Here is a 57,229-nt window from a genome sequence, read left to right on the forward strand (position 1 = left end):
CGTCGACGGCCTGGCCGAAGCGGCGGGCCCCGGGGCCGTGCCGGCTCTGGCCTGCGGGGCGGGCGCTCTCGTCCTCCTCGTCCAGGCGACCCGCACGCTCACCCGTGCCTCGGCCCACGCCCCGTCCTGCGAGGCCCCATGAGCCGTGATCGATCCGGGCCCGGGGGCACCGGCACCGAGCCCGCCGGCCCGACGGCCCGTTCGACCGGGCGGCCGAAGGCCGTCCGGAACCGGACCACGGCACTCCCACCGCCGTGAGTCCTCCCCGGAGTCCGGACGGCGTCCCGGATCCGGGCCCTCTTTCTCCCGCGGGGCCGACACCGCGGGCCCTCTCCACGACCTATGGCAACACCTCGAAGGAGACAGTCAGATGATCACCTCCCGAACCGGAGAATCCGCCCCGGGAGCCGCCCGATGAGGGTCCTGCTGATCGGAGCCAACGGCTACCTCGGCCGATTCGTCGCCGACAGACTGCTCGCCGACCCGGCCGTGCAGCTCACCGCGCTCGGCCGGGGCGACGACGCCGACGTACGGTTCGACCTCGCCTCGGGCAGCCCCGGCGCGCTCACCCGTTTCCTGGACGCGGTGCACCCCGGAGTCGTCATCAACTGCGCGGGTGCCATCCGCGGGGGCGCCCGCGAACTGACCCGGCACAACACCGTCGCCGTCGCCACCGTCTGCGAGGCCCTGCGCCGAAGCGGCTGCGGGGCCCGGCTCGTCCAGATCGGCTGTGGTGCCGAGTACGGGCCCAGCCAGCCCGGCTCCTCCACCGCGGAGGACGCCGTGCCGCGCCCGGGCGGCCCGTACGGAGTGAGCAAACTCGCCGCGACCGAACTCGTCCTCGGCTCCGGCCTGGACGCCGTCGTGCTCCGCGTCTTCTCCCCCGCGGGACCCGGCACGCCCGCCGGATCCCCGCTCGGCCGGCTCGCCGAAGCCCTGCGCCGTGCCATGCAGGCCGGCGACGGCGAACTCAAGCTCGGCGGCCTCGGCGTCCAGCGCGACTTCATCGACGTCCGTGATGTCGCCCGCGCCGTCCACGCCGCCTCCCTGTCCGCCGCGCAGGGCGTGATCAACATCGGCTCGGGCCGTGCCGTGCGCCTCCGTGACGTCGCCGGGATCCTCGCCAGGGTGGCCGGCTACAGCGGCAACCTGCACGAGCTCGACGGCCCGCCCGGCCCGCCCGTGCGACCGGGCATCGGCCACCCCCGCCACGAGCCCGATCACGCCGCCCCGGTCGCCCACCCCTACCCGGACGGCTGCGGCAGCTGGCAGCAGGCCGATGTGCGCACCGCACGCGACCGGCTCGGCTGGCGGCCCCGGATCAACCTCGAGGAGTCCCTCGCCGACATCTGGATGGAGGCGGCGTGTCGTATCTGACCAGGACCGCGGCCGGCAGCGCGAGCACCGATCTGGAACTGGGCTTCGGTGTCCCCGGCTATGCGCACCCCCTCGTCGCTCCGATGGAATGGGACGAACTCACCCGCCCCGGCACCCCCCTGCACTGGGTCGTCCTGAACGTGGACAGCGGTCCCGGCGAGCGACCCGACCCGCGCTGTCTGGAGGCCACGGGGCGGCTGCGCAACGCGGGGGTCCGGGTGCTGGGACTCGTCGACGCCGCCCGTGGGCTGCGTCCCTTCGGCGAGATGGTCGCCGACGCGCGCCGCCACCTCGACTGGTACAAGGCCGACGGATTCGTCCTCGACCGCTGCCCCACCGAACGCGCCGCGCTGTCCGACGTCCGCCGGACGGCCGACGAACTGCGCGCGCTCGGGGACGGCGCCCACCTCGTGCTCGGTCATGGCACCCACCCGCACCCGGGATACGCCGAGATCGCCGACCAGCTCGTGACCTTCTCGGGCCCGTGGACGGAATACCGCTGGTCGCAGGTCGCCGAGTGGACCGCCGACTACCCTCCCGAGCGCTTCTGCCACTTCGTGCACGGTGTGCCGCGCGGCCACCTGGAGGAGGCCCTGCGCATCGCCCGCTGGCAGGGCGCCGCGACGATCTACTTCACCGACCGCTCCGATCGCGGAGGGACGGTCGACCCCTGGGAGGCGATGCCCGGCTACTGGGACGAAATCGTCTCGCGGATCGGAACGGGTGTCTCGGAATGAAGAAGGGCGTGGCAGTGTTACGGGAAGAACAACCGTAGTGATAGACCGACCAACGGAGTCCCCGTGTCGCTGCCACCCCTGGTCGAGCCAGCCTCTGAGCTCACCGTAGACGAGGTCCGCAGGTACTCCCGCCACCTGATCATCCCCGATGTGGGCATGGACGGGCAGAAGCGGCTGAAGAACGCCAAGGTGCTCTGTGTGGGCGCCGGCGGCCTCGGATCGCCGGCCCTGATGTATCTGGCCGCGGCGGGCGTCGGCACGCTCGGCATCGTGGAGTTCGACGAGGTCGACGAGTCGAACCTGCAACGTCAGATCATCCACAGCCAGGCGGACATCGGCCGTTCCAAGGCCGAGTCCGCGCGTGATTCCGTGCTGGGCATCAACCCGTACGTGAACGTGGTCCTTCACGAGGAGCGGCTCGAGGCCGAGAACGTGATGGACATCTTCGGCCAGTACGACCTGATCGTCGACGGCACGGACAACTTCGCGACCCGCTACCTGGTCAACGACGCCTGCGTGCTGCTCAACAAGCCGTACGTGTGGGGTTCGATCTACCGCTTCGACGGCCAGGCCTCCGTCTTCTGGTCCGAGCACGGTCCCTGCTACCGCTGCCTCTACCCGGAGCCCCCGCCGCCGGGCATGGTCCCCTCCTGCGCCGAGGGCGGTGTCCTCGGCGTGCTGTGCGCGTCCATCGGCTCCATCCAGGTCAACGAGGCGATCAAGCTCCTCGCGGGCATCGGTGAGCCGCTCGTCGGCCGTCTGATGATCTACGACGCCCTGGAGATGCAGTACCGCCAGGTCAAGGTCCGCAAGGACCCGAACTGCGCGGTCTGCGGCGAGAACCCCACCGTCACCGAGCTCATCGACTACGAGGCCTTCTGCGGCGTCGTGTCCGAGGAGGCGCAGGAGGCGGCCGCCGGTTCGACGATCACTCCCAAGCAGCTCAAGGAGTGGATCGACGACGGCGAGAACATCGAGATCATCGATGTCCGTGAGGTCAACGAGTACGAGATCGTCTCGATCCCCGGCGCCAAGCTGATCCCGAAGAACGAGTTCCTCATGGGCACCGCCCTGGAGACCCTGCCGCAGGACAAGAAGATCGTCCTGCACTGCAAGACGGGTGTCCGCAGTGCGGAGGTCCTCGCCGTCCTGAAGTCCGCCGGTTTCTCCGACGCGGTGCACGTCGGCGGCGGTGTGATCGGCTGGGTCAACCAGATCGAGCCCGAGAAGCCGGTGTACTGACCGGCGGACCGTCCCGCTCTTTCGGCGGCGGGGGTTCCGCGGACCGGGTGTCCGCGGAACCCCCGCCGTCGTCATGAACAGACCTTGCCGTCCTTCGGTACCGCCCCGTTCAGCAGATAGCTGTTCACGGTCGAGTCGACACAGCCGCTGCCGCTCCCGTAGGCGCCGTGACCCTCGCCCTTCCAGGTGAGCACCACGCCCACGCCCTTGCCGAGTCCGTCCGCCATCCTGCGCGCGCCCTCGTAGGGGGTCGCCGGGTCCCCGGTGTTGCCGACGACCAGCACGGGGGCGGCTCCCGGCGCGCTGACCTCGGGATGGTCGAACTGACCGGTCACCGGCCAGTCGTGGCACCAGCCCGCCGTGTCCCAGCCCATGAAGTCCCCGAAGACGGGCGAGATCCTCTCGAACTCGGGCAGGCGCTTCCTGGTCTCCTCGGGAGTCGGCCGCTGCTTGTCGTCCAGGCACGATATGACCCGCTGGGAATGGGTCGTCGTGCCGTAGTGCCCCGAGGCGTCACGGTCGTTGTAGGAGTCGGCGAGCGTCAGCAGGGCCGAACCGTCCCCGTTCTCGGCGTCCTTCAGGGCCGCGGTCAGACGCGGCCAGCCCTCTTTGCTGTAGAGCGGCAGCACGATGCCGGTGAGAGCGAGCGTCTCGCCGAGCTCACGTCCGCCGGTGGCGGGCAACGGCTTCGCGTCGATCCGCTTCAGCAGGTCCGCGATCTTCCGGGAGCCCTGCTTCGGGTCCTGCCCGGTGGACTTGAGGTAGTCGTCCAGGGCGCGCTGGAAGCCCAGCGTCTGGTTCTTGGCGTGGCCCACGGTGTCGGCGCTCGGGTCGACGACCGCGTCCAGCACCAGGCGTCCCACGTTCTTCGGGAACAAGTGGGCGTACACGCCGCCCAGTTCGGTGCCGTAGGAGATGCCGAAGTAGTGCATCCGTCGGTCGCCGAGGACCTGGCGCATCAGGTCCATGTCGCGGGCCGTGTCCGTCGTCGAGACGTGGGACAGCAGCTTTCCGGCGGCCTTCGCGCAGCCCTTTCCGAAGTCCGAGGCGTCCTTGAAGTACGCCGCTTCCTCGGCCGCGTCGTCCGGTGTGGCGTCCACCGACTCGGCGGCCTGGACGGCCTTGTCCCCGCGGCACCGCACACCTTCGCTGGCGGCCACCCCGCGCGGGTCCCAGCTCACCAGGTCGTAACGCCGGTGGAGCGGGCCGACGGCGCTCTCGTACCACGGCATCGTGGAGACGCCCGAGCCGCCGGGGCCGCCGAAGTTGAAGAGGAGCGAGCCGATGCGCTTGTCCTGGCCGGCGGTCGCCCTGGAGCGGATGAGCGCCAGGTCGATCGTCTCGCCGCCCGGCTTCGCGTAGTCCAGCGGCGCCTTGAGCGTCGCGCACTGCCAGCCGCTCCCGGGTGCGGGGGAGTCGGAAGTGCCTTTGCAGCGGCCCCAGTCGAGCTTCTGCGAGGTGAGCGATGCGGGCAGCCCCGGCGACCCACCGGAGGGCTGTGCGGTGGCCGGCGCCTTGTCGCCGTTCTTCCCCTCGTCTCTGCCGTCGGCCGGGGAACCTCCGCCGCAGCCGGCCAGCAGCAGCGTGGCGGCGGCCGCGGCCGTCCACCGTGCGAAACGTGTCATGGGTGTCCCCCCTCGCCCGTGGTCCGCCCGATTCCGCGGATCACACGCAAGCCATAGTAGGCGTCGGTCGCCGACCGCTGCCGAGGCCTGTGGATAACGCTCTGACCTGCAATTCCTAGGAACAGACAGTGCCGGCCGACGGTACGGTGCCCTCCAGCAGATAGCCGTTCACCGCGCCCTGCACGCACTTGTTCCCGCTGTCGTACGCCCCGTGCCCCTGGCCCTTGTACGTCAGCTCGACCCCGACTCCCTTGCCGAGCGCGTTCACCATCGCCCGGGCGCCCGCGTACGGGGTGGCGGGATCGCCGGTGTTGCCGACCACGAGGATCGGTGCCGCGCCGGGGGCGCTGACGTCCGGGTGCTCGGCGGCTCCCGGCACGGCCCAGTCGGTGCAGCCGACCAGGCCCCAGGCCAGGTAGTCGCCGAACAGCGGCGAGGCGGCCCGGAACTCGGGGAGCTTCGACTTCACGTGGTCCGCGGTGTAACGCGGCTTGTCGTCGGCGCAGTTGATGGAGATGTTCGCCGGGGTGATGTTGCTGTACTGGCCGTTCTCGCTGCGTCCGTTCATCGAGTCCGACAGCAGCATCAGCACCTTGCCGTCGCCGTCGTAGGCCTGCTCGAGTCCCTCCGTCAGGTACTCCCAGAAATCCTTGGAGTACAGCGACTGCGCGATGCCGCTGGTCGCGGCGGTCTGGGTGAGTCGGCGCGGGAAGACGCCGGGGATCGGCTTGCTGTCGAGGTCCTTCAGCAGACCGGCGATGCGGTCCTTGACGTCCTGGGGACTGTCGCCGATGGGACAGCCCTCGGCCTTCGAGACGCAGTCCTGGGCGAAGTTGTCCAGCGCGAGCTGGAAGCCCCTGGCCTGGCCGAGCGAGCTCTGCTCCGCGTCCTGCGTCGGGTCGACGACCCCGTCGAAGACGGCCCGTCCCACGTTCTTCGGGAACAAGTGGGCGTAGACGCCGCCCAGTTCGGTGCCGTACGAGATGCCGAAGTAGTGCAGCTTGTCGTCGCCGAGCACCTGCCTCATCAGATCCATGTCGCGAGCGGCGTCCGTGGTGCGCACATGGGGAAGGACCCTGCCGGAGTTCTTCTCGCACGCCGCGTTGAACGTCCTGGTGTTCCGCAGGAGTTCCTGCTGTTCGGCGGCGTCGTCCGGAGTGGCGTCCTGCTGGAAGAACCTGTCGAGCTGCCGGTCGTCCTCGCACTTCACACCCGCGCTGCGGCCGACGCCGCGCGGGTCGAAGCTCACCAGGTCGTAGCGGGTGCGCAGGGCGGCGTAGTCCTGTCCGAAGGCGGGCAGGGAGGCGACGCCCGAGCCGCCGGGGCCGCCGAAGTTGAAGACGAGCGAGCCGATGCGCCTGCCGGGGGCGCCGCTCGCCCTCGCCCGGATCAGCGCGAGCCCGATCGTGTCGCCCTTGGGGTCGGACCAGTCGAGGGGCACCTTCAACGTGGCGCACTGCCACTCCGTGCCACCCGGAAGGGGCGAGGGGGCACTGCCGCCGCCCTGGGCCTCGGACGGTGCCGGGCACGCCTTCCAGTCCAGTTTCTGCGCCGTCAGGTCCTCGTCCTCGGAGTCGCCGCCGCAGCCGGACACCCACGAGGTCAGCAGGACGGCGGTGACGGCCAGGGCGGCGGCGCGCGACCGGGACGGGTTCGGCATGTTCCCCATCCTGCGGGCGTCCGAGGAGGGGCGCTCGGGGCACGAGCCGTGTGGGTGAGGACGCGCCGGGGACCCGCACCCGTGGGGCGAGGGCGGGACGGGACGGCCCGTACGCCGGTGGACAGGGCGCGCTCTAGGCGGTCCCGCGGGGACCCCCTAGAGCGCGCCCTTGCGTGTCAGCTGGTTGAAGAACAGCCATCCTGGCAGCACCGGGATCCACAGGGTCAGCAGCCGGTACAGCAGCACCGCGGGCGCCGCGACCTCCTTGGGCAGACCGACGGCGATCAGGCCGACGGTGAGGGTCGCCTCGACCGCGCCCACACCGCCCGGGGTCGGGGCCGCCGAGCCCAGCGCGTTGCCGGCGAGGAAGACGACGGCGACACTGGCGAGGCTGAGCGTGCTCGTCTCCCCGTGGCCGAACGCGCGGATCGACGCGTCCAGGCACATCACGAAGCAGGCCGTCAGCAGCAGCATGCCGCCGATGCCGGTGACGAGCTTCTGCGGCCGTTGCAGGACGTCCAGCATGCGCGGTACGACACCCGCGAACAGCGACCTCACGCGCGTGGAGACGAACTTGCGCAGCAGCGGTACCGACGTCACGACGAGGATGAACACCGCGACCGTCAGCAGACCCGCGATGACCGTACGGGACGGGGACAGGGACGGCGTCTTCTCCGTGCCGGTCAGATAGCCGAAGGACAGCAGCATCAGGATGTGGCAGCCGAGCCCGAACAGCTGCGACGCGCCGACGCTCGCCACCGCGAGTCCCGGCCGCACCCCGGCCCGCTGGAGGAAGCGTGTGTTGAGGGCGACGCCGCCGACCGCGGCGGGCGCCACGATCTTCACGAACGAGCCGGCGACCTGGGCCGCCGTGGTCCGCAGGAACGGCACCCGCTCGGGCACGAAGCCGAGGAGGCTCATCGCCGCCGCGAAGTAGCTCAGGGCGGAGAACAGCGCGGCCGCCGCGACCCAGCCCCATTCGGCGTTGTCGAAGAGGGTGCCGAACTCGATGTGGGTGAGCTGCGTGAGCAGGAAGTACGCGCCGATCGCCCCGGCGATGAAACTGATCAGGGTGCGGGGTCTGACCCGCTCCAGGCGGGCCGGCTCCACCGGCGCCTGCGGCCTGATCAGCAGTACCTGGTGGCGGATCTGGGTGAGCAGATCCTCCTCGCGCGCCTCGTCCAGGGCCTCGTCGATCGCCCGCTTCTCGGCGCGCTGCTCGGCGCGTACGGCCTTCTTCCCGGCCTTCTCCGACACGGGCTGCGCCGTCTGCGCGCCGTCCTCGGCCGCTTCGGCGGCGCGGGCGAGCTTGGCCTGCCGCGAGGCCTCCAGCACCGCCTCGCGTTCGCGCTGCGCACGTTCCCGGGCGAGTCTGCGCAGCGTCGCGCGCGTGGAGCGCGTCAGCGCGATCGGCTGGAGCATGGGCAGGCAGTCCGCGACGGCGTCCGGACCGAGCACGCCCACCGCCGACGCCACCGCGCGCTCGGCGCCCACGCGCAGTCCGAGAGTGGTCACCAGCTGGGCGATGTCCATGCGCAGCAGCAGATCGCCCGCCGCGATCTCGCCGCCGCGCAGATCCGTGAGGATCACCGTGCCGGAACGATCCACCAGAATCGCGTCGCCCGCGAGCCTGCGGTGCGCGATGCGCCGGGACTGCAGCGCCTGCACCTGGTGCCAGGTGTCGCGGAGCAGTTCCTCGGTGATCAGTTCGTCGGGCAGCGAGTCGAGGGTGTGCGCGCCGGTGTGCTCGTAGACGAGCATCACGGCGTCCGGGCCCAGCTCGGAGGTCGCGATCAGCTTGGGCGCGTTGGCCCCGGCCGCGATGGCCGCGTACGCGAGGAGGGCTTCCTGCTCCAGGGCCTGGCGCAGCGACTGGAGGCTGCGGCGCGTGGTGATCCCGCGCAGCGTCAGACGGCGCCAGGCGCGGTAGAAGAAGCCCTGCGCCTGCTGCTCGCGGTCGACGACCGTGACGTCCAGCGGCGGGCCGTCCTCCAGGGTGACGAAGTAGCGTCGGCCGCGGTCGCCGCTCTCCGCCGTCTCCGGCGTCTCCTCGCGGGCCGCGCTGACCGGGTGGAAGCCGACGTGCCGGAGGCCCGCCATCAGTGTCCGTCCGGTCGGCCGCACGTTCGGCGAACCGACCGCGTACAGCGTCCCGTAGGCGACGGTCCAGCCGATCAGCACCGTCAGGATGATCGAGAACGGGGTCGTGTAGCCGGTCACCAGCATGGAGAAGGCGTCGAGGAGCAGCACGACCCAAAGCACCCCGCGCCAGCGCGGTCTGCGGGACATGCCGACGGCCGTCATGTACGCGATGACCGGGGCGAGATAGCCGTGCACCGGGTCGGTGAGGGCGTGGACGTCACCCGGCGAGGGCTGGGTGAGCGCCTCCTGGATGGAACCGGGGGCGCCCTTCGCGACCCAGAGGTCCGTGGCGAGCGTCACCCCGTGCGCGAGGACCGCGGCGAGGACGCCGTCGGCGATGCGCAGCCCGTCCCGTTTGACCAGCCGCTCGATGGCGAAGGCGACCGGCACGAGGAGGATCGCGATGCTGGACGCCAGCCCCGCGATCTTGATCAGCAGATCGGGTGCCTGCCCGGTGCCCTTGTTGATGTCCTGTTCGAGGCCCGAGGTGGTGCCGTGCGCGAACGCGGCGATGCCGAGCAGCACCACGATCGCGAGAACGCCCACCAGGAGCCGCATCAGGTCGGAGGGGCGGTGCACGCGCGCGGGGAGCAGCGGTTCGTCGCCCTCGACCTCGTCGGCGTGGACCTCCTCCACGCAGCCCGTGCCGCGCTCGGCCCGCCGCTGCTCGTCCCCATGGGGCCGGGACGGGATCTCGGGGGCCTCAGGGAAGGATCCCGCCGCCTCGCCGGAGCCGGTCCCGCTCGTCGCGGAGGAGGACTCGTCCGCCTTGTCGCCGGTGTCCTTCTCGTCGACGCCGCCGGTGTCCGGGCGTGACGAGGCAGCGGAGGTGCCCTCCGCGTCTTCGGGGTGCACGCCCTGCTGCCTCATGGTCTCTTCTTGATCTCGTATCACCAGTCACCGCCCGCACGATGGTGGCATGCCAGACCGACACACGGGGGCATCAGGGTGCAAATGAGGGGCACGCAATCTGCTGCAAGCGTCACTCCGCGGGAAGGAATATCCACAGTCGCCGCCGTGTCACGTTGTCGGTGGGGTGGGGCAGGATGGGGCGGATGAGCGAGGAGAGCCTTCCGGCGGACGCCCTGCCGGAGTACGCGGAGCGGGTCCTCGACGTCGCCGAGCTGATCCCGCCCGGCCGCGTCATGACGTACGGCGACATCGCCGAATGGCTGGAGGAGGGCGGGCCGCGCCAGGTGGGCCGGGTGCTGGCCCTGTACGGCGGAGCTGTTCCGTGGTGGCGCGTCATGCGCGCCGACGGCGTGCTGCTGCCCGGCCACGAACTGGACGCGCTGGCTCACTACCGTGCCGAGGGAACGCCTCTGAAGGAGGCGAGCCGGGCCTCCGCGGGACATCTGCCGCGCGTCGACATGAGACGGGCCCGATGGGACGGCGGCGAACGCGCGGAAGGTCACACCTGACAGCTTCCGGCATTCACGGGCCCGAAGGGGAAAACGGGGCCCGTACGAGCGAAACGAGGCACATCCGTGACATGCCGTACGTTCGTAGGGCGCGGGACGCACAGGACGCGCGGGACGCACGGGACCTGAGGGAAGAATCGGAAGCCCTCCTTCCGTGGGCCGCACCGGCGTAGCGTCGTGGGCGCGTGCCCCCCTCACCCCGCGGTCGCCGCCCTCCACGCGGCGGTCCGCCAACCAGTACGACCACCAGGACCGGCGAACCACGTGAGCTCCACTTCTTCCACCAGACGCCTGACGCACCCGTCCGTGCGCCAGGGGGCCCGCGGTGTGTACCGGCTGGTGCGCACCGCGCCGGCCCGGGTGGATCCCCCTCGTCTTGACGCAGGACAGCGCGCGGTGGTTGACCACGAGGGCGGACCGCTGCTCGTGCTCGCGGGTCCCGGTACGGGCAAGACGACCACGCTCGTCGAGTCCGTGACCGCCCGGATCGAACGCGGCGCCGACCCCGAACGGATCCTGGTGCTCACGTTCAGCCGCAAGGCGGCCGTCGAGCTCCGCGACCGCATGGCGCTGCGCACGGGGACCGCCCGCGCGCCCCGGGCCACCACCTTCCACTCCTTCTGCTACGCCCTGATCCGGGCCCACCAGGACAGCGACCTGTTCGTGGAGCCCCTGCGGCTGCTGTCCGGCCCCGAGCAGGACGTGACCGTGCGCGAGCTGCTCGCGGGGCAGCCGGACCTGGACCGGCTGGGCCTCGCCCATGTGCGCTGGCCGGACGAACTGCGCGCCTGCCTGACCACGCGCGGCTTCGCGGACGAGGTCCGCGCGGTCCTCGCCCGCAGCCGGGAACTCGGTCTCGGCCCCGACGCCCTGGAGGCCTTCGCGCGCCGCATCGGCCGCCCGGACTGGGGCGCGGCGGCCGCCTTCCTCGCCGAGTACCTCGACGTCCTCGACCTGCAAGGAGTCCTGGACTACGCGGAACTGGTGCACCGCGCGGTGCTCCTCGTCCGCCGGCCCGAGGTCGCCGAACGGCTCGCGGCCCGGTACGACGCCGTCTACGTGGACGAGTACCAGGACACCGACCCCGCGCAGGTGCGGCTGCTGCGCGGCCTCGCCGACGGCGGGCGCACCCTCGTCGCCTTCGGCGACCCCGACCAGTCGATCTACGCCTTCCGCGGTGCCGACGTGAACGGCATCCTGGACTTTCCCGAGGCCTTCCCGCGCACGGACGGCCGACCGGCTCCGGTCGAGGTCCTCGGCACCTCCCGCCGCTCGGGCGCCGTTCTGCTGGAGGCCACCCGCCGGCTCACCCTGCGCATGCCGCTGACCCGGCTGCCCGCGCAGAAGGTGCGCGCCCACCGTGAGCTGTCCGCCGTGCGGGACGGAGGGCAGGTCGAGGTCTACACGTACCCGACGGCCGGCACGGAGCTCGACAACATCGCGGACATCCTGCGCCGTGCCCACCTGGAGGACGGGGTCCCCTGGGGGGAGATGGCCGTCCTGGTGCGCGCCGGTTCCCGGACGATCCCCACGATCCGGCGGGCGCTCACCTCGGCGGGTGTCCCCCTCGACATCGACGGCGACGACCTGCCCCTGCGGCACGAACCCGCGGTCGCGCCCCTGCTGACGGCACTACGGGCGGTGGCCCGCGCGGAGTCGGAGACGGGCGCGAACGGGGTGTCCGGTGCGGGCGGGACGTCCGGTGCCGCCACCGACGCGCGGACCCGCACGGAGCCGGATGCCGGGACGGCCTCCGACACCGACACCGGCACCGAAACCGGCACCGAAACCGGCACCGAAACCGGCACCGAAACCGGCACCGAAACCGGCACCGAAACCGGCGGGCGTGCCGAGACCGATCCGCCCGCCGGCCCCGAACCGTACGTGGACGCCACCGGCGTCCACGTCGTGTCCTGGCTCGACACCGAGACCGCGCTCACCCTCCTCGCCTCGCCTCTCGCGAGCATGGACGCCGCGGACCTGCGGCGCCTCGGGCGGGCCCTGCGGGAGGAGGAGCGCGCCGGCGGGAACCTCGTACCGCCGCCGTCCGACGTCCTGCTCGCCCGCGCGCTGGCCGAGCCGGAGCGGCTCGTCGCGCACGATCCCGCCTACGCCCGGGGGGCCCAGCGCCTCGGCGCGCTGCTGCGCAAGGCGCGTGAGCGCCTCGCGGGCGGCGGAACGGCCGAGGAGGCCCTCTGGGACCTGTGGGACGGCACACCCTGGCCGCAGCGCCTGGAACGGGCCGCCCGGCGCGGCGGCGCGGCCGGACGCAACGCCGACCGGGACCTCGACGCCGTGTGCGCGCTGTTCGCGACCGCCGGCCGGGCGGAGGAGCGCACCGGAGGCCGTGGCGCCCTGAACTTCCTGGAGGAGATCGACGCCGAGGACATCGCGGCCGACACGCTCACCCGCAGGGCCGTGCGCCCCGACGCCGTACGCCTGATGACGGCACACCGTTCCAAGGGACTGGAGTGGCGTCTCGTCGTCGTCGCGGGCGTCCAGGAGGGCCTGTGGCCGGATCTGCGCCGCCGCGGCTCCCTGCTGGAGGCCGACCGCATCGGGCGGGACGGACTCGCCGAACCCCTCACGCCCGGGGCGCTCCTCTCCGAGGAGCGCCGGCTGTTCTACGTGGCCGCCACCCGCGCGCGTGAACGGCTCGTCGTGACGGCGGTGAAGGCGCCGGCCGACGACGGTGACCAGCCCTCCCGCTTCCTCACCGAACTAGGCGTCGAGCCCAAGGACGTGACGGGCCGTCCGCGCCGCCCGCTGGCCGTGGCCCCGCTGGTCGCCGAACTGCGCGCCACCACGGTCGACCCGCGCGTCTCGGAGAACCTCAGGCAGGCCGCCGCCCGCCGCCTCGCCCGGCTCGCCGCGCTCGCCGACGAGGACGGCCGCCCGCTCGTCCCCTCCGCGCACCCCTACCGCTGGTGGGGCATGTACGAGCCGACGGAGAGCAAGGTCCCGCTGCGCGACCGCGACCAGCCCGTCGTGCTCTCCGGCAGCGCCCTCGACCAACTCGCCAACACCTGTGCCCTGCAGTGGTTCCTCGGACGGGAGGTGAAGGCCGACGCACCCGCGACGGCGGCCCAGGGCTTCGGCAACGTGGTGCACGTCCTCGCCGACGAGGTCGCGTCCGGACGCACCCCCGCGGACCTGGACGTCCTCATGGAACGCCTCGACTCCGTGTGGAACGCGCTCGCCTTCGACGCGCCCTGGAAGTCCGCGCAGGAGAAGGAGCACGCGCGCGTGGCGCTCGAACGCTTCCTGAGGTGGCACGTCATGGACCGCACCGGTCGCACGCCGGTGGCCAGCGAGCACGACTTCGACGTGACCCTCGAAGCGGGCTCCTACGAAGTGCGCATCCGCGGCTCCATGGACCGCGTCGAGGCGGACACCGAGGGCCGCGCCTACGTGGTCGACTTCAAGACGGGCAAGAACGCGCCGAGCGCCGACGAGGTGAGGCGCCACCCGCAGCTCGCCGTCTACCAGCTCGCCGTCGGCGAGGGCGCGGTCGACGACGTCTTCGACGGCGCCCGCCCCGGAGCGGGCGGTGCCGAGCTCGTCCAGCTCCGCCAGGGCGCCGCCAAGAAGAACGGCGGCGAGACCCTCCCCAAGGTGCAGGCGCAGGAGCCGTTGGAGGGCGAGTGGGTCGGCGACCTGCTGGCGAACGCCGCCGGCAAGGTCCTCGACGAACGGTTCTCGCCGACGACGGGACAGCACTGCACGCACTGCTCCTTCCAGGCGTCCTGCAGTGCCCGGCCGGAGGGCCGGCAAGTGGTCGAGTGACGTATCGCACCACATGGGTTGACCTGCGGTTATTTCACCCCGGGCGGCAATGTGGCCGTCGCTGTCGGTGGACGCCGCTAACCTCTGCGCATGCCCGCCCGCATCACCGACCCCGAACAGCTCAAAGAGCTCCTCGGCATCCCGTTCACCCCGGAACAGACGGACTGCATCACCGCGGAACCGGCCCCGCAGGTGATCGTGGCCGGAGCGGGTTCGGGGAAGACCACGGTGATGGCGGCCCGCGTGGTGTGGCTGGTCGGCACGGGACAGGTCGCCCCCGAGCAGGTCCTCGGTCTGACGTTCACCAACAAGGCCGCGGGCGAACTCGCCGAGCGGGTCCGCAAGGCGCTCGTCAAGGCGGGAGTCACCGACCCGGACGTCATCGACCCCGACAACCCGCCGGGCGAGCCGGTCATCTCCACCTACCACGCCTTCGCGGGCCGTCTGCTGACCGACCACGGCCTGCGCATCGGGCTCGAACCGACCTCCAGGCTCCTCGCCGACGCCACCCGCTACCAGCTCGCCGCGCGCGTGCTGCGCGAGGCGCCGGGCCCGTACCCGGCGCTGACCCGGTCCTTCCCGGACCTGGTGAGCGACCTCCTGGCCCTCGACTCCGAGCTCGCCGAACACCTCGTGGCGGCGGAGGACCTGCGCGCCCACGACGCCGAACTGCTGCGCGTCCTGGAGGGCGCCCGGCTCACCAACGCGGACCTGCGCAAGGTCCCCGAGGCCGCCGCGGCCCGGCGTGAACTCGCCGAGCTGGTGGGCCGCTACCGGGCGGCGAAGCGAGAGCGCGACCTCCTCGACTTCGGCGACCAGATCGCCCTCTCGGCCACCCTGGCCCGCACCCGCCCCGAGGTCGGAGAGATCCTGCGGGACGAGTTCCGGGTGGTCCTGCTGGACGAGTACCAGGACACGTCGGTGGCCCAACGCGTCCTGCTCGCCGGACTGTTCGGCGGCGGCACCGGACATCCCGTGACCGCGGTCGGGGACCCCTGCCAGGCGATCTACGGCTGGCGCGGCGCCTCCGTGGCCAACCTCGACGACTTCCCCGAGCACTTCGCGCGCCCCGACGGCCGGTCCGCCACCCGCCAGTCGCTCAGCGAGAACCGCCGCAGCGGCGGCCGTCTCCTCGACCTCGCCAACGGCCTCGCGGAGCCGCTGCGCGCCATGCACGCGGGCGTGGAGGCACTGCGGCCCGCCCCCGGGGCCGAGCGGGACGGCGTCGTGCGCTGCGCGCTGCTGCGCACCCACGCCGAGGAGATCGGCTGGCTCGCCGACTCGATCGCCCACCTCGTCCGCACCGGAAAGGCGCCCGCCGAGATCGCGGTCCTGTGCCGCACCGCCGCCGACTTCGCCGAGATCCAGGGCGCGCTCGTCGCCCGTGACGTCCCCGTCGAGGTGGTGGGCCTCTCCGGGCTGCTGCACCTGCCCGAGGTGGCCGACCTCGTGGCCGTCTGCGAAGTCCTCCAGGACCCGGGGGCGAACGCCTCCCTGGTCCGGCTGCTCACCGGCCCGCGCTGGCGGATCGGCCCGCGCGACCTCGCCCTCCTCGGGCGCCGCGCCCGTCTGCTCGTGTCCCCCGCGCGCGCGGGGGCCGACGACGATCCGGACCGCAGGCTCGCCGCGGCCGTCGAGGGGGTCGACCCGGCCGAGGTGATATCGCTCGCCGACGCCCTCGACACGTTCCTGGAGACGCCCGTCGAGACCGCGGGGGACGACGACGGGCTGCCCTTCTCGCCGGACGCGCGCGTGCGCTTCGCGCGGCTCGCCGCCGAGCTGCGCGATCTGCGCCGCTCGCTCGCCGACCCGCTGATGGACGTCCTGCACCGGGTCCTCGCCGTCACCGGTCTCGAGGTCGAACTCTCCGCGTCCCCGCACGCCCTGGCCGCCCGCCGCCGCGAGACCCTGTCCAACTTCCTGGACGTCGCCGCGTCCTTCGCGTCCGGCGACGGCGAGGCGAGCCTGCTGGCCTTCCTCGGCTTCCTGCGCACCGCCGCGCGGTACGAGAAGGGCCTGGACAACGCCCTGCCCGGTGGCGAGAACACCGTCAAGGTGCTCACCGCGCACAAGTCCAAGGGCCTGGAGTGGGACGTGGTGGTCGTTCCCGGCCTCGTCACCGGCACCTTCCCCAGCAGCCAGGGCCGCGAGAAGTGGACCGCCCAGGGCAAGGTCCTGCCCCACCGGCTGCGCGGCGACGCCGACACGCTGCCCGACGTCGACACCTGGGACGCCAAGGGCCTCAAGGCCTTCCACGAGGCCATGAAGGCCCACCAGCACACCGAGGAACTGCGCCTCGGCTACGTCACGTTCACCCGCCCCCGCTCGCTCCTGCTCGGCTCGGGCCACTGGTGGGGGCCCTCCCAGAAGCGGCCGCGCGGCCCCTCGGACTTCCTGCACGCCCTCCACGACCACTGCGCGGCCGGACACGGCGAGATCGAGGTCTGGGCGGACGAACCGGCCGAGGACGAGGAGAACCCGGCCCTGCACGAGGCGGCCGCCGACCACGCCTGGCCGCTCCCGCTCGACGACACGGCCCTCGCGCGGCGCCGCGCGGCGGCGGAGACCGTGCTCGCCCATCTGGAGCGGGTCGCGTCGCACGACGAGGTCCACCGGGGCTCCGACGCCCACCCGTACCCGGCCGTCCACGGCCCCGGGTCGTACGACGATCCGGAGTGGCCGTCCCCGTCGGAGGACGACATCCCGCCCCACGACGAGGAAGGCTTCCCCGAGGACGAGTTCTTCGAGGGGGACCTTCCCGACGACCCCTTCCCCGAGGACCGCTTCCCGGAGGACGGCCCCGCGGACGGCGGCCTGCCCGAGGACGACGGCTCGGACTGGGACTCCTGGGCGACGGAACGACCGGGGGGCGGCCCGGCCGACCGCGGGAGCGAACGTCCGACGGTGCAGCACCAGGACCGGCCGCCCGTCCTCCTCCCGCACCCCCGGGAGGCCGTGAGCGAGCGCCTCACCCCCGAAGAGGCCCGCACCCTCGCCTCCTGGGACCGCGATCTGGACGCGCTGACCGGAGAACTCCTGCGCGCCCGCGAGACCGTCACCCACGTGCCCCTGCCGGCCTCGCTCACCGCCTCCCAACTGCTGCGCATGGCCGCCGACCCCGACGGCTTCGCGCAGGAACTCGCACGCCCCATGCCGCGCCCCCCGCAGCCCGCCGCGCGCCGGGGAACGCGCTTCCACGCCTGGGTGGAGTCCCGCTTCGAAGAGCTGCGGCTGCCGATGCTGGACCCCGACGACCTGCCCGGCGGCGAGGCCGAGATCGCCGACGAGCACGACCTACAGACCCTGAAGGACGCCTTCGAACGCACTCCCTACGCGCACCGCACCCCGTACCGCGTCGAGGTGTCCTTCCAGCTCGCGATCGCCGGGCGGGTCGTCCGCGGCCGGATCGACGCCGTCTACAGGAACGACGACGGCGAGGCGACGACGTACGAGATCGTCGACTGGAAGACCGGTCACGGCCGCACGGCCGACCCCCTCCAGCTCGCGCTGTACCGCCTGGGCTGGGCCGAACGGCAGGGAGTGCCCCTGGAATCCGTGACGGCCGCGTTCCTCTACGTCCGCGACGGTGAGGTCGTACGGCCGGAGGGTCTCCCGGACCGTGCCGCGCTGGAACGGCTGCTCACCGAGGACCCGGCGGTCGCGCCGGACGGGGTCCCCGGAGAACCGCCGGACGAACACGCCTCTGTGGGCGGATAGGCTCAGGAACATGAGCAAGCCCGTTGACAACGCCGTCAGCACCGTCCGCACGTACATCGAGACCCATCGCGCCGCCTTCCTCGACGACCTCGGGCAGTGGCTGCGCATCCCCTCGGTCTCGGCCCAGCCCGAGCACGCCGCGGACGTGGCACGCAGCGCCGACTGGCTCGCCGCCAAACTCCGGGAGACCGGCTTCCCGACCTGCGAGGTCTGGCCGACCGAGGGCGCCCCGGCCGTCTTCGCCGAGTGGCCCTCCGAGGACCCGGACGCACCCACGGTCCTCGTCTACGGGCACCACGACGTGCAGCCCGCCGCCCGCGAGGACGGCTGGGACACCGACCCCTTCGAGCCGGTGATCCGGGGCGACCGCCTCCACGCGCGCGGGGCCGCGGACGACAAGGGCCAGGTGTTCTTCCACACACTCGGCGTCCGGGCCCACCTCGCCGCCACCGGACGCACCGCCCCGGCCGTGCACCTCAAACTGCTGATCGAGGGCGAGGAGGAGTCCGGCTCCCCGCACTTCCGCGCGCTCGTCGAAGCACGGGCCGAGCGGCTCGCCGCCGACGCCGTGATCGTCTCCGACACCGGTATGTGGTCCGAGGACACCCCCACGGTCTGCACGGGCATGCGCGGCCTCGCCGAGTGCGAGATCGTCCTCCACGGACCCGGGCAGGACATCCACTCCGGCTCGTTCGGCGGCGCCGTACCCAACCCCGCCACCGCGATCGCCCGCCTGGTCGCGGCGCTGCACGACGAGCACGCGCGCGTGGCCGTCCCCGGCTTCTACGACGGGGTCACCGAACTCACCGACCGCGAGCGCGAACTCTTCGCCGAACTGCCCTTCGACGAGGAGCGGTGGCTGCGCACGGCCAGGTCCACGGCCACCCACGGAGAGGCCGGACACACCACCCTGGAGCGGATCTGGGCCCGCCCGACCGCCGAGGTCAACGGCATCGGCGGCGGCTACCAGGGCGCCGGCAGCAAGACGATCATCCCGTCCTCGGCCCTGGTGAAGCTCTCCTTCCGGCTCGTCGCCGGACAGGACCCGGACCACATCCGGAAGGCCGTGCGCGCCTGGGTGGCCGAGCAGGTGCCCGACGGCATCCGGCACGAGATCACGTTCAGCCCGTCCACCCGCCCGTGTCTGACGCCGCTGGATCACCCGGCCCTGCAGTCCGTCGTCCGCGCCATGGGCCGGGCCTTCGAGCAGCCGGTCCGCTACACCCGTGAAGGCGGCTCGGGACCGGCGGCCGACCTCCAGGAGGTCCTCGGCGCCCCGGTGCTGTTCCTGGGCATCTCCGTTCCCTCCGACGGCTGGCACGCCCCGAACGAGAAGGTCGAACTCGGCCTCCTCATGAAGGGCGTCGAGACGGCCGCCTATCTGTGGGGCGACCTGGCCGAGAACTGGCGCGAGACACACTGAACGAGCCGAACCGCAGTCCCAAGAGCCCACCGCACGCCCGTCCTGCTGAACCGCCCGCCGAAACAACCGTTCCACCGGGGGAGTTGGAAGCATCCGTGACCACCTGGACCGACCACAGCGCCGACCGTCCCATCTCGCTCACCGCCCCGAGCGGCATCGACCGGGCCGCCCACCACCGGCTCGACGAGGCCTGGCTCGCGGCGGCCTGGAGCCACCCCACGACCCGCGTCTTCGTGGTATCCGGCGGTCAGGTGCTCATCGACGAGACGGCCGACGGCACCACCGAGCTGCTGATGACGCCCTCCTTCGAGGCCCCGCTCACCGAGGCGCACCGCTACTTCCTGGGCACGGACGACAACGGGGTGAGCTACTTCGCGCTCCAGAAGGACGCGCTTCCCGGCCGCATCGACCAGTCCGCCCGTCCGGCGGGCCTGCGCGAGGCGGGCCTGCTGCTGTCACCGCGCGACGCGGGCCTGATGGTGCACGCGGTCGGCCTGGAGAACTGGCAGCGCACCCACCGCTTCTGCTCGCGCTGCGGCGAGCGCACGGTGATCGCCGCGGCCGGCCACATTCGCCGTTGTCCCGCCTGCGGCGCCGAGCACTACCCGCGCACCGACCCGGCCGTGATCATGGCCGTCACGGACGACGACGACCGCATCCTGCTCGGACGCCAGGTGCACTGGCCCGAAGGCCGCTTCTCCACCCTCGCGGGCTTCGTCGAGCCCGGAGAGTCGATCGAGCAGTCCGTGCGCCGCGAGGTGCTCGAGGAGGTCGGTGTCACGGTCGGCGAGGTCGAGTACGTCGCCAGCCAGCCCTGGCCGTTCCCCTCCAGCCTCATGCTGGGCTTCAGGGCCCGCGCCACCTCGTCGGAGATCACCGTCGACGGCGAGGAGATAAACGAAGCCCGCTGGTTCTCCCGGGACGAGCTGGGGGCCGCCTTCGAGTCCGGTGAGGTCCTGCCCCCCTACGGGATCTCGATCGCCGCCCGTCTGATCGAGCTCTGGTACGGCAAGCCCCTGCCGACCCGGGGAAACAGCGCCTGAAGCTCCGGACATGACGAACGCCCCTCCGGCCGGCCGGAGGGGCGTCGCCGTGCGCGCGGGGGATCAGGCGGTGAGGGCCTGCTTCACCTGGGCGAGGCTCGGGTTCGTCATGACCACCTCGGCGCCACCGGCGGCGACCACCCGGACCGTCGGAACCGTCTGGTTGCCGCCGTTCGCCTTCTCGACGAACGCCGCGGACTGCGGGTCCTGCTCGATGTTGATCTCGTTGTACGCGATGCCCTCACGGTCCAGCTGGCTCTTGAGCCGGCGGCAGTAGCCGCACCACGTGGTGCTGTACATCGTCACAGTGCCCTGCATGTCTCTTGCGCTCCTTCACGGCTTCGGGTGCGTGGTCGCTGCAAGTGGAACGCAGGTCACCCGGCCGCCATTCCCTCGGGGGGTATCGGGGCCTCCCGCCGGGACGTGATGCTCGCCGCATCCGGTCCGCACCGCAGGCGACGGACCGCAGCGGGGAAGGGGGACTGCGCGACTGGCTGAAACGCGACCCCCGCACGCGCGGCGGAAGGTGACGCTCACCGCATTCGTACGACCGCAGCCGCCTCCCTGTGGACAACCGGCTCACCCGTCTCCGCCGACCTGGCAGCATGGCTGTGTGACAGCAGCAACGCACTCCACCCTCTTCCCGCAGGTCCCGGAGACGGCCGACGCGGTGCTCGACGGGCTCGACCCCGAACAGCGCGCGGTGGCCACCGCCCTGCACGGTCCGGTGTGCGTGCTGGCGGGAGCCGGCACGGGCAAGACGAGGGCGATCACCCACCGCATCGCCTACGGGGTGCGCGCGGGCATCCTCCAGCCCTCCAGCGTGCTCGCGGTCACCTTCACCAACCGGGCCGCGGGCGAGATGCGCGGACGGCTGCGCCAGCTCGGCGCCGGAGGCGTCCAGGCCCGTACCTTCCACTCCGCCGCGCTGCGCCAGCTCCAGTACTTCTGGCCGAAAGCCGTCGGTGGCTCACTGCCCCGGCTCGTGGACCGCAAGATCCAGCTCGTCGCGGACGCGGCGGCCGCCTGCCGCATCCGTCTCGACCGGGGAGAGCTGCGGGACGTCACCGCCGAGATCGAGTGGTGCAAGGTCACCCAGACCATTCCCGCCGACTACGCCGCCGCAGCAGCCCGGGCCGGCCGCGAAGCCCCCCGGGACCCGGCCGAGACCGCCAAGATCTACGCGGCGTACGAGGACCTCAAGCGCGACCGCGCGGTCATCGACTTCGAGGACGTCCTGCTGCTCACGGTCGCCGTCCTGCAGGACCGGCACGACATCGCCGAGCAGGTCCGCTCCCAGTACCAGCACTTCGTGGTCGACGAGTACCAGGACGTCAGTCCGCTCCAGCAGCGCCTTCTGGAACTGTGGCTCGGCGAGCGGGACAGCCTCTGCGTGGTGGGTGACGCCAGCCAGACGATCTACTCGTTCACCGGTGCGACCCCGGACCACCTCCTCGACTTCCGCACCCGTCATCCCGGAGCCACCGTCGTCAAGCTCGTCCGCGACTACCGCTCCTCGCCCCAGGTCGTCCACCTGGCCAACGGCCTGCTCTCCCAGGCGCGGGGGCGGGCCGCCGAGCACCGTCTCGAGCTGATCTCCCAGCGGCCCCCGGGCGCCGAGCCCGTCTACGCCGAGTACACGGACGAGCCCGCCGAGGCCGAGGGCGCCGCCCGCCGCATCCGCGACCTCATCGCCTCGGGCGTCCCCGCCGGTGAGATCGCGGTCCTGTTCCGCACGAACTCCCAGTCCGAGACCTACGAGCAGGCCCTCGCCGACGCCGGTGTGCCCTACCAGCTGCGCGGGGCCGAGCGGTTCTTCGACCGCCCCGAGGTGCGCAAGGCGGGCGCGGCCCTGCGCGCCGCGGCCCGTTTCGGCGGCAACGACTCGCTCCTCGACGACGCCGTCGACCTGCCCTCGCAGGTCCGGGCGGTGCTCTCGGGCGAGGGCTGGACCGGCAGCCCCCCGGCGGGCTCCGGCGCGGTCAGGGAACGCTGGGAGTCGCTCGCGGCCCTGGTGCACCTGGCGCAGGACTTCGCGACCGCCAAGCCCGGCGCGACGCTCGGTGACCTGGTGGCCGAGCTCGACGAACGCGCGAGCGCCCAGCACGCCCCGACCGTGCAGGGTGTCACCCTCGCCTCCCTGCACTCCGCCAAGGGCCTCGAGTGGGACGTCGTCTTCCTGGTGGGTGTCGCCGAGGGCATGATGCCGATCACCTACGCAAAGACCGACGAGCAGATCGAGGAGGAGCGCCGCCTCCTCTACGTCGGTGTCACCCGCGCCAGGGAGCACCTCTTCGTCTCCTGGGCGCTCGCCCGCTCGCCCGGCGGCCGCGCGGGCCGGCGCCCCAGCCGGTTCCTCGACGGTCTGCGCCCCGGCTCCGTCGCCACGGCGGGCGGCCGCGCCGGCGCCGGCCCGGGCGGCATCGAGCGCGGCGCCGCACGAGCCGGTGTCACCGCCGAACGGCGCACGAGCCGCAGCCCCGCGCGCTGCCGGGTGTGCGGACGCACGCTCGCCGACGCGGGCGAGATGAAGCTGATGCGCTGCGACGGCTGCCCCTCCGACATGGACGAGGGTCTCTACGAACGGCTGCGCGAGTGGCGTGCGGTGCAGGCGGAGCGCAGCGGGCAGCCCGCGTTCTGCGTCTTCACCGACAGGACGCTGATGGCGATCGCGGAGACCGCGCCGGACGACGAGGGCGAGCTCGCCCGGATCCCCGGGGTCGGTGTCCGCAAACTCAACCGCTTCGGAGCCGACGTTCTGGCCATCTGTGCAGGTCAGGAGATTATGGAGGACGGTGAGGGCAACTGATTCAAAATCGTCGAGAAAATAGTTTGCGCATGCCCCAGCAATCCCCATAGGTTCTTAACCACGGCAGCAGCGGCCTTCTCGAAGGCCCTGGTTCCGTGCTGTACTTAACAACCGTCGGATCGGCTCGCGCCGGTCCCCCTAGACGCCGAGAGGAGGCGATTCCAGTGATCAGCATCGACACCAGCTTCAGCAACACCGTGAAAATGACCGATCGCTCGGTCGTCGTCTCCATGTGCTCGCTCGGCCTCTCGAACCTGGGCACCGGTCTGTCCGGCATTCCTGCCGTCCGGCCGGCGTCCTCCGTGTCTCTCGCGGGTCTTCCCGTCCGTGAGCGCAATGAGCGACCGACCCAGGCACTGGAAGCGGCAGTAGTGGCAGAGGCACATGCCTATGCCTTTGCGGCAGCCGGTGCCGGATCCCTGAAGCAGACGCAGCAGCACCACACGATGTGGGCCTTCCGTGGGCCTGAACCCTGGAGTGATCCAGCCTGATCCACCATCAGGCCGGCGCCTTCAGGGCCGCGGAACCCCACCCGGGATCCGCGGCCCTTCTGTTTGTCCCCGACCGGGGACGGCGGAGCGAAGGGGCCTCGGGACAAGAAAAGAACCCGGTACCAGCCGCCAACCGGCCGACCCCGGCCGGAACGACCAGACGAGGAAGACGAACCGTGCAACTCGAAGCGCACGCCCCGTCCGTACCGCCTTCCGAAACGATCCCCCCGCCCGGCCTCACGGAGGACTCCACCTTGATCCCCCTCACCGCGCTCACCGCGCTCGACGACGCCATCGAGAACCTCGGCGTACCCGTCCCCTGCCGTTCCTACGACCCGGAGGTCTTCTTCGCCGAGTCGCCGGCCGACGTCGAGTACGCCAAGTCCCTCTGCCGCACCTGCCCGCTGATGGAGGCCTGCCTCGCCGGCGCCAAGGAGCGGCGTGAGCCCTGGGGCGTCTGGGGTGGCGAGCTCTTCGTCCAGGGTGTCGTCGTCGCCCGCAAGCGGCCGCGTGGCCGCCCGCGCAAGAACCCGGTCGCGGCATGAACATCCGAGGAACGATCGACCGCCCCCTGACGCACGACCCCAAGAAGCAGGCCCCGATGAAGCCGTCCACGAGCGAGCCCGCAGGCTCCGCGACCCCAGACTTCGCCACCACCGGCGCGACCGGCTCGCGTCAGAACAGGACCCGAGAGATGCAACTCATCCCAGAAGCCCTGGCTCGTGCGCATATGCACGAGCGACTGCACCAGGCCGAGCGGGAACGTCAGGCCGTGCGCCTGGCGGCCGCTCGCCGCATGCAGCGCAGGGCCGAGCGCGCTTCGATGCGAGCCCGGCGCGCGCTGGCCATGGCGGTCATGCAGTAATCGACGTACACCGTCGTAGCAGCCGTTGCAGTCGCAGCAGTCACAGGCACTGAATCCCGCGGGGGCCGGTCCGAACGGACCGGCCCCCGCGGTGCGTTGCACCGGGCGAACCGCCGGTCGCGGGGATATCGTCGCCAGAGTGACGAGTCTTCCCGAAGACAGTGACAGCACCGGCACCGCACCGGAGCCCGACGCGGACGAAGCCGAGAAGATCGTGTGCGCCCGCTGCGGCACCTCCGCTCCCGGCCCCAGACCGACATGGACCTGTTCCGTCGAGAACGGCATCCGCCACTACTTCTGCGACAACTGCGCCCGCGACAACCTCAGGGCGATCGAGGGCCGTCTCGACTCGGCCTGGTGGTAGACCCGGTCCTACAGCCGCCCGACCCGCCGGCCCGATCCCGCCCGATCCCGCCGGCCCGATCCCGCCGGTCCGATCCGTGACGAGCCCTCGGGCCGGTCCGTGACGGGTCCTCAGGCCTCGACGGCGGACACCTCTTCGTCCAGCTCCTCGTCCGCCGAATCCTCCGGCACGAACCCCGGCAGCCACTCCTCCAGTTCGTCGCGCAGACGGACCGTGGCGCCGAGCTGGCACAGGACACCTATGGTGCTCAGGGTCACCCGGTGTATGAGGAGATACGCGGGCGGCAGGTTCAGCTGCCTGCCCAACTGGTGGGCGGGGGAACGAGGGTCGGCGATGCGGGCGGCCTGGCTGCGCATCCAGCCCCGGGTGAAGGTGAACTCGTCCACCTCGGCCGGTTCGATGATCGGCAGCAGATAGTCCAGGACCGCGTCGGGCTCGAGGTCTATCGACTCCTTGACGAAGCCTTCCTCGCAGAGCAGTTCGTAGACCGAGTCGGCGTCACCGTCCAGGGTCATCCGGAGGGAATCGCCGATCGGCTGGGGCAGGCCCCCGGGAAGCCGGTCCACCGTGCCGAAGTCCAGGACCCCCAGACGCCAGCCGTTCTCCTCGTCCGGCAGGAGGCGGAAGTTGCCCGGGTGCGGATCGGCGTGCAGCAGACCGGTGCGGGCGGGGCCCGAGAAGAGGAAACGGGCCAGCAACTGGCCGGCACGGTCCCGCTGTTCCTGCGTGCCCTCGGTGATCACCTCCGACAGAGGCGTCCCGTCGATCCACTCCGTCACCAGGACCTGCTCGCACTGATGGACCACCGCGGGCACCAGTACGTCCGGGTCGTCCGCGAACTCCTCGGCGTGCGCCGCCTGGGCCTGCGCCTCCAGGCCGTAGTCGAGCTCCTCGGAGACCCGGTCGCGCAGCTCCGTGATGAGCGGCTTGATGTCCATTCCGGGGATCAGGGGTCCCAGGAGCCGTGCGAAGCGGCTGAGCTGGGTCAGGTCGGACAGGAGAGCCTCGCCCGCCCCCGGATACTGCACCTTGACGGCGACTTCGCGGCCGTCGTGCCACACCGCCCGGTGCACCTGGCCGATCGAGGCCGCCGCCGACGGCTTGTCCTCGAACTCCACGAACAGCTCGGCCCAGTCCGCGCCGAGCCGCTCCTCCAGCACGGAGTGGACCGTGCGCGTGGGCATGGGGGGCGCGGCCTCCTGGAGTTTCGTCAGTGCCGCACGATAGGGGCCCGCGATCTCCTCCGGCAGTGCCGACTCGAACACGGACAGTGCCTGACCGAACTTCATCGCACCGCCCTTCAGCTCCCCGAGGACCTTGAAGAGCTGCTCGGCCGTGCGCTGCTGGAGTTCGCGGCCCACGATCTCCGCCGACTTACCGCCGATCCGCTTCCCGAGTCCCCAGGTCGCCCGCCCGGCGAAGCCGAGTGGCAGCGCGGCCAGTTTGGCAGTCCGGGTGACCGCCTTCCGGGGAAGATCAGACATGCGCCCTCCAGGTCCCAGCAAGCTGTGCCGCGTGCGGCTGTCGCCCTGCCATTGTCTCGTGCGCTCCGCCGTCCTCGGGGGTCCGCTCACCATTTGTTTTCCTCGCGGTGCCGCAGGGGCAGGCGGGATGCGCCCGGACCGGTGTCGTGCGCCACTCGCATCCCGGGAGCGACGCCTCCCGGCGGACTCCCGCGACGGCGGCCGGATCTCCGTCCAGGAAGGCGAGCGCGTGGCTCGCGGCGAGTCCGGCGACCGCGGCGGCGAGAGCGAGATCGCACGAGGCCACCCGGCGCTGCCGCCCGGAGCGCCACTGCGCGACCAGGCGTGGCCAGGCCGGATCACGGTCGGCGCGCCGCCGGTCCAGACAGCCCGCGCAGCCGGTGTCGCCCGGCAGGACCAGAGGACCCACGACCCCGGTCGCCTCGACGACCCCCGCGTAGAGGTGGGGCGTTCCCGAGACGATCAGGTCCTCGGCCGACGCGGGGTCCGGCGCGTGGACGCCGAGACCGTCCCGGGGAGCGAGGACCACGAGGGACAGCCCGAGCGTCCCTTCCGTCCCTCTTCCCCCGGCCGGGGCGCGGGGCGGACGGTCCGGGGCCGCCCGGCGCACCGCCCGCCGGGCGGCGTCCTCCCGGCGCTCGCCGACGGACTCGACGGGAAGCCCGCCCGGCGCCACGTCCCACGGCTCGACGCGGCCGAGGTCGCGCACCTCGACCTCGCCCACGCCTGCGCCCGCGAGCAGCGAGGCCAGGACGACTCCCACCCGGCCGGCGCCCCGTACCTGGACGCGCAGACGGCGGCGGGCCGCCAGACGCCCGGCGGCCCCGCCCGGACGGCGGGCGACGAGGGAGAGGGAGGCGAGGTCGGGGCGCAGCCGGTCCACGACCTCCTTCTTCTCGCGCAGGGCGTCCGCGGCCGGGCCGCCTCCGGTCGTGTCGTCCAGGAGGCCGGACCCGGCCAGCCGGTCCACCAGGGCGTCGACATGCCCGTCGGACAGCCCCATCCGCCGCCCCTGCTCGCGCAGCAGCGGCATTCCGCGTGTCCCGTCGAGCAGTTCGAGGAAACCGCCCGTCGCCGTGTCCACCGGGCCCAGCACCATCGCGTGCGCCGGTGTCATGCCGAACTGCACGGTGTCGAGATCCCGCCAGCCGCGCCGCAGAGCGGGCTTCACGATCGGATGCATGACCTACCCCCGTAGACCCGTAGTACGTCCCGTACGTCCGCGGCGCACTCCCGCGGCGCGGACCGGATGCCAGCATGCCCGCGGCCGCCGGACCCCGCCGAAAGTTGTCCACAGGCGGCGCCGTTCGTCGTACGAATCGGACGGGCAGGGAGCGGATCGACATCGAACCGTTCCGGGGGCGGGACTTCCCCCATGCGCAGCAGGTAACGTCGGGGCGTGCCCGCCGACCCACCGCACAGCGCCGCGACATCACAGCGCAGCACGACGAGCCCGCCGCCGAGCGGCTCGGGGGCGAGCGCGATCGAGGTCCGCAGGAGCGCCCGACGGCGCAGAACCGTCTCCGCGTACCGCGAGGGCGACCGCACCGTCGTGCTCATCCCCGCCCGGATGTCCGAGGCGGAGGAGAAGCGCTGGGTGACCGTCATGCTCGACAAGCTGGCCGCCCAGGAAAGCAGACGGGTGCTCGGCGACACCGAGCTGGCCGAACGCGCCGAGTGGCTGTCGGCCCAGTACTTCGACGGCCGGGCGCGGCCGTCGTCGGTGCGCTGGGTCACCAACCAGAACACCCGCTGGGGCTCGTGCACCCCCGCCGAGGGCAGCATCCGCCTGTCGCACCGGCTGCAGGGCATGCCCGAGTACGTCGTCGACTACGTCCTCCTCCACGAGCTCGCCCACCTGCTCGTACCCGGCCACGGCCCCCGCTTCTGGCGGCTCCTGGAGGCCTATCCGCGGACCGAGCGGGCCCGCGGCTACCTCGAGGGCGTCGTCGCCGCGGACCGGCTGCCCCGCCTCCCGGCCGCGCGCGACGAGTAGGAGCGGGCGGACCGTACCGCCGGGAGTGCGATTGTGTACCGGGTCTGCACCGGCTTCGTCCACTTCCGGACTTTGCGGTTAGCCTGACGCGACGCACTCGCATTCGGGATGGGGGACGGTCGTTACGCATGGCCAGGGAATTCCAACGCGGCCACAAGGCCAAGATCAGTGACCTGACCGCGGGCACGGATCTGTACGTAGGTGTGCAGATCACCGGCCCCGGGCTCACCTTCGACATCAGCTGCTTCGGCCTGGACGCCGACGAACGGCTGTCGGACGACCGGTACTTCGTCTTCTTCAACCAGCCGAAGTCCCCCGAGGAGTCCATCCAGCTGCTCGGCGCGCAGTCGGGCGACACGGAGTCCTTCCGGGTCACCCTCGACCGGATTCCGGCGCAGATCCAGAAGCTGTCGTTCACGGCGACGATCGACGGCGCCGGACAGATGTCGCAGATCGCCCCCGGATACCTCCGCGTCGTCGCGGGCGGCGAGGAGGTGGCCCGGTACGCGTTCAGCGGTGCCGAGTTCTCCACCGAACGCGCCGTGATGCTGGGCGACTTCTACCTCAAGGACGTCTGGCGCTTCGCCGCGGTGGGACAGGGCTTCGACGGCGGCCTCGACGCGCTGCTGAAGAACTTCGGCGGCGAGGTCGCCGAGGAGGAGCCCGCCGCCCCGCAGCCCGGTGCCGCGCCGTCCTTCGCCCCGCCCGCCCAGGCCACCCCCGCGCCCGCGTTCGGCGCCCCGTCGGCGCCCGCCCCGGCGCCCGCGCAGGGCTTCGCGCCGCCGCCGGGTGCCACCCCGCCCGTACACACGCCCGCGCCTCCCGTGCACGCCGCCCCCACCATCGTGGGGCCGCTGCACACCCCGCCGGGCGGTACCGTCCCGCCGCCGGGCCCCGCGCCGTACGCGCAGCCGCCCGGCCCGCCCGGACCGCCGCCCGGCTACGGCCAGCAGCCCGGCCAGACGGCCCACATGCCGCCCGGCTACGGCCAGCAGGCACCGTCCGCGCCGCCCGGATACGGTCAGCCCCCGACGGCACCCCCCGGTTACGGTCAGCAGCCGCAGTACGGTCAGATCCCGGGCCAGGCACCCGGCCAGTACCCGGGACAGCCCGGCGCCCCGTCCCCCTACGGCGCGCCCCAGAGTGCTCCGCAGGGCGGGGCCGGTGTGGCCGCCGCGCTGAGCGCCTTCAAGGAGACGCCCACCGGGCAGCGGTGGACCCCGCAGAACAAGAAGCTCATCCGCGTCGACCTCGGCATCGGCGGTCAGCCCGTGCTGGCCCGCCAGGGCAGCATGGTGCTGTATCAGGGCAAGGTCGACTTCAGCTACAAGGGCGCCGGGTTCGCCGGCCGGATCGTGGGCAACGCCACCGGCCAGGAGATGCAGCTCATGCGCTGTACCGGCCAGGGCCAGGTGTTCTTCGCCGAGAACGCCACCCAGGTGCACCCCATCGAGCTCCAGGGGGACGCGATCTGCGTCTCCGCGGAGAACGTCCTCGCCTTCGACGAGTCCCTCCAGTACGAGGTCCGTCGCATCGAGGGGCACGGCATCCCCGGGGGTGCCCTGTTCACGATGCAGTTCCAGGGGACGGGCACCATCGTCGTCAAGACGCACGGCGCCCCCGTCGTCCTGCCGGTGACGCCCACGACGTTCGCCGACTGCAACGCCGTCGTCGCCTGGTCCGCCGCCGCGCAGGTGATCGTCTCCAGCCAGGTGAGGATGCGCCGCAACGCCTACGCCGGTGACACCGGCGAGAGCGTGAACCTCCAGTTCCGCGCCGCGCCAGGCAATTTCGTCGTCGTCCAGCCGTACGAGGTCTGAGGGAGCCCGTCATGAACCAGCCACTCGCGGGCTTCGCCCCTGCACCCGTCACCGCGCGCATGGAGAACCACGGCAATCACATGCTGAAGGTCGCCATGCAGACCGGGAACGACCTCCTCGCGCGCGTGGGATCGATGGTCGCCTACGAAGGGTTCGTCCAGTACGAGCCCAACCCGCCCGCCGTACGCCAGATCGCCCGCGACTGGATGACCGGCGAGGGCGCGCCCCTCATGAAGTGCTCCGGCGACGGCCTGCTCTACCTCGCCGACTACGGGGCGAACGTCGTCGTCATCAACCTCAACGGGGACGCGATCTCCGTCAACGCGACGAACCTGCTCGCCTTCGACGCCCACCTCACCTGGGGCGTCGAGCGGGTCAAGGGGCTCGCCAAGTTCGCCGGACAGGGTCTGTGGAACACCAAGATCTCCGGTCAGGGCTGGGTCGCGCTGACCTCCCGCGGCAAGCCGATCGTCGTCGACTGCGGCGGCGGTGAGGACGAGACGTACGTCGACCCGGACGCGCTCGTCGCCTGGTCCCCGAACCTCAAGGTGAAGGGCAAGCGCAGCTTCAAGGCGCAGTCGCTGATCGGACGCGGCAGCGGCGAGGCGTTCCAGATGGCGTTCTCCGGCCAGGGCATCGTCGTCGTCCAGCCCAGCGAGGACAGCACCGACCGCCTCCGAGTCCGGGGCTGAGGGGGAGCAGGACATCATGCAGAGCCCGCTTTTCGGCTACAACGAGCAGCAGACCCAGGACCGCTACAGCCTGCAGAACTCGCAGATGCTGCGCGTCGTCCTGGAGGGTCACGACGACATCCTCGCCCGCAAGGGCACCATGGTCGCGTACCAGGGTCTCGTCGAGTTCGACGCCGAGTACCAGAACAGCAGTCAGCACCGCGCGCGTGCGTACACCGGTGAGGGCCTCGACCTGATGCGCTGCCACGGGCAGGGCACGGTCTACCTCGCCAACCTCGGCCAGCACGTGCACATCCTCGACGTCGACCAGGACGGCCTGACCGTCGACAGCAGCTACGTGCTGGCGATGGACTCCGGGCTGCACCACGAGGTCATCGCCGTGGACAGCCAGTACGGCATCTCCGGCTCCGGCAAGTACCAGCTCAACATCACGGGGCGCGGCAAGGTCGCGCTGGTGACCTCCGGGATGCCGCTGATGATGCAGGTCACCCCGGACAAGTACGTCAACTGCGACGCCGACGCGATCGTCGCCTGGTCCACCGGCCTGCGCGTGCAGATGCAGGCCCAGACCCATTCCTCCGGGGTGTGGCGGCGTCGCGGCAACACCGGTGAGGGCTGGGAGCTCAGCTTCATGGGCAGCGGTTACGCGCTCGTACAGCCGAGTGAACTGCTGCCGCCGCAGAACGCGGTGATCGGCCAGGGGCTGCGTGCCCAGTACGGCATGGGCCAGCAGGGCGTGCACGCGCAGAACCAGGGCAACGTCTGGAGCTGACCGTTCGGCCGTCCGGGCCACGACGGTCCGGTGAGCGGAGGCGAGGGGCGACCGTCCATGGCGGTCGCCCCTCGCACGTCGTCGTCCCCGGCGGCGGTCACAGCCGGGCGCGGGCCGCCTCCAGGAGCCGTACGACCGAGTCGTCGGCGACCCCGGCGACCTCGTCGTAGGCGAACCACCGCAGGTCCAGGGACTCGTCGCTGATGGCCGGGGCGGCGTCGGCCGGGGCGAGGGCGGCGTACTGGACGTCCAGGTGCCAGTGGCACGGCGCCGGGATGGCGTGCCGGTCCAGCGTCACGGGGCCGCCCGGCAGCAGCGTCAGACCCTCGACGCCCGACTCCTCCAACGCCTCGCGCAGGGCGGCGTCGGCCAGGGTCGAGTCGCCCGGCTCGCAGTGCCCGCCCATCTGGAGCCACATCCGGAGCTTGCGGTGCAGCGTCAGCAGGACGCGGCCGCGTGACGGGTCGATCACCAGGGCGCTCGCCGTCAGGTGCCCGGCGTGGCAGGACTTCCACATGGCGTCCGGATGCCCGGACAGGTGGTCCAGGTAGACCTGACGCAGCTCTTCCTGGCCCTCGTAGCCCTTCAGCACGAGGACCGCGTCGTCGTGCAGGCTCACTCGGCGCCGTCGCCCTTGCCGGAGTCCTCCGGACCGTCGTGCTTCTTCAGGTCCGGCTTCTCCGCGGTGCCGCTCGCGGCCTCGCCGAGCATCTTGTCGAGCTCGGAGAAGTCCATGTGCTCGCGGTGCACGAAGCCGTCCGGGTCGTCCAGGTCGGACGCCGTCGGCAGCATGTCCGGGTGGGCCCACAGACCGTCCCGGCCGTCCACGCCACGTGCGTCGGTGAGCGAGGCCCACAGGCGGGAGGCGTCGCGCAGCCGGCGCGGGCGCAGCTCCAGACCGATCAGCGTGGCGAACGTCTGCTCGGCGGGACCGCCCGTGGCGCGGCGGCGGCGCAGCGTCTCGCGCAGCGCGTCGGCCGACGAGAGCCGCGGCTTGGCCGCCGAGTGGACGACCGCGTCCACCCATCCCTCGACCAGCGCGAGGGCCGTCTCCAGACGGGCCAGCGCCGTCTTCTGCTCCGGCGTGTCCTCCGGCTGGAACATGCCCTGCTGGAGTGCCTGCTGCAACTCCTCCGGGTTCTGCGGGTCGAACTGGCCGACCACGTCCTCCAGCTTCGCGGTGTCGACCTTGATCCCGCGCGCGTACCCCTCGACAGCGCCGAACAGGTGAGAGCGCAGCCACGGCACGTGCGCGAAGAGGCGCTGGTGGGCGGCCTCGCGCAGGGCGAGGTAGAGCCGCACCTCCTCCTGGGGGACGCTCAGGTCCTTGCCGAACGACTCGATGTTCAGCGGCAGCAGCGCGGCCTTGCCGACCGGGCCGAGCGGCAGACCGATGTCGGTCGAGCCGACGACCTCGCCCGCGAGCACGCCGACGGCCTGGCCGATCTGCGTACCGAACATGGCGCCGCCCATGGAGCGCATCATGCCGATCAGCGGGCCCGCCATGGCCTGCATCTCCTCGGGCAGCACGTCGCCCATGGCCGCGCCGACCCGCTCGGCGACCGGGTCGACGAGTTCCTTCCACACGGGCAGGGTCGCCTCGACCCACTCCGCCCGGCTCCAGGCCAGCGCGGAGGCGGCACCGGACGGCAGGGACGTCGCGTCGTCCAGCCACAGATCGGCCAGACGGACGGCCTCCTCGACCGCGAGCCGCTCGGCGTGGCCGACGCTCGCGTCCTTCTTGCCGTCGGAGGTGCCCTGCGCGACCGTCTGCCGGGCGATCTGCTTGGCCATGTCCCAGTTCACCGGGCCGCCCTCGTACGAGAGCATCTGACCCAGCTGCTGGAACGCGGCGCCCAGGTCGTTGGGGTTCATCGAACCGAACATGGCTGCGAGCGGATTGTCGGCTCCGGGGCCACCGGCTCCGGGCAGCCCGAAACCGAACGGTCCCTGACCACCGCCGCCCTGCTGGTCCTTCTTCTTGCCCTCGTCGCCGTGCTCCGGCTCCTCCGGCGGAAGGCCGAATCCGAATGGGGTGTCACTCACGGGATTCCTCGGCTGGTAAGGCCGCCGGTTCGTTCCGACGGCGGCTGCCCACAACACCACCCAGCGTAGACACCTGAACCCGATCGGGCCTCGGTGCTTCGCCGACTCGTCGCCTGCGGCAGGATGGATGCCACCTGGTAGGGGCGCGTCACACGCGTCCATTACTGAAGACAACCGCTGGAGACGCCCGGTGAGTTCCCCAGATCCGCAGGTTCGCGCAGCGCGAAACCACTCAACCAGCCCAGCCTCGCGCGGCCCCGTCGTCGCGGTCACCGGCGCCGCGGCCGGTGTGGGGGCGCTGCTCACCGAGCGGCTGGCCGCCAGCGAGGAGATCAGGCAGGTCGTCGCCATCGACGAGCGGCGCGGCGAGTGCGCCGACGCGCAGTGGCACATCCTGGACGTCCGGGACCCGGCGATCGCCGAGAAGCTGCGCGGGGCGGACGTCGTGGTCCATCTGGCGCTCGACCTCGACCTGGAGACGGACGCGGCGGCCCGGACCGCCTACAACGTCCGGGGGACGCAGACCGTGCTCACCGCCGCCGCGGCGGCCGGGGTCCACCGGGTCGTGCTGTGCACGTCGGCGATGGTCTACGGAGCGCTCCCCGACAACGAACTGCCCCTGTCCGAGGACGCCGAGCTGCGGGCGACGGCCGAGGCGACGGGCGTCGGCGACCTCCTGGAGATCGAGCGGCTCGCGCGCCGCGCGCCGCGGGCTCACCCCGGACTGAACGTGACCGTCGTACGGCCCGCGGTGCTCGTCGGCGGCGGCACGGACACCGCGCTGACCAGGTACTTCGAGTCTCCCCGGCTGCTGGTGGTGGCGGGGTCGACGCCCGCCTGGCAGTTCTGCCACGTCGAGGACCTGTGCGCCGCGCTGGAGTACGCGGTCGTCGAGAAGGTCGAGGGCGAGCTGGCCGTCGGGTGCGACGGGTGGCTGGAGCAGGAGCAGGTGGAGGAGCTGAGCGGGATCCGGCGGATGGAGCTGCCGTCCGCGGTCGCGCTCGGCGCCGCCGCCCGGCTCCACCGGATCGGGCTCACCCCGTCGCCCGCCGGGGACCTCGCCTACACGATGTACCCCTGGGTGGTGAGCGGGAGCAGGCTGCACGACGCCGGGTGGCGTCCGCGCTGGACCAACGAAGAGGTCCTGACGGAGCTGCTGGAGGAGGTCGCGGGGCGGCACACGGTGGCCGGCCGGCGGCTGGGCCGCAAGGACGCGACCGCGGCGGGCGCGGCGGGCGCGACGGTGGCGCTGCTGGGCGCGGCGGCGGTGGTCCGCCGGGCCCGGAAGGCCCGGCGCAGGTTCTGACGGCGGATCCGGGGCGCAGGTGCGCCGGGGCGAACGGTGGCGAGGCGGCGCCGGTCCTCCGCCGCCCGCGTCGTGCCGGGTGTGCCGTGCCGAGCTGGGCGGTGCCGGGCGTGCCGAGAGCCGGCCCGTGTCGTGCCGGGCGTGCCGAGAGCTGGCCTGCGCCGGGCCGTGTCGTGTTGGGCGTGCCGAGAGCCGGCCTGTGCCGCGCCGGGCCGCGCCGTGCCGCCCGCGTCGAGCCGGATGTGCCGGGCCGCGCCGGGTGGAGACGGTGCGGGCTTGTGGGCACGACCCTTCCGGTCCCATGGACCCGCGGTCCGGGTGCGGCTGGACCCGGACCGCGGGTGTGGCCCGGGCACGGTCCGCGGGTGTGGCCCCGGCACGGTCCGACGGCACGCCGGGGTGTTCCGGAGAAGGTCCCGGGCGGTACGCGCGCGTGCCGGGTGGGAGCCGTGTTCCACGGGGCCGACGGGGTGCGGCACGATGGGTGCATGGCACCTACCTATGACCACCCCGGTGAGCGGGCCGCTCAGGATCCGGTCCGGCTGCTCGCGATCCGCGACGAACCGCTCTCCCTGGACGAGGTCTTCAAGGCGGTGGGGGACGACGCCGCCGGGGGGACCGCGTTGTTCGTGGGGACCGTGCGCAACCACGACGCGGGCGCCGACGTCGACGAACTCGGGTACTCGTCCCATCCCAGCGCCGAGGCGGAGATGCGCCGCGTCGCGGAGGAGGTGGCCGCCGCCTATCCGGTACGGGCACTGGCCGCCGTCCACCGGGTGGGCGACCTGCGCGTCGGGGATCTGGCCGTGATCGTCGCCGTGTCCTGCCCGCACCGGAGCGAGGCCTTCGAGGCCTGCCGCAAGCTCATCGACGACCTCAAGCACGAGGTGCCGATCTGGAAGCACCAGAGGTTCTCCGACGGCACGGAGGAATGGGTCGGCGCCTGCTGAGACCCGCGGGACCGTCCGGCGCCGGGCACTCACCGGAGCCGCCCGACTTCTCACCGTCGTCCGGTTGCGTAACCAGGGCCCTGCCGTGAGCGTTGACAGTGCGGATGGTTAATCTGCTGAACAGTGCGGATGTTAAATCTGCTGATCAGTCAGTTGCGGTCGCTCATGGGGTTGGGAGGTCGGCATGGCGGCGCTCGCCTGGTTGCTGATTCCGTTGATGGCCGCGATCGGTGCCAGCCTGTGGGGCAGTTGGGCCGGCCGGAATCGCAAGGCCGCGGGAGACGGTGTCGAGCTCGCCGGATACACGCGTTTCCGTGAGGCCATGGAGCGGACCGGCGTACGGGAGAAGTCCCCCTCCGACGCGTTCTGAGGTTCGCGGTCCGCCCCTCGCGCCGACGCGTCCGGACGTTCGACGGGCCGCGGCGGGAGTCCCGGTCGGCCGGGCGCGCGGAACGCCTCGGACCGCCGCCCGGAGCACGGCATTCGCGCCTTTCGGACGGTATTCCGGCCCCTCACGTACGGACGGCCCCGACGGTGCGCTTACACCACCGTCCCGTACTGTCGTTCCATGCCACGCCGCACCGCGACGATGCTCGCCTCCACCCTGATCCTGATCGCGCTCCTGTGCGCGGGAGTGTTCATCAAAGTGCCGTACTCGGAGATGTCACCGGGTCCCACGGTGAACACGCTGGGTGACCACGACGGTGAGCCGGTGCTGCAGATCTCGGGCCGCAAGACGTACCCGACGACCGGACATCTGAACATGACCACGGTCCGGGTCACGAGCGCCGACTACAAGATGAACCTCGTCGAGGCCGTGTACGGATGGCTGGCGCACGACAGCAAGATCGTGCCGCACGACACGCTCTACCCGGACGGCAAGACCGAGCAGCAGTCGACGCAGGAGAACGCCGAGGAGTTCAGCCAGTCCCAGGAGAGCGCCAAGGTGTCCGCCCTGAAGGAGCTGGGCATCCCCGTGAAGTCCTGGGTGATCGTCTCCACCGTCGTCAAGGGCTCCCCGTCCGAGGGGCGGCTGCACGCCGGTGACGTCATCAAGGCCGTCGACGGTACGGCCGTGAAGGCGCCCGACGACGTCGCGAAACTCGTCACCAGGCACAAGCCCGGCGAGAAGACGGTGTTCAGGATCGTGCCCGCCAAGGAGCAGGCCGCCGCCGCGAAGGAGCACACGACGGCGACCGCGACCAAGGACGTGACGATAACCACGACCAAGTCCGACGACAGCGGCACCGGCCGTGCCATCGTCGGGATCTCGGCCGGGATCGACCACACGTTCCCGTTCACCATCGACATCAAGCTCGCCGACGTCGGCGGCCCGAGCGCGGGTCTGATGTTCTCGCTCGGCATCGTGGACAAGCTCACTCCGGGGAACCTCACCGGAGGCAAGTTCGTGGCCGGCACCGGCACCATCGACGACAACGGCAAGGTCGGCCCGATCGGCGGCATCGACATGAAGACGGTCGGCGCGCGCAACAAGGGCGCCCAGTACTTCCTGACCCCCAAGGACAACTGCGCCGAGGCCGCCAAGGACACCCCCGACGGGCTCAGGCTCGTCAAGGTCGACACCCTCGGCGACGCGATGAAGGCCCTCAAGGACATCGGCGCGGGCCGGACCTCCGACCTGCCCAAGTGCACCGTCAAGGGCTGACGGACACCGCCCGTCCGTGACCGGGGGCGCCCCACGAACCGTGGGGCGCCCCCGGTCACGTCCGTGCGCGGATCAGTCCGCGAACGTCGCGGACAGCGCCTCCGCGAGGCCCGGCACGAGGCCCGCGCCCGTGAGCACCTCCGTCGCCGCGTCCTTCTCGCGCAGCCGCACCGCCGAGTCGCGGGTGCCGTCCCGCAGGACGCCGACCGTCATCCGCACCTCCTGGCGGTCCGGGTGCGCGGCGACCCACTGGGCCAGCTTCTTGCCGCTCAGGTCCCCGGGGACGGAGGCCTCCGCGGACGGCGGCAGCATCAGCCGCTCCACGGTGAGCGCGCAGCCGACGACGGCGTCGGGCCAGGCGATGGTGCCGAGGAACTCGTCCAGCGGCTTGCCGGCGGGGATCTCCTCCTGCTCGACGGGGGTGAGACCGGTGGTCTCCTGCTCGTTCTCCAGGCCGAGCTGAGCGGCGAGGCCGGGTTCCTGGGCCCGCAGGCGTGCGGTGTCTACGAGGGCGAAGAGGCGGGCGGGCTGGTCCCAGCCGAGGCCGGAGGCGTACTCGTCGATCTCGAGTACGGCCCGGGTCAGGGGGCTCGCTGCCATGGGAGTGTTGGACATGGTCACAATCCTGCCTCGTTCGTGACCTGAATCGGGAACCGAGTAAAGCGTGAGTAAGTTGCATAGATGAGGCTCCCCGATCACGGAGCCTTACTGACGGTCCACCGACATGGGGACCGGACGGAATCGACTGCGACTTCGAGGTGCGCACCTTGGCTTTCCAGATGCCGGACCGCGGCGGAGGCCCGACGGGGCCACGGATCAGAGTGGGCCGGCCGTCCCGGCGTATCCGGACCCTGCTCATGACACTGGGCGTGCTGGCCGTGCTGGCCATGGCCTTCGTCATGTTCGCGGGGTTCTGGACGGACTGGCTCTGGTACCGCTCGGTCCACTACTCGTCGGTCTTCACCACCACCCTGTGGACCAAGATCGGGCTCTTCTTCGTCTTCGGTCTGCTGATGGCGGCCGCGGTGGGCTTCAACATCTGGCTGGCGCACCGGCTGCGCCCGCCGCTGAGCGCCATGTCGATGGAGCAGCAGAGCCTCGACCGGTACCGCATGGGCATCGCGCCCTACAAGCGCTGGCTGCTGCTCGCGATCACGTCCCTGGTGGGGCTGATCGCCGGCGCGTCCGCCTCGGGCCAGTGGCGTACGTGGCTGATGTGGGTGAACGGGGTCCCCTTCCACCAGAAGGACCCCCAGTTCCACCTCGACGTCTCGTTCTACGCCTTCGACCTGCCCTGGTACCGCTTCCTGCTCGGCTTCGGCTTCGCCGCCGCCGTGCTCTCCCTGATCGCCGCCGCGCTCACGCACTACCTCTACGGAGGTCTGCGCGTCACCAGCCCGGGAGCGCGCGCGACGGCCGCGGCCACCGGACACCTCTCGGTGCTCCTCGGCGTCTTCGTCGCCCTGAAGGCGGTCGCGTACTGGCTCGACCGGTACGGGCTCGCGGTGAAGTCCAGTGACTTCAAGGCCACCGGCAACTGGACGGGTCTGCGGTACGTCGACGCGAACGCGTACCTGCCCGCCAAGACGATCCTGTTCTGCATCGCGGTCATCTGCGCGCTGCTCTTCTTCGCGACGCTGTGGCGGCGCACCTGGCAGCTGCCCGTGATCGGCTTCGGCCTCATGGTGCTCTCGGCGGTCCTCATCGGCGGCCTGTACCCCGCGATAGTCCAGAAGTTCCAGGTCGAGCCCAACGAGCAGGCCAAGGAAGCGCCGTACGTCGAGAAGAACCTCAAGGCGACCCGCGATGCGTACGGGATCGCCGGCACCGACGTGCAGGACTATCCGGGGGCGAGCGACACCGAGAACAAGGCCGAGCTGCGTGACGACGCCGACACCGTCGCGAGCATCCGCCTGATGGACCCGAACATCGTGTCGCCGACCTTCCAGCAGCTCCAGCAGGTGCGGAACTACTACGGCTTCCCGTCGAACCTGGACGTCGACCGGTACAGCAAGGACGGCAAGGAGCAGGACACCGTCCTCGGCCTGCGCGAGCTCAACCTCGCGGGCATCCCGAAGAACAACTGGATCAACGACCACTTCCGGTACACGCACGGATACGGCGTCGTCGCGGCCAAGGGCACCGAGGCCGACAGCGAGGGCCGCCCGGTCTTCACCGAGTACAACCTGCCCTCCAAGGGCGACCTCGGCTCGTACCAGCAGCAGGTCTACTACGGCGAGAAGACCACCCAGTACTCGATCGTCGGCGGTCCCCAGAAGGAGATCGACTACTCCGACGACAACGGTGAGAAGACCACCAGCTACAAGGGCAAGAGCGGCGTCAGCCTCGCGAGTCCGGTCAACCGGGCCGCGTACGCGGTGGCGTTCGGCGAGCCGCAGATCCTGTACTCGGGCGCGATCGGCGAGGGTTCGCGGATCCTCTACAACCGCACGCCCAAGGAGCGGGTCGAGGCGGTGGCGCCCTGGCTGACCATCGACGGCGACGCCTACCCGGCGGTCGTCGACGGGAAGATCCAGTGGATCGTCGACGCGTACACCACCACCAACGGCTACCCGTACGCCTCGCGCACCACGCTCGGCGACACCACGGCGGACTCGCTGACGGCCGCCAACAACCAGCGCGCGGTGGTGGCCCAGCAGAACCAGGTCAACTACATCCGCAACTCGGTGAAGGCGACCGTCGACGCGTACACCGGCGCGGTCAAGCTCTACCAGTGGGACACCGAGGACCCGGTCCTGAAGACCTGGATGAAGGCGTTCCCGAACACGGTGGAGTCGAAGAAGTCGATCTCGCCGGAGCTGATGGCTCATCTGCGCTACCCGCAGGACCTGTTCAAGGTCCAGCGCGAACTGCTCACCCGCTACCACGTGAAGGACGCCCAGACGTTCCTGAGCGGCAGCGAGGTGTGGCAGGTCCCGGACGACCCGACCAACAAGTCGGGCAGCGCGGTGCCGCCGTACTACCTGAGCATGAAGCTGCCGGGACAGTCGTCGCAGGCGTTCTCGCTGACGACGACGATGACGCCCAACGGCCGTGACAACCTGAGCGCGTTCGTGTCGGTCAACGCCGAGGCGGGGACGCCCGGTTACGGCAAGATCAGCGTCCTGAAACTGCCGACCGGCAGAACGGTCGACGGACCCAAGCGGGTGCAGAGCCAGTTCAACTCCGAGCCGTCCATCGCCGAGTCCATCAGGCTCCTCAGAGGCGGCGACTCGGAGGTCGAGTACGGCAACCTGCTGACCGTGCCGCTCGACGGCGGACTGCTCTACGTGGAGCCGGTCTACGTCCGCGGTGGCGATCTCAAGTACCCGCTGCTGCGCAAGGTGCTGGTCACCTACGGAGGCAGCACCGCCTTCGAGGACACCCTCGGCCAGGCGCTCAACAAGGTCTTCGGGGCGGAGAGTTCGACTCAGCCGCCGGACCAGGACACCACGAAGCCGAAGCCGCCCACGTCGGGCAACCCGACGGTCCAGGCCGCGCTCGACGACGCGCAGAAGGCCTTCGACGACGGCCAGGAAGCCCTCAAGAAGGGCGACTGGAAGGCGTACGGGGAGGCGCAGAAGAACCTGGAGGACGCGCTGAAGCGGGCCGAGGACGCGCAGGCCGCGGCGGACAAGTCCGCCGGCGGCTCCGGCGCGGACAAGCCGGACGGAAAGGGTTCCGGCAAGAGCGATGGGGCCGGAGCCGGTCCCAGCCCCACCCCGAGCGGCAGCCCGAGCGGCTGAAGGAGCTCCGCGAGCAGTTGATCGAAGACTGCGCCCCGCGCCGTGATACGGTTGAGGAACAACGGCGCGGGGTGGAGCAGCTCGGTAGCTCGCTGGGCTCATAACCCAGAGGTCGCAGGTTCAAATCCTGTCCCCGCTACTGAAGTCGAAGGCCCGGATCCAGTTCATGGATCCGGGCCTTCGACGTGTGTGACGCCACGCCGGAGAAAGTCGGTGACCTGGCCACTCACGTGAAGTGCCGCGACATGCGCGGGGAGTTGGGTGATCTGTGTTTGACTTGTCTCTCTGTGGGCATGTCGACAAAACGCTGAAGTGACCTCACTGGCTGCGGTATACCAGGTGTACCCAGGTTGCGGGTGGTGCGACGATGGACGTTATGGGGGACAAGGCAACTCTGTTGGATACAGGGCGGTTTGAGCAGTCTGCCGACTTCGAGCAGCCTGTTGATCTCACACAGCCTTCCGACCGGGACGAAACCGGCGAGGCTGCCGAGGAGGCGCGCCGGTGGTCGGCCGCCCAGGCCGGCGACGTCGAGGCGATGAGCGTCCTCGGGGCCATGCTGCTGCGCCGCGGTGATCTCGACGCGGCCGAACCCCATCTGCGCGCGGCGACCGCCGCCGGCGACCGTGCCGCCGCCAACAACCTGGGTGTCCTCCTCTACCAGCGCGGATACGCCGACGAGGCCGCCGGATGGTGGCGGATCGCCGCCGTGGCCGGCAGCGCGGCCGCCGCGCACGCGCTCGGCCGGCACCACCGGGAGCGCGGCGACGAACCCGCCGCCGAGTACTGGCTGCGCCAGTCGGCCGAGCAGGGGCACGCCCTGGGCGCGTACGCCCTCGCCGATCTGCTGGAGCACCGTAGCGACGTGGGTGCCGAGCAGTGGATGCGGGCCGCCGCGGAGCGGGGGCACCGCGAGGCCGCGTACCGGCTGGCGCGCACGCTCGACCGCAAGGCCCTGGACTCGGGCGAGGCCGTGGGCGACAACGGTGTCATCGGTGCCGCCGGGCAGGCCGCCGAGCAGTGGTACCGGCAGGCCGCCGCGCGCGGGCACCGCAGGGCCGCGCTGCACCTCGGGGCGATCCTGGAGAAGCGCGGCGACCTCAAGGAGGCCGGGCGCTGGTACCTGACGTCCGCCAAGGACGGGGAGGCGCGCGCCGCGTGCGCCCTCGGGTTCCTGCTGCGTGACGCCGGGGACCCCGACAGCGCCGCCGTCTGGTGGCTGCGGGCCGCGCAGGACGGGGACGGGAACGCCGCCAACGCGCTGGGCGCACTGCACGCCGAGCGGGGCGAGACCCAGACCGCCGAGCGGTGGTACCGGGCCGCGATGGACGCGGGCGACGTGAACGGCGCGTACAACCTCGCACTGCTCTGCGTCGAGCAGGGGCGCACCGCGCAGGCCGAACAGTGGTACCGCAGGGCCGCGTACGCAGGTCACCGCGAGGCCGCCAACGCCCTGGCGATCCTGCTGCTCCAGGTCGGCGACGCGGCCGGAGCCGAACCGTGGTTCTCCAAGGCGGCGGAGGCCGGGAGCGTGGACGCCGCGTTCAACCTCGGCATCCTGCACGCCGGGCGCGCCACCGAGGCCGACGACGCCGCCGCGCTGCGGTGGTACGAGCGCGCGGCCGCCGCCGGACACACGGAAGCGGCGCTCCAGGTGGGCATCGCGCGGCTGCGGGAGGGCGACGAGCCGACCGCCGAGCGGCATCTGCGGTGCGCCGCGGGAGGGGGCAGCGCCGAGGCCGCCTACCGGCTCGCCACCGTGCTCGACGCCCGGCGGCCCCCGGCGCCCGCGCACGAGCTCGGGGAGCACTCGCAGGAGAAGAGCGAGTGCGAGGAGTGGTACGAGCGGGCCGCGTCCCAGGGGCACCGGCGCGCGCAGGTGCGGGTCGGGATGCTGGCCGCGGCACGGGGCGACGTGGTGGAGGCGGCGCGCTGGTACCGCGAGGCCGCGGAGGCGGGGTCGCGCAACGGCGCCTTCAACCTCGGGCTGCTGCTGGCCCGTGAGGGCAGCGAGCCGGAGGCGGCGCTGTGGTGGACCCGCGCGGCCGACGCGGGCCACGGGCGGGCGGCGCTCCGGCTGGCGCTCGTGTACGCGCGGCGCGGGGAGCTGGCGGAGGGGCAGCGGTGGGCCGACCGGGCCGTGTCGCTGGGGCCTGCGGAGGTCTCCGAGCGGGCGGCGCGGCTGCGGGACGCCTTGCGGGAGGAGCTGTCCGCGTGAGCGGCTCCGGCCGGCCGGGCTCGCGGGGCCGCCGGGACCGTCGCCGGAGCGCCCGGCCAATGGATTTGCGCGGGCCATGGTCTTGACGTACTGTTCAGTTCATCGACGCGGGGTGGAGCAGCTCGGTAGCTCGCTGGGCTCATAACCCAGAGGTCGCAGGTTCAAATCCTGTCCCCGCTACTGAAGGCCGAGGGCCGGAATCCGAAAGGGTTCCGGCCCTCGGTGCGTTTGCGGTCCCGGTACGGAAACGCCACGGCGAACAGCGAACGAATGCCGCGGCGGACAGGGGCGAGCGTCCTTCTACGCCGCCATGGCCGCGCAGTCCGGGCAGACGCCCCGGTAGGTCACCTCGACGTCCGAGACGGTGAAGCCGAAGCGCTCCGAGTCGGGGAGGTCGCCGAGCGGGTTGCCGATCGGGTGGACGTCACGGATCGCGCCGCACCGGGCACAGACCAGGTGGTGGTGCGGACGGTGCGCGTTCGGGTCGTACCGCTTGGCGCGCTTGTCCGTGGCGACTTCCAGCACCTCGCCGAGCGAGACCAGCTCGCCCAGCGTGTTGTAGACGGTCGCCCGGGAGATCTCGGGCAGCTTGACCACGGCGCGGGCGTGCACCTCGTCGGCCGTCAGATGGACGTGGTCGCCGTCGAGGACCTCGGCCACGACGCGTCGCTGCGCGGTCATCCGCCATCCACGTCCGCGCAGGCGTTCCAACAGGTCACTCATACAGGTCAGCGTAACAGCAGGTGAACCAGATCCCGAACAGGTGTGGTTTTAGATCTCACCTTGTTTTGGACAAGGTCCATACAGGGATCGGGTCCGGTATGGGCTCGGGGCGAGGGGTTTTCCGGCCGACGGACCGGCGGCGGGCCCGAACTCCCGGGTCGTCCCCGGGGGTTCGGGCCCGCCTTCGCTCTCGGGCCGGACCCGCGGGTCCGGTCAGGCCGGTACCCGCTGCCGGACGGGAGCCCAGCAGCGGATGATGTCGCGGACCGAGACGATGCCCACCGGGCCGCTGCCGTCGAGGACGATCAGATGCCGGAAGCCGCCGTGCGACATCGCGGCCGCCGCCTCCTCCAGGGTCCAGGTGGGCGCCGCGAAGACGACGTCGGTGGTGGTGTGGCTGCCGGCTGTCTCCGCATCCGGGTTCTGGCCGTGGGCGAGGGAGTTGAGGATGTCACGCTCGGTGAGGATGCCGAGGCCGGAGGATTCCTCGTCGAGGACCACCGCCGCGCCGACGTGGCGCGCGGACATCAGGCGGGCGGACTGTCGGAGGGTGTGTGCCGGGCCGATGGTGAGGACCACCGTGCTCATGGCGTCGCGGACGAGCATGGGCTGGAGCCACCTCCTCGGTGAACCGCGGACTCCCCGGCTCCTCGACGGAGCGCAAAGAGAAATGGTTCACAAGTTCACAAGTGGGGGAACTCTCAGGGTCGCAGTTAAAGGGAGGGTCAACAAGGGGGCGCGTGCCGCGAGTTCGGGGGCGCCCGGGGTTGCCCGGCAGCCCCGGGGCCGACAGGGCTGCCCAGGGGCCCCGGTGGTACCGCCGGACGAAAGGGGCTGCCCGGCGGGGCGCGCCGACGCTCGAGGACCGGGCCGGCACGCATCACGCGCCCGTGCGCGGATCAGGGCAGGCCGAGCTTCACGATCAGGCTCCCGGTCCGGGCCTCCTCGTTCGTGACCTCGGTCTTTCCGTGCAGGCCGATCCGCACGGCGTACGACTTCGAGCCGTCCGGCACTCCCCGTACGGTGACCGGGAACACGCACCTCGCGAAGCTGTCGTAGGTGCCGCCTCCCAGCGATCCGGTCGCGACGACCCGGTCCGCCGAGTCGAAGACGGTCACCGGCGCGCCCTTGTCGAGGTCGCCGAACTCGTGGTCGCCGGCGCAGGGCCCCGAGGCTCCGGGATCGCCGGCGACCTGCACCTGTCCCACCAGGGTGAACGGCCGGTCGTCCGCGGATCCGGAGAGATTCCAGGCCAGTGCGACGGCGCCCGCCCCGATCGCGATCCCGGCCGTCAGCCAGGCCGCCGGAACACCGTACGACCGGACTTCTCGTGCGGACCGGGCGGATACCGGCGTTGGCACGGAGGGCGGCGGAGCGTCCCGCTCGTCGAGCGATTTCTCGGGCATGTCCGCAGCATGGCATCGGATGGCGGCCGTGTGAGTCACCGTCATGTCACGGCCGTGATCCGCCACTCAGTAACGTTGGTTCAGGTACCCCAGCATCTCGTCGTGCAGAAGGCCGTTCGACGCGGCCGCGTTGCCGCTGTGCGGGCCGGGGCGTCCGTCGAGGCCGGTGAACGCGCCGCCCGCCTCGGTCACGATGATCGCGTTCGCCGCCATGTCCCAGAGCGACAGCTCGGGTTCGGCGCAGATGTCGACCGAGCCCTCGGCGACCATCATGTACGGCCAGAAGTCGCCGTAGCCACGGGTGCGCCAGACCGCCTTCGTGAGATCGAGGAAACCGTCCAGACGGCCCTGGTCCTCCCAGCCGGACAGCGAGGAGTAGGCGAAGGACGCGTCGCCCATCCGGGAGACGCTGGACACCCGCAGCCGGGTCGCGGAGGACAGACTGCGGCCGGTGAACGCGCCGTGCCCCTTCGCCGCCCACCAGCGACGGCCCAGCGCGGGGGCGGAGACGACGCCGACGACCGGCTGGTAGCCGCCCTCGCCCGCCTCCATCAGGGAGATCAGCGTGGCCCACACGGGCACACCGCGGACGTAGTTCTTGGTGCCGTCGATCGGATCGACGACCCAGCGGCGCGGGCCCGTGCCCTCGATGCCGTACTCCTCGCCGAGGACCGCGTCGCGCGGCCTGGCCCGCTGGAGATGGCCGCGGATCAGTTCCTCGGCGGCCTTGTCCGCCTCGCTCACCGGGGTCATGTCCGGCTTGGTCTCGACCTTCAGGTCGAGCGCCTTGAAGCGGTCCATCGTCGCGGCGTCGGCGGCGTCCGCCAGGACATGGGCGAGGCGCAGGTCATCGCGGTAGTCGGGCATGGACGAACCGTATCCGCCCGCGTCGGGACGGGGCTACACGGGACCAAGGGGTGGTCGCCGGCCGGACCGTGCCGAGCGGATCCGCGGCGGACGGGACCCGGGGCCCGCGGCGGCGGGGACCCGGGCCCCACACCCGGCCGGGGTGAGCGTGGCTTCGGGGTCCGTGTCCGGTTGGGGCGAGCGCGGCTTCGGGGGCCGTGCCTGGTCGGGGCGGCGTGGCTTCGGGGCTCGTGTCCGGTTCGGGTGAGCGCGGCTCCGGTCGCGCGCTCCTCGGGGCCGCCGCGAACCCTTGACAGTGCCCCCGCACGCGTCAAATCTGGCTGCAGTGCCGCTCGCCCCAGGGAGGCGATGATGCCCGCAGCGCGAGAATCCCTTTTGGACGCCGCCTATACGGCACTCGCGCGCCGGCCGTGGTCCGCGGTGCGGATGGTCGACGTGGCCGCCATGGCCGGGGTGTCGCGCCAGACGCTCTACAACGAGTTCGGGAGCAAGGAAGGGCTCGCCCGCGCCCTCGTGCGCAGGGAGGCGGACGCCTATCTCGCCGGTGTCGACCGGGCCCTGGCGACTCACACGGACGCGCGGGAGCGGCTGGCCGCGACCGCCGAGTGGACCACCTCTGCGGCCCGCAGCAACGCGCTGGTGCGGGCGATGCTGACCGGATGCTGGAGCGAGCGGCTGCCCTCGCCCGCGCTGCCCGCCGTCCCCTCGTCGTCCGCGGTGCCCGCGCAGCGGCGGGCCGACGGGCCGCTGCCCTCGCCCGCCGACTTCGTGACACTGGTCCGCGACCGCGCGGTCGCCGCGCTCGCCCTGTCCAGGGCGGACACCCCCGAGGTCACGCGGGCCTGCGAACTGGTGGTCCGGCTCGCGCTGTCGTGGGTCGTCGCGCCACCTGCCCGGGGCATCACCACGGAGCTGGTCAGGACCGCGCTGGCGCCGTCCCACCGGCTCGGGGTGTGAGGAGCGGGGGCCGCTTCGGGCCCCGGCGGGCCCTCGGGGGCGTCCTCAGTGCGCCGACCCCGACAGCTGGAGCCCGATGACGCCGATGATGACCAGGCTGATCGAGACGATCTTCAGGACGGAGACCAGGTCGTCGAGGAAGATCATGCCGTAGACGGCGGTGCCGGCCGCGCCGATGCCGGTCCACACCGCGTAGGCCGGACCGACGTCGAGCTTCTTCAGGGAGAGGGTCAGCAGACCGAAGCTGCCGAGGGCGAAGACGCAGAACGCGACGGTGGGCCAGAGCCTGGTGAAGCCGTGCGAGAGCTTCAGACAGACGGCGAAGCCGGTTTCGAGCAGTCCCGCCACGACGACCAGCAGCCACGCCATGTCTTGTTCCTCCCGCATCGCACGTCGACTGCTTCGGCTGGCCCGGACCGGCTCGGTGCGATTATGCATTCACCGGCCCGGAGAAGCCCTTACCGACGACGGGCCCACCCAAACCCGGGGAGGTCAGTCGCCCTCGCGGCGTTCGCGCGTGGCCAGCAGACGGCGCAGCGAGTACAGCCGCTGCGGGTCGGCGTGGCCCTCGGCCACCCACTCGTCGAGCGCGCAGTCCGGTTCGTCGTGACTGCACGCCCGGGGGCAGCCCTCGGTGCCCGGTTCGAGATCGGGGAAGGCGTGGATGACCCGGGACGGATCGACGTGGTTGAGGCCGAAGGACCGGACACCCGGGGTGTCGATCACCCAGCCTCCGTCGCCGCCCGCCAGCGGCAGTGCCAGCGCCGAGGTGGTCGTGTGCCGGCCACGGCCCGTGACCGCGTTGACGTGGCCGGTCGTCCGCCGCCGCTCGGGCGGCACCAGCGCGTTCACCAGGGTCGTCTTGCCGACGCCCGAGTGACCGACGAACGCCGTGATCCTGCCGTCCAGGTGTGCGCGCACCCGGTCGGCGGCGGCCTCGCTGCGCAGCTCCTCGCGGCTGGTCACCACGTACGGGATGTCCAGCGCGCCGTACAGCTCCAGGAACTTGTCCGGCGGGGCCAGGTCCGACTTCGTGAGCACGAGGAGCGGGCTCAGGCCGCCGTCGAAGGCCGCCACCAGACAGCGGTCGATCAGCCGGGGGCGCGGCTCGGGGTCCGCGAGGGCGGTGACGATGGCGAGCTGGTCGGCGTTGGCGACGACCACCCGCTCGTACGGGTCGTCGTCGTCGGCCGTGCGGCGCAGCACCGAGCCGCGCGGCTCGATGCGGACGATGCGGGCGAGGGTGTCCTTCTCGCCGGACAGGTCGCCGACGATGGCCACCTTGTCGCCGACGACGGCGGCCTTGCGGCCCAGTTCGCGTGCCTTCATCGCCACCACGGCGCGGTCCTCGACCAGACAGGTCAGCCGGCCGCGGTCGACCGTGAGGACCATGCCCTCGACGGCCTCCTCGTGCTTGGGACGGATGTTCGTGCGGGGACGGTTGCCCTTGCGGTTCGGCCGCTGGCGGATGTCGTCCTCGTCGGTGTGCTTGCCGTAACGGCGCATGATCCAGGTCCGCCCGTCAGTTCCCGAGCATCCCGGCCCACAGCTCGGGGAAGTCGGGCAGGGTCTTCGCCGTCGTCGCCACGTTCTCGATCTCCACGCCCCCCACCACCAGCCCGATGATCGCGCCGGCCGTCGCCATGCGGTGGTCGTCGTACGTGTGGAAGACGCCGCCGTGCAGCGGGCGCGGCCGGATGTGCAGGCCGTCGGCGGTCTCGGTGACGTCACCGCCGAGTTCGTTGATCTCCTTGGTGAGCGCGGCCAGCCGGTCCGTCTCGTGCAGCCGCAGATGGGCCACGCCCCGCAGCGTGGAGGGGGAGTCGGCGAGCGCCGCGACCGCCGCGACGCCCGGGGTCAGCTCACCGACCTCGCCCAGGTCCACGTCGATGCCGTGAATGGCACCCGAACCGGTGAACTCCAGTCCGCGATCGGTCAGTTCGCAGGAACCACCCATTTCGGTGAAGATCTCCCGCAGCCGGTCACCGGGCTGGGTGGTGCGGGCCGGCCAGTCGGGGATCACGACCGTGCCGCCGGTGACCAGCGCCGCCGCCAGGAACGGCTGGGCGTTCGACAGGTCCGGCTCGACGATCAGGTCGCGGCCGAGCAGCGCGCCCGAGGTCACCCGCCAGACGTTCGGCTCGCCGCCCGACTCCGGGGTGTCCACCTGGGCACCGACCGCGCGCAGCATGTCCACGGTCATCCGGATGTGCGGCATGGACGGGAGGGTCGAGCCGGTGTGCCGGACCTCGACGCCCTGGTTGAAGCGGGGGGCGGAGAGCAGCAGGGCGGACACGAACTGGGAGGACGACGACGCGTCGATCTCCACCGTGCCGCCGTCCAGGGCGCCGCTGCCGTGGACCGTGAGCGGCAGCGAGCCGCGGGCGTCGTCGTCGATCCGGGCGCCGAGCACGCGCAGCGCGTCGATCACGCCGTGCAGCGGACGCTCGTACGACCGCGGGTCGCCGTCGAAGCGGACGGGGCCGTCCGCGAGCGCCGCGACGGGGGGCAGGAAGCGCATGACGGTGCCGGCGTTGCCGACGTCGACCGTGGCCGGGCCGCGCAGGCCCGAGGGGATGATCCGCCAGGCCTCGCCGGAGGCGTCCGGGCCCGCGGCGACCGTCGAGCTGGAGGCGACCGTCTCCTCGATGCCCACGCCCATCGCGCGCAGCGCGCCGGCCATCAGCAGGGTGTCGCGGGAACGCAGCGGGCGGCGCAGCCAGCCCGGCTCGGAGGCCAGCGCGGCCAGGACGAGAGCGCGGTTGGTGACCGACTTGGACCCCGGCACGTGAACCGTCGCGTCGACGGCTCCGCTTGCGTGCGGGGCTGGCCAGAGGGCGGTGTGGGCGGGGTTCACGGTCATGCGCCCCACTTTAGTGGCAGCGCACCGGGCGGCTGCGGGTCCGTCACGGCCGGTGGCACCCGTCCGGGAGGGCCGGGCGGGGCACGTGCGGGGGTGCGCCGGACGGGTCGCGGCGCAGCTCAGGACCCTCGGACAGCGGTCTGCGGATCACAGCCCCAGCAGCCAGCGCCCGCCGCCCATCAGCGAGCACAGCGACACGGCGTGGAAGAGGAACAGCCACAGTCCGGCCGGCACGTGGGTGAGCCGCGAGAGCTGGTCCGCGTCGGAGTCGCCCGCGCCGCCCCGCGTCCGCTTCGCCTGGAGCTCGAAGGCCGGGCGGACGCCGCCGAGGAGCAGGAACCACACCACGGCGTACGCGAACGCGGCCTGCACCTGGGGTCCGGCGAGCCAGGACACCAGCAGGAAGGTGCCGCCGGTGAGGATCACGGTGAGCGCGCCGTACGCGTTGCGGATCATCACCAGCATGGCTATGAGCAGGGCCGTGGCCACCCACAGCAGCAGGGTGATGTGGCCCGCGCCGAGCAGGGCCGCGCCGCCGAGGCCGAGCAGCGGGGGAGCGGTGTAGCCGGCCGCCGCCGTCAGGATCATGCCGAGGCCGGTCGGCTTGCCCCGGCTGACCGTGAGGCCGCTGGTGTCGGAGTGCAGCCGGATGCCGCTGAGACTGCGCCCGGTGAGCAGGGCGACCAGTCCGTGGCCGCCCTCGTGCGCGATGGTGATGGCGTTGCGGGAGACACGCCAGACACCGTGCGGGACGATCACCGCGAGGGCCGCGACCATGGTGGCGATCACCACCCACAGATCGGGGTCCGGCTGGGTGCCGAAGACCTCGTCCCACAGGGAGCTGAGCGAGGCCAGCGAGGTGGATGCGGTGCTGTCCATTGTCGGCGGTGGCTCCCTTTCGCGGCGCGGAATCTGGCAGTGTTGCACGTATGTGCGGACGGTATGCAGCCAGTCGTGGACCCGAGGATCTCGCAGCAACCTTTGAGGTCGAGAAGTGGGATCCGGAAGAAACCTTGGCGCCCGACTACAACGTGGCCCCGACCAAGGAGGTCTACGTCGTCCTCGACCGCCCTGTGAAGGACGCGGACAGCCCGAGACCGGTTCGCCAGCTGCGCAGGCTCAAATGGGGACTCGTCCCGTCCTGGTCCAAGACGCCCGAGGGCGCCGCCCGGATGATCAACGCGCGCGCCGAGACGGTGCACGAGAAGCCCTCGTACCGCCGTGCCTTCGCCACCCGGCGCTGCATCGTCCCCGCCGACGGCTACTACGAATGGGTCACCTCCGCCGCCGAACGCGATCTGGAGGTCGAGGGCAAGAAGAAGCGGCCCCGCAAGCAGCCGTACTTCGTGACCCCGGCGGACGGCTCCGTCTTCGCGATGGCGGGTCTGTACGAGTTCTGGCGGGACCGGACGCTGCCGGACGAGCACCCGCTGGCCTGGTGGGCGACCTGCTCGGTCATCACCACCGAGGCGGAGACGGCCCCGCTCGCGGCGGCCCCCGCCGAGGGCCCGCAGGCGCTGGCCGACATCCACCCCCGGATGCCCCTGATGCTCACCCCCGATCGCTGGGACAACTGGCTCGACCCCTCCCGCACGGACCCGGACGAGGTGCGTGACCTGCTCGCGCCGCCGCCCACCGGACTGATGCGCGCGTACCCCGTCTCCACCGCGGTCAGCAACGTCCGCAACAACGGGGCGGAGCTGCTGAGGGAACTGGAGGGGCCCGAGGAGGGCACACTCTTCTGACATGACGAGGATCGGCGACGCGAGCGGGACCGGCGAGATGATCGAGACCATCGAGACGGACGCCGGTACGGCCCGGATCACCTGGCACCGGGCGGCGGAGGCGCGGCTCGTCCTCGCCGTGAGCCACGGCGCGGGCGGCGGCATCGAGGCCCGGGACCTGCGGGCGCTCGCCGGGACGCTTCCCGCGCACGGGGTGAGCGTGGCCCTCGTCGAACAGCCCTGGCGGGTGGCCGGGAAGAAGGTGGCGCCCGCGCCGAGGACGCTGGACACGGGATGGCGGGGCGTGTGGCCGGCGCTGGCGGGACAGGGGCTGCCCGTGATCTCCGGCGGCCGCAGCGCGGGCGCCCGCGTCGCGTGCCGGACCGCGGTGGAACTGGGCGCCGCGGCGGTGCTCGCCCTGAGCTTTCCCCTGCACCCGCCGGGCAGGCCGGAGAAGTCCCGCGCCGCCGAGCTGCTCGGCGCCGGGGTGCCCACGCTCGTCGTCCAGGGCGGCAACGACCCGTTCGGCAGGCCGGAGGAGTTCCCGCCGGGCCCGTACGAGCTGATCGAAGTGCCGTACGGGGATCACGGCTTCGCCGTGCCGAAGCGGGCTCCGCTCGGCGAGGAGGAGGCGCTGAAGATCATCGCGGACGGTGTCACGGGGTGGGCCGCGTCACTCCGGTGACGGCCGGGAATGCAGGGTGACGGACTTCTGTTGTGCCGAGCAGACAGCACGCATCGTTGCTGCACCGTTCGTACGAGAGGAAGTCCGCCGCATGGGTTCGACCTTCTGCCCGAGCCGCAGCAGCCGCGCTGACCTGGACTGGACGGTGCTGCACGCGGGCAAGAACGCCCCGATTCGGGCGGCGGGCGGACATGATGTTCGTCTATCCTCCGATTCCAGTGGGACCGGTCTCGGTCTCGCTACGTCGCTGGAGGAGGTGGGTCCGGTCACTGGGACCGACGCAGGGACCGAAAACGGCCAGGCGGAGCAGCCCGAGGGCCGGGGCACGAGCGACGCGACGGCGGAGACCTCCGCCGAGCGCACCGCGCGCTTCGAGCGGGACGCGCTCGAATTCCTCGACCAGATGTATTCGGCCGCCCTGCGGATGACACGCAATCCGGCCGATGCCGAGGACCTGGTGCAGGAGACGTACGCCAAGGCGTACGCGTCGTTCCACCAGTTCCGCGAGGGCACGAACCTCAAGGCGTGGCTGTACCGCATTCTCACCAACACCTTCATCAACTCGTACCGCAAGAAGCAGCGCGAACCCCAGCGCAGCGCGGCCGAGGAGATCGAGGACTGGCAGCTGGCGCGCGCCGAGTCGCACATGTCGACCGGCCTCCGTTCCGCCGAGTCGCAGGCGCTGGACCACCTGCCCGACTCCGACGTGAAGGAAGCGCTGCAGGCGATCCCCGAGGAATTCCGCATCGCCGTCTATCTCGCGGACGTAGAGGGCTTTGCGTACAAGGAGATCGCGGACATCATGGGGACACCCATCGGTACGGTGATGTCCCGGCTGCACCGGGGCCGTCGCCAACTGCGCGGCATGCTGGAGGACTACGCCCGTGACCGCGGGCTGGTCCCCGCCGGCGCCGGAGAGTCGAACGAAGCGAAAGGCTCGGGCTCATGAGCTGCGGAGAGCCGCACGAGACGGATTGCAGTGAGGTACTCGATCATCTCTACGAGTTCCTCGATCATGAGATGCCGGACGCGGACTGCACCAAGTTCGAGGTCCACTTCGAAGAGTGCTCCCCGTGTCTGGAGAAGTACGGCCTCGAACAGGCCGTCAAGAAGCTGGTCAAGCGGTGCTGCGGCCATGACGACGTGCCCACCGATCTGCGGGCCAAGGTCATGGGCCGCATCGATCTGATCCGCTCCGGACAGACCGTGCCCGAGCACGACGTGACCGCGACGGCCCAGGAGTCCTGACCTCCGGGCGGCCCTCCGCCGCGAGGGCCGGACTCCAGGCCCTCCGTTTATCACCCGAACGTGCTAATCCGCGGGCCTGGAGCCCGCGGATTCGCACATACCCGTCCCCGTCCTCTTCCTCCCGTCCTAGGCTCCGAGCCTGAGACCGGGGGAGGTACGGGGGAGGTTCGGGGATGGGTACGGTTCCGGCGTGGGCCCGTGCGTACGTGGCCGGTGTCGTTCTCCTGGCTCTCGCCTGCCTGGCTCCCCTGCTCCATCTCCGCGTCCCCTGGGGGATCGTCGCGCCGCTCGCCGTGCTGTACGCGGGCTGCGAGCGCGTCACGCTGCCGCTCCTGCCGCGCGCCGCCGGAGCGCCCGGCGGCGACACCGCCCGGGGGATGGGCACCTTCCTCCCCGTCCTGCTGGCCGGTGCCTTCCTGCTGCCCCCGTCCGCCGCCGCCCTCGTCGCGCTGCCCGGGGCACTGCTCGCCCCGGTCGAACGGCGCCCGCGCGGCCCGCGCCGGATCTGGCGCGCGGCCCAGCTCGCCGTCGCCGTCTGGGCGGCCTCCCGGACGTACGGGGCGTGCGGCGGCCGGGAGACGCTCGTCACGCCCGACTTCCCCTACGCGCTGGTGCCCGCGGGAGCCGCGGCGCTCACCTTCTGCGCCGTGCTCACCGTCCTCGACGGCGGGATCCTCGCGCTCGCCGAGCGCGCTCCCGTGCGCGGCGCCTGGCACGGCCTCTTCGCGCGCTCGCTGGCACCGGTCGCCGTGCACGGCCTCGCCGGGCTGATGATGGCGGTGCTGTGGCGCAGCCCGTACGGGCCCGTCGCCGCGCTGCTCGTCCTGCTGCCGATGTACGTGTCCTGCTGGGTCTTCGCCCAGTACCACCGCGAGCGGGCCGCCCACCAGGCCACCATCCGCGCCCTCGTCCAGGCCGTCGACATCAAGGACGGCTACACCCGGGGGCACAGTGAACGGGTCGGCCGGGCGTCCGTGATGATCGCCCATGAGCTGGGCATGCACGACGAGCGCGTCGAGGTGCTCAGGTTCGCCGGGATCCTGCACGACGTCGGCAAACTCGGCGTCCCCACACGGCTGCTCCGCAAGGACGGACCGCTGACCCCCGAGGAGCGGCGGGTCATCGAACTGCACCCCGAGTACGGCCACGAGATGGTCCGCGGGATCGGGTTCCTCGGCGAGGCCCGCTCGGCGATCCTGCACCACCACGAGCGGCTCGACGGGAGCGGATACCCGTACGGGCTGGCGGGCGCCCAGATCCCGGAGTTCGCCCGGGTGGTGGCCGTGGCCGACGCGTTCGACGCCATGACGTCGACCCGGTCCTACCGCAGGGCCCGCCCGGTCCGCGCGGCCCTGGAGGAACTGGCGCGGTGCGCGGGGACGCAGTTCGACCCCCGGATGGTGGCGGCACTGGCACGGGCGCTCGACCGGCACGGCTGGCACCCCGTGGTGACCGCGGACACCGCCCCGGCCGTCGCGTCCGGCATGCCGCCCGCGCATCCGTCCGGCACCGTCGGACGGAGCGCACCGTGAGCACCACCGCCCCACGGTCCGGGGTCCGCGCCCGCCCCGCCCGCCTCCCGTCGGCCGGCGGGACCCCCGTCCTGCTCATCGCGGTGCGCGCCCTCGCCCTCCTCCTCGCGCTCCTCGCCCTCGGCGTCACCCTCTGGCACGGACTCGACGAACGCGGTACGGCGCTGGCCTTCGGCGTGCTCATCGCCGTCGGCGAGCTCGGCCGGTGGAGCGGGACCGGGGAGCGGGAGCCCGCGCCCCTCGGGGCCGCCGGGGCCCTCGCGTACGCGCTGCTCGGCGAGAACGCCGGGCACCGCACCGACCACGGCGTCCTCCAGGTCGTCGCCGTCGTCGTGGCGGCGGCGCTGGTCGGCTGCGTTCCGCACGTGGCGCGGGGACACGGCCCGACGCCCGACCACCTCGCCCGCCGCGTCCTGACCGTCGCCTTCGCCGCCGTGTGCTTCCAACCCCTCTACGACCGGGGCAGGTTGCTGGAGTGGGGCGGTCCGGCCCAGGCCCTGCTGCTGGTCGCGCTGCTGGTCCTCACCACGCTGTGGGACGCCGTGCTCGCGGCGGCGACGGCCCACGCGCGGACCCGGTGGCCGTTCGGTCCGCTGCTGCGCGACGAGCTGCGGGCCACCCCCGGGATCGGTTCGGCGGTGTGCGCGACCGGGGCCGTGATGGCGCTCGCGGTCGCGGTGACCGGACTGTGGGCGCTGCCCGTCTTCTCGCTGCCGCTGCTGCTCACCCAGCTGTCCTTCCGGCGCTACGCGGCCGTGCGGGCGACCTACCGGCAGACGATCGCCTCCCTCGCGCGCGCGACCGAGATCGCCGGGTACACACCGGCCGGGCACGCCCGGCGGGTGGCCGCCCTCAGCCGGGCCGTGGGCCGTGAGCTGGGCCTGTCCGAACCCGACCTCACCGTCCTGGAGCACGCGGCGCTGATGCACGACATCGGACAGCTGAGCCTGGTCGACCCCGTGCCGGCCGGTGCCACCGCCGCGCTCCCGCCGGACGAGCAGCGACGGATCGCGCTGCTCGGCGGCGCCGTCGTACGGCAGACCGGGGTGGAGGCCGAGGTCGCCGTGGTGGTGGAGCGGCAGGCGGACCCGTACCGGGACCAGCCGGTCACCGCGCGCATCGTGCGGACCGTGAACGCGTACGAGGAGATGGCCCGGGGAGCGGGGCCCTCGGGACCGCTGACCGCGCTGGAGGAACTGCGGCTGGGCACCGCCCGCGACTACCAGCCGGAGGTCGTGGAGTCACTGGCCCGGGTCCTGTCCCGAGCCGGTCTGACCTTGCCCCGGCCTGGGTAACCCATGGGTAATGAGCGGCCGTCCGAAGGTACGTGGTTGGATGCGAGGGAGAGGGTGTCAGGGGGCACGGGCCGGACCGGGGCTGCACTGCCTCCCAGGGACTCTTCGAGGGACCGGCAGGCGGGAAACGCGAGGAACTGGCAGGCGGGAATCGTGAGGATCTTCGGCAAGGGGCGACACCGGCCCTCCGCCTCGTGGCGGCAGGCCACCGATCGTGCGTTCACGCTGATCGGCGACGGCCGGTACGAGGACGCGGGAGCGCTGCTGACGCGTGCCGCGGACCTGGAGCCCTGGCTGTCCGAGTCCTGGTTCAACCTGGCCCTGCTGCACAAGTTCCGGCACGACTGGGAGCAGGCGCGGGCGGCCGGTCTGCGCGCCGTCGCCCTGCTCGACCGGGAGACCGGCGCACCCGACTGGTGGAACGTGGGGATCGCGGCCACCGCCCTCCAGGACTGGCCGCTGGCGCGGCGCGCCTGGCAGGCGTACGGGCTGCGGGTCCCCGGTGGCGCCGCCGTCTCCGGCGAGCCGACG

The 57,229-nt window shown here is 72.0% G+C and carries 49 protein-coding genes and 2 tRNA genes (2 of these 51 only partly in view); 34 read left to right on the top strand and 17 right to left on the bottom strand.

Annotated elements, in window-relative coordinates; genetic code table 11:
• The 4 genes from CW362_RS04565 to moeZ form a co-directional block, all read left to right on the top strand.
• Positions 1–142, top strand: partial view of a hypothetical protein gene (locus CW362_RS04565; RefSeq protein ID WP_103548090.1) — the final stretch only. Its footprint begins 887 nt before the window's first position; 142 of the gene's 1,029 nt are visible here — the last part of the coding sequence; its start codon lies off the left edge, out of view; its stop codon occupies positions 140–142.
• A 272-nt stretch (positions 143–414) separates the two neighbouring features.
• Entirely contained in the window at positions 415–1,377 is a 963-nt protein-coding gene (locus CW362_RS04570) for an NAD-dependent epimerase/dehydratase family protein (protein ID WP_103548029.1), read from the top strand.
• Positions 1,365–2,114 carry a spherulation-specific family 4 protein gene (locus CW362_RS04575; RefSeq protein WP_103548030.1) on the top strand — a complete coding sequence of 250 codons (750 nt, stop codon included), beginning with the start codon at positions 1,365–1,367 and terminating at the stop codon, positions 2,112–2,114. The genes CW362_RS04570 and CW362_RS04575 overlap by 13 nt, the downstream gene beginning before the upstream one ends.
• 63 nt (positions 2,115–2,177) lie before the next feature.
• A complete protein-coding gene (gene moeZ / locus CW362_RS04580) occupies positions 2,178–3,356 on the top strand; it encodes an adenylyltransferase/sulfurtransferase MoeZ (RefSeq protein WP_103548031.1) in 1,179 nt (392 codons plus the stop codon).
• A gap of 71 nt (positions 3,357–3,427) precedes the next feature.
• Here moeZ and CW362_RS04585 read toward each other — a convergent pair whose 3' ends face one another.
• From CW362_RS04585 to CW362_RS04595, 3 genes are all read right to left on the bottom strand, one after another.
• Positions 3,428–4,981: an alpha/beta hydrolase gene (locus CW362_RS04585; protein WP_103548032.1), complete on the bottom strand. Its 1,554-nt coding sequence runs from the start codon at positions 4,979–4,981 to the stop codon at positions 3,428–3,430.
• Between the two features lie 115 nt (positions 4,982–5,096).
• Positions 5,097–6,641 (bottom strand): alpha/beta hydrolase, encoded by a 1,545-nt coding sequence (locus CW362_RS04590; RefSeq protein WP_103548033.1) that lies wholly within the window; start codon positions 6,639–6,641, stop codon positions 5,097–5,099.
• Positions 6,642–6,797: 156 nt separating this feature from the next.
• Entirely contained in the window at positions 6,798–9,653 is a 2,856-nt protein-coding gene (locus CW362_RS04595; protein ID WP_103548034.1) for a lysylphosphatidylglycerol synthase transmembrane domain-containing protein, read from the bottom strand.
• Positions 9,654–9,838: 185 nt separating this feature from the next.
• Between CW362_RS04595 and CW362_RS04600 the strand changes: the two genes are divergently transcribed.
• The 5 genes from CW362_RS04600 (at position 9,839) to nudC (ending at position 20,173) form a co-directional block, all read left to right on the top strand.
• Positions 9,839–10,204, top strand: a complete 366-nt coding sequence (locus CW362_RS04600; protein ID WP_162683959.1) for an MGMT family protein — start codon at positions 9,839–9,841, stop codon at positions 10,202–10,204.
• A 264-nt stretch (positions 10,205–10,468) separates the two neighbouring features.
• Positions 10,469–13,990: an ATP-dependent helicase gene (locus CW362_RS04605; protein WP_103548035.1), complete on the top strand. Its 3,522-nt coding sequence runs from the start codon at positions 10,469–10,471 to the stop codon at positions 13,988–13,990.
• A 90-nt stretch (positions 13,991–14,080) separates the two neighbouring features.
• On the top strand, positions 14,081–17,707 hold the full coding sequence (locus CW362_RS04610) for a UvrD-helicase domain-containing protein (RefSeq protein WP_103548036.1): 3,627 nt from the start codon (positions 14,081–14,083) through the stop codon (positions 17,705–17,707).
• 10 nt (positions 17,708–17,717) lie between these two features.
• Positions 17,718–19,130 (top strand): dipeptidase, encoded by a 1,413-nt coding sequence (locus CW362_RS04615; protein WP_103548037.1) that lies wholly within the window; start codon positions 17,718–17,720, stop codon positions 19,128–19,130.
• A 95-nt stretch (positions 19,131–19,225) separates the two neighbouring features.
• Complete coding sequence (gene nudC, locus CW362_RS04620) at positions 19,226–20,173, top strand: NAD(+) diphosphatase (protein ID WP_103548038.1); 948 nt, start codon at positions 19,226–19,228, stop codon at positions 20,171–20,173.
• A 63-nt stretch (positions 20,174–20,236) separates the two neighbouring features.
• Here the strand turns inward: nudC and CW362_RS04625 are convergent, their stop codons facing one another.
• A complete protein-coding gene (locus CW362_RS04625; RefSeq protein WP_103548039.1) occupies positions 20,237–20,491 on the bottom strand; it encodes a mycoredoxin in 255 nt (84 codons plus the stop codon).
• A 295-nt stretch (positions 20,492–20,786) separates the two neighbouring features.
• Here CW362_RS04625 and CW362_RS04630 point away from each other — a divergent pair, with 295 nt between their 5' ends.
• The 5 genes from CW362_RS04630 to CW362_RS04650 all read left to right on the top strand — a co-directional run bounded on the left by CW362_RS04630 (position 20,787) and on the right by CW362_RS04650 (position 24,702).
• Complete coding sequence (locus CW362_RS04630) at positions 20,787–22,982, top strand: ATP-dependent DNA helicase UvrD2 (protein ID WP_103548040.1); 2,196 nt, start codon at positions 20,787–20,789, stop codon at positions 22,980–22,982.
• Positions 22,983–23,146: 164 nt separating this feature from the next.
• Positions 23,147–23,473 (top strand): hypothetical protein, encoded by a 327-nt coding sequence (locus CW362_RS04635; RefSeq protein ID WP_103548041.1) that lies wholly within the window; start codon positions 23,147–23,149, stop codon positions 23,471–23,473.
• A 176-nt stretch (positions 23,474–23,649) separates the two neighbouring features.
• Positions 23,650–24,018, top strand: coding sequence for a WhiB family transcriptional regulator (locus CW362_RS04640; RefSeq protein WP_028802016.1), 369 nt, complete (start codon positions 23,650–23,652; stop codon positions 24,016–24,018).
• Positions 24,015–24,338 (top strand): hypothetical protein, encoded by a 324-nt coding sequence (locus CW362_RS04645; RefSeq protein ID WP_103548042.1) that lies wholly within the window; start codon positions 24,015–24,017, stop codon positions 24,336–24,338. Before CW362_RS04640 ends, CW362_RS04645 begins: the two co-directional genes overlap by 4 nt.
• A gap of 139 nt (positions 24,339–24,477) precedes the next feature.
• The gene (locus tag CW362_RS04650) at positions 24,478–24,702 is read left to right on the top strand and encodes a hypothetical protein (RefSeq protein WP_103548043.1); all 225 of its coding nucleotides are present in this window, start codon (positions 24,478–24,480) and stop codon (positions 24,700–24,702) included.
• A gap of 110 nt (positions 24,703–24,812) precedes the next feature.
• Here CW362_RS04650 and CW362_RS04655 read toward each other — a convergent pair whose 3' ends face one another.
• Both CW362_RS04655 and CW362_RS04660 read right to left on the bottom strand, forming a co-directional pair.
• Positions 24,813–26,186 (bottom strand): ABC1 kinase family protein, encoded by a 1,374-nt coding sequence (locus tag CW362_RS04655; protein WP_103548044.1) that lies wholly within the window; start codon positions 26,184–26,186, stop codon positions 24,813–24,815.
• Positions 26,179–27,369, bottom strand: coding sequence for a TOMM precursor leader peptide-binding protein (locus CW362_RS04660; protein WP_103548045.1), 1,191 nt, complete (start codon positions 27,367–27,369; stop codon positions 26,179–26,181). The genes CW362_RS04655 and CW362_RS04660 overlap by 8 nt, the downstream gene beginning before the upstream one ends.
• A gap of 216 nt (positions 27,370–27,585) precedes the next feature.
• Here CW362_RS04660 and CW362_RS04665 point away from each other — a divergent pair, with 216 nt between their 5' ends.
• The 4 genes from CW362_RS04665 (at position 27,586) to CW362_RS04680 (ending at position 31,466) form a co-directional block, all read left to right on the top strand.
• Positions 27,586–28,182 carry a M48 metallopeptidase family protein gene (locus CW362_RS04665; RefSeq protein ID WP_103548046.1) on the top strand — a complete coding sequence of 199 codons (597 nt, stop codon included), beginning with the start codon at positions 27,586–27,588 and terminating at the stop codon, positions 28,180–28,182.
• A 128-nt stretch (positions 28,183–28,310) separates the two neighbouring features.
• Entirely contained in the window at positions 28,311–30,002 is a 1,692-nt protein-coding gene (locus CW362_RS04670; RefSeq protein WP_103548047.1) for a TerD family protein, read from the top strand.
• A gap of 11 nt (positions 30,003–30,013) precedes the next feature.
• Complete coding sequence (locus CW362_RS04675; RefSeq protein ID WP_103548048.1) at positions 30,014–30,694, top strand: AIM24 family protein; 681 nt, start codon at positions 30,014–30,016, stop codon at positions 30,692–30,694.
• A 16-nt stretch (positions 30,695–30,710) separates the two neighbouring features.
• The gene (locus CW362_RS04680) at positions 30,711–31,466 is read left to right on the top strand and encodes an AIM24 family protein (RefSeq protein ID WP_103548049.1); all 756 of its coding nucleotides are present in this window, start codon (positions 30,711–30,713) and stop codon (positions 31,464–31,466) included.
• A gap of 97 nt (positions 31,467–31,563) precedes the next feature.
• Here CW362_RS04680 and CW362_RS04685 read toward each other — a convergent pair whose 3' ends face one another.
• Entirely contained in the window at positions 31,564–32,085 is a 522-nt protein-coding gene (locus tag CW362_RS04685) for an NUDIX hydrolase (RefSeq protein ID WP_103548050.1), read from the bottom strand.
• Complete coding sequence (locus CW362_RS04690; RefSeq protein WP_103548051.1) at positions 32,082–33,512, bottom strand: zinc-dependent metalloprotease; 1,431 nt, start codon at positions 33,510–33,512, stop codon at positions 32,082–32,084. The genes CW362_RS04685 and CW362_RS04690 overlap by 4 nt, the downstream gene beginning before the upstream one ends.
• A 190-nt stretch (positions 33,513–33,702) precedes the next feature.
• On the opposite strand from CW362_RS04690, the gene CW362_RS04695 reads away from it, so the two are divergent.
• The 4 genes from CW362_RS04695 to CW362_RS04710 all read left to right on the top strand — a co-directional run bounded on the left by CW362_RS04695 (position 33,703) and on the right by CW362_RS04710 (position 37,434).
• Positions 33,703–34,818, top strand: a complete 1,116-nt coding sequence (locus tag CW362_RS04695) for an SDR family oxidoreductase (RefSeq protein ID WP_103548052.1) — start codon at positions 33,703–33,705, stop codon at positions 34,816–34,818.
• Between the two features lie 488 nt (positions 34,819–35,306).
• On the top strand, positions 35,307–35,768 hold the full coding sequence (locus tag CW362_RS04700) for a molybdenum cofactor biosynthesis protein MoaE (protein WP_103548053.1): 462 nt from the start codon (positions 35,307–35,309) through the stop codon (positions 35,766–35,768).
• A 184-nt stretch (positions 35,769–35,952) separates the two neighbouring features.
• Complete coding sequence (locus CW362_RS04705; RefSeq protein WP_103548054.1) at positions 35,953–36,138, top strand: hypothetical protein; 186 nt, start codon at positions 35,953–35,955, stop codon at positions 36,136–36,138.
• Positions 36,139–36,336: 198 nt separating this feature from the next.
• The gene (locus tag CW362_RS04710) at positions 36,337–37,434 is read left to right on the top strand and encodes a YlbL family protein (RefSeq protein WP_103548055.1); all 1,098 of its coding nucleotides are present in this window, start codon (positions 36,337–36,339) and stop codon (positions 37,432–37,434) included.
• Between the two features lie 72 nt (positions 37,435–37,506).
• On the opposite strand, the gene CW362_RS04715 is transcribed toward CW362_RS04710, so the two are convergent.
• A complete protein-coding gene (locus CW362_RS04715; protein WP_103548056.1) occupies positions 37,507–38,049 on the bottom strand; it encodes a PPA1309 family protein in 543 nt (180 codons plus the stop codon).
• A gap of 164 nt (positions 38,050–38,213) precedes the next feature.
• Between CW362_RS04715 and CW362_RS04720 the strand changes: the two genes are divergently transcribed.
• From CW362_RS04720 to CW362_RS04735, 4 genes are all read left to right on the top strand, one after another.
• Positions 38,214–41,180, top strand: coding sequence for a UPF0182 family membrane protein (locus tag CW362_RS04720; RefSeq protein ID WP_103548092.1), 2,967 nt, complete (start codon positions 38,214–38,216; stop codon positions 41,178–41,180).
• A gap of 65 nt (positions 41,181–41,245) precedes the next feature.
• Positions 41,246–41,319 (top strand) — tRNA-Met (locus CW362_RS04725).
• Positions 41,320–41,547: 228 nt separating this feature from the next.
• Positions 41,548–43,398 (top strand): tetratricopeptide repeat protein, encoded by a 1,851-nt coding sequence (locus CW362_RS04730; protein ID WP_103548057.1) that lies wholly within the window; start codon positions 41,548–41,550, stop codon positions 43,396–43,398.
• A 106-nt stretch (positions 43,399–43,504) separates the two neighbouring features.
• Positions 43,505–43,578: transfer RNA gene (locus CW362_RS04735), tRNA-Met, on the top strand.
• Between the two features lie 120 nt (positions 43,579–43,698).
• Here CW362_RS04735 and CW362_RS04740 read toward each other — a convergent pair.
• From CW362_RS04740 to hisN, 4 genes are all read right to left on the bottom strand, one after another.
• On the bottom strand, positions 43,699–44,121 hold the full coding sequence (locus CW362_RS04740; protein ID WP_103548058.1) for a Fur family transcriptional regulator: 423 nt from the start codon (positions 44,119–44,121) through the stop codon (positions 43,699–43,701).
• 213 nt (positions 44,122–44,334) lie between these two features.
• A complete protein-coding gene (locus tag CW362_RS04745) occupies positions 44,335–44,727 on the bottom strand; it encodes a CBS domain-containing protein (protein WP_103548059.1) in 393 nt (130 codons plus the stop codon).
• A 293-nt stretch (positions 44,728–45,020) separates the two neighbouring features.
• Positions 45,021–45,527: a hypothetical protein gene (locus tag CW362_RS04750; RefSeq protein ID WP_103548060.1), complete on the bottom strand. Its 507-nt coding sequence runs from the start codon at positions 45,525–45,527 to the stop codon at positions 45,021–45,023.
• A 66-nt stretch (positions 45,528–45,593) separates the two neighbouring features.
• Positions 45,594–46,394 carry a histidinol-phosphatase gene (gene hisN, locus CW362_RS04755; protein WP_103548061.1) on the bottom strand — a complete coding sequence of 267 codons (801 nt, stop codon included), beginning with the start codon at positions 46,392–46,394 and terminating at the stop codon, positions 45,594–45,596.
• Positions 46,395–46,742: 348 nt separating this feature from the next.
• Here hisN and CW362_RS04760 point away from each other — a divergent pair, with 348 nt between their 5' ends.
• Positions 46,743–47,351 carry a TetR/AcrR family transcriptional regulator gene (locus CW362_RS04760; protein WP_103548062.1) on the top strand — a complete coding sequence of 203 codons (609 nt, stop codon included), beginning with the start codon at positions 46,743–46,745 and terminating at the stop codon, positions 47,349–47,351.
• Between the two features lie 45 nt (positions 47,352–47,396).
• Here CW362_RS04760 and CW362_RS04765 read toward each other — a convergent pair whose 3' ends face one another.
• The 4 genes from CW362_RS04765 to CW362_RS04780 form a co-directional block, all read right to left on the bottom strand.
• Positions 47,397–47,720 (bottom strand): DMT family transporter, encoded by a 324-nt coding sequence (locus CW362_RS04765; protein ID WP_103548063.1) that lies wholly within the window; start codon positions 47,718–47,720, stop codon positions 47,397–47,399.
• Positions 47,721–47,843: 123 nt separating this feature from the next.
• Positions 47,844–48,857: a ribosome small subunit-dependent GTPase A gene (gene rsgA / locus CW362_RS04770; RefSeq protein ID WP_103548064.1), complete on the bottom strand. Its 1,014-nt coding sequence runs from the start codon at positions 48,855–48,857 to the stop codon at positions 47,844–47,846.
• Positions 48,858–48,873: 16 nt separating this feature from the next.
• Positions 48,874–50,214, bottom strand: a complete 1,341-nt coding sequence (aroA, locus tag CW362_RS04775) for a 3-phosphoshikimate 1-carboxyvinyltransferase (RefSeq protein WP_103548093.1) — start codon at positions 50,212–50,214, stop codon at positions 48,874–48,876.
• Between the two features lie 147 nt (positions 50,215–50,361).
• Entirely contained in the window at positions 50,362–51,093 is a 732-nt protein-coding gene (locus tag CW362_RS04780; protein WP_103548065.1) for a M50 family metallopeptidase, read from the bottom strand.
• Between the two features lie 50 nt (positions 51,094–51,143).
• Here CW362_RS04780 and CW362_RS04785 point away from each other — a divergent pair, with 50 nt between their 5' ends.
• The 7 genes from CW362_RS04785 to CW362_RS04815 form a co-directional block, all read left to right on the top strand.
• Complete coding sequence (locus tag CW362_RS04785; RefSeq protein ID WP_103548066.1) at positions 51,144–51,959, top strand: SOS response-associated peptidase; 816 nt, start codon at positions 51,144–51,146, stop codon at positions 51,957–51,959.
• A gap of 37 nt (positions 51,960–51,996) precedes the next feature.
• Positions 51,997–52,623 (top strand): alpha/beta hydrolase family protein, encoded by a 627-nt coding sequence (locus CW362_RS04790; RefSeq protein WP_103548094.1) that lies wholly within the window; start codon positions 51,997–51,999, stop codon positions 52,621–52,623.
• Between the two features lie 256 nt (positions 52,624–52,879).
• Complete coding sequence (sigR, locus tag CW362_RS04795; RefSeq protein WP_192582671.1) at positions 52,880–53,572, top strand: RNA polymerase sigma factor SigR; 693 nt, start codon at positions 52,880–52,882, stop codon at positions 53,570–53,572.
• Positions 53,569–53,871, top strand: coding sequence for a mycothiol system anti-sigma-R factor (rsrA, locus tag CW362_RS04800; RefSeq protein WP_103548068.1), 303 nt, complete (start codon positions 53,569–53,571; stop codon positions 53,869–53,871). Before sigR ends, rsrA begins: the two co-directional genes overlap by 4 nt.
• 173 nt (positions 53,872–54,044) lie before the next feature.
• Positions 54,045–55,403, top strand: a complete 1,359-nt coding sequence (locus CW362_RS04805) for an HD-GYP domain-containing protein (RefSeq protein ID WP_103548069.1) — start codon at positions 54,045–54,047, stop codon at positions 55,401–55,403.
• A 71-nt stretch (positions 55,404–55,474) separates the two neighbouring features.
• The gene (locus CW362_RS04810) at positions 55,475–56,698 is read left to right on the top strand and encodes an HD-GYP domain-containing protein (RefSeq protein ID WP_103548095.1); all 1,224 of its coding nucleotides are present in this window, start codon (positions 55,475–55,477) and stop codon (positions 56,696–56,698) included.
• Between the two features lie 153 nt (positions 56,699–56,851).
• Positions 56,852–57,229 carry the 5' end (the start) of a tetratricopeptide repeat protein gene (locus CW362_RS04815; protein WP_103548070.1) on the top strand. The gene runs 603 nt beyond the window's last position, so only the first 378 of its 981 coding nucleotides appear in the window; it begins with the start codon at positions 56,852–56,854; its stop codon lies beyond the right edge, outside the window.

This window comes from Streptomyces populi (genome assembly GCF_002911015.1).
GTDB lineage: Bacteria > Actinomycetota > Actinomycetes > Streptomycetales > Streptomycetaceae > Streptomyces > Streptomyces populi.

Excerpts from the sequence above, each read along its gene's own strand:
- CW362_RS04570 (WP_103548029.1), top strand. The coding sequence starts at position 415 with ATGAGGGTCCTGCTGATCGGAGCCAACGGCTACCTCGGCCGATTCGTC.
- CW362_RS04585 (WP_103548032.1), bottom strand. The coding sequence starts at position 4,981 with ATGACACGTTTCGCACGGTGGACGGCCGCGGCCGCCGCCACGCTGCTG.
- CW362_RS04590 (WP_103548033.1), bottom strand. The coding sequence starts at position 6,641 with ATGCCGAACCCGTCCCGGTCGCGCGCCGCCGCCCTGGCCGTCACCGCC.
- CW362_RS04595 (WP_103548034.1), bottom strand. The coding sequence starts at position 9,653 with ATGAGGCAGCAGGGCGTGCACCCCGAAGACGCGGAGGGCACCTCCGCT.
- CW362_RS04600 (WP_162683959.1), top strand. The coding sequence starts at position 9,839 with ATGAGCGAGGAGAGCCTTCCGGCGGACGCCCTGCCGGAGTACGCGGAG.
- CW362_RS04610 (WP_103548036.1), top strand. The coding sequence starts at position 14,081 with ATGCCCGCCCGCATCACCGACCCCGAACAGCTCAAAGAGCTCCTCGGC.
- CW362_RS04615 (WP_103548037.1), top strand. The coding sequence starts at position 17,718 with ATGAGCAAGCCCGTTGACAACGCCGTCAGCACCGTCCGCACGTACATC.
- CW362_RS04625 (WP_103548039.1), bottom strand. The coding sequence starts at position 20,491 with ATGCAGGGCACTGTGACGATGTACAGCACCACGTGGTGCGGCTACTGC.
- CW362_RS04645 (WP_103548042.1), top strand. The coding sequence starts at position 24,015 with ATGAACATCCGAGGAACGATCGACCGCCCCCTGACGCACGACCCCAAG.
- CW362_RS04655 (WP_103548044.1), bottom strand. The coding sequence starts at position 26,186 with ATGTCTGATCTTCCCCGGAAGGCGGTCACCCGGACTGCCAAACTGGCC.
- CW362_RS04660 (WP_103548045.1), bottom strand. The coding sequence starts at position 27,369 with ATGCATCCGATCGTGAAGCCCGCTCTGCGGCGCGGCTGGCGGGATCTC.
- CW362_RS04670 (WP_103548047.1), top strand. The coding sequence starts at position 28,311 with ATGGCCAGGGAATTCCAACGCGGCCACAAGGCCAAGATCAGTGACCTG.
- CW362_RS04675 (WP_103548048.1), top strand. The coding sequence starts at position 30,014 with ATGAACCAGCCACTCGCGGGCTTCGCCCCTGCACCCGTCACCGCGCGC.
- CW362_RS04680 (WP_103548049.1), top strand. The coding sequence starts at position 30,711 with ATGCAGAGCCCGCTTTTCGGCTACAACGAGCAGCAGACCCAGGACCGC.
- CW362_RS04700 (WP_103548053.1), top strand. The coding sequence starts at position 35,307 with ATGGCACCTACCTATGACCACCCCGGTGAGCGGGCCGCTCAGGATCCG.
- CW362_RS04705 (WP_103548054.1), top strand. The coding sequence starts at position 35,953 with ATGGCGGCGCTCGCCTGGTTGCTGATTCCGTTGATGGCCGCGATCGGT.
- CW362_RS04710 (WP_103548055.1), top strand. The coding sequence starts at position 36,337 with ATGCCACGCCGCACCGCGACGATGCTCGCCTCCACCCTGATCCTGATC.
- CW362_RS04715 (WP_103548056.1), bottom strand. The coding sequence starts at position 38,049 with ATGTCCAACACTCCCATGGCAGCGAGCCCCCTGACCCGGGCCGTACTC.
- CW362_RS04720 (WP_103548092.1), top strand. The coding sequence starts at position 38,214 with ATGCCGGACCGCGGCGGAGGCCCGACGGGGCCACGGATCAGAGTGGGC.
- CW362_RS04730 (WP_103548057.1), top strand. The coding sequence starts at position 41,548 with ATGGACGTTATGGGGGACAAGGCAACTCTGTTGGATACAGGGCGGTTT.
- CW362_RS04740 (WP_103548058.1), bottom strand. The coding sequence starts at position 44,121 with ATGAGTGACCTGTTGGAACGCCTGCGCGGACGTGGATGGCGGATGACC.
- CW362_RS04745 (WP_103548059.1), bottom strand. The coding sequence starts at position 44,727 with ATGCTCGTCCGCGACGCCATGAGCACGGTGGTCCTCACCATCGGCCCG.
- CW362_RS04750 (WP_103548060.1), bottom strand. The coding sequence starts at position 45,527 with ATGCCCGAGAAATCGCTCGACGAGCGGGACGCTCCGCCGCCCTCCGTG.
- hisN (WP_103548061.1), bottom strand. The coding sequence starts at position 46,394 with ATGCCCGACTACCGCGATGACCTGCGCCTCGCCCATGTCCTGGCGGAC.
- CW362_RS04760 (WP_103548062.1), top strand. The coding sequence starts at position 46,743 with ATGATGCCCGCAGCGCGAGAATCCCTTTTGGACGCCGCCTATACGGCA.
- CW362_RS04765 (WP_103548063.1), bottom strand. The coding sequence starts at position 47,720 with ATGGCGTGGCTGCTGGTCGTCGTGGCGGGACTGCTCGAAACCGGCTTC.
- rsgA (WP_103548064.1), bottom strand. The coding sequence starts at position 48,857 with ATGCGCCGTTACGGCAAGCACACCGACGAGGACGACATCCGCCAGCGG.
- aroA (WP_103548093.1), bottom strand. The coding sequence starts at position 50,214 with ATGACCGTGAACCCCGCCCACACCGCCCTCTGGCCAGCCCCGCACGCA.
- CW362_RS04780 (WP_103548065.1), bottom strand. The coding sequence starts at position 51,093 with ATGGACAGCACCGCATCCACCTCGCTGGCCTCGCTCAGCTCCCTGTGG.
- CW362_RS04785 (WP_103548066.1), top strand. The coding sequence starts at position 51,144 with ATGTGCGGACGGTATGCAGCCAGTCGTGGACCCGAGGATCTCGCAGCA.
- CW362_RS04790 (WP_103548094.1), top strand. The coding sequence starts at position 51,997 with ATGATCGAGACCATCGAGACGGACGCCGGTACGGCCCGGATCACCTGG.
- rsrA (WP_103548068.1), top strand. The coding sequence starts at position 53,569 with ATGAGCTGCGGAGAGCCGCACGAGACGGATTGCAGTGAGGTACTCGAT.
- CW362_RS04805 (WP_103548069.1), top strand. The coding sequence starts at position 54,045 with ATGGGTACGGTTCCGGCGTGGGCCCGTGCGTACGTGGCCGGTGTCGTT.